This is a genomic window from Thiomonas sp. FB-6 (genome assembly GCF_000377645.1).
GTDB lineage: Bacteria > Pseudomonadota > Gammaproteobacteria > Burkholderiales > Burkholderiaceae_C > Thiomonas_A.
Map to the genome: position 1 here is coordinate 330,738 of NZ_KB898471.1, position 50,246 is coordinate 380,983.

At 69.3% G+C, this 50,246-nt stretch carries 43 protein-coding genes and 2 pseudogenes; 9 read left to right on the forward strand and 36 right to left on the reverse strand.

Features of this window, described 5'->3' with window-relative positions; all coding sequences use genetic code 11:
* Nucleotides 1–179 precede the first annotated feature (179 nt).
* The 8 genes from D466_RS23745 to D466_RS0101640 are packed head-to-tail and all read right to left on the reverse strand — an operon-like array spanning nucleotide 180 to nucleotide 9,313.
* Nucleotides 180–1,607 (reverse strand): hypothetical protein, encoded by a 1,428-nt coding sequence (locus tag D466_RS23745; RefSeq protein ID WP_018911942.1) that lies wholly within the window; start codon nucleotides 1,605–1,607, stop codon nucleotides 180–182.
* Entirely contained in the window at nucleotides 1,604–2,788 is a 1,185-nt protein-coding gene (locus D466_RS0101610; RefSeq protein WP_018911943.1) for a hypothetical protein, read from the reverse strand. The genes D466_RS23745 and D466_RS0101610 overlap by 4 nt, the downstream gene beginning before the upstream one ends.
* Nucleotides 2,778–3,413, reverse strand: a complete 636-nt coding sequence (locus D466_RS0101615) for an HAD-IB family hydrolase (protein ID WP_018911944.1) — start codon at nucleotides 3,411–3,413, stop codon at nucleotides 2,778–2,780. Before D466_RS0101615 ends, D466_RS0101610 begins: the two co-directional genes overlap by 11 nt.
* Nucleotides 3,410–4,165: an SDR family oxidoreductase gene (locus D466_RS0101620; RefSeq protein ID WP_018911945.1), complete on the reverse strand. Its 756-nt coding sequence runs from the start codon at nucleotides 4,163–4,165 to the stop codon at nucleotides 3,410–3,412. The genes D466_RS0101615 and D466_RS0101620 overlap by 4 nt, the downstream gene beginning before the upstream one ends.
* On the reverse strand, nucleotides 4,162–5,469 hold the full coding sequence (locus tag D466_RS0101625; protein WP_018911946.1) for an FAD-binding oxidoreductase: 1,308 nt from the start codon (nucleotides 5,467–5,469) through the stop codon (nucleotides 4,162–4,164). The genes D466_RS0101620 and D466_RS0101625 overlap by 4 nt, the downstream gene beginning before the upstream one ends.
* A complete protein-coding gene (locus tag D466_RS0101630; protein WP_018911947.1) occupies nucleotides 5,466–6,419 on the reverse strand; it encodes a lysylphosphatidylglycerol synthase transmembrane domain-containing protein in 954 nt (317 codons plus the stop codon). Before D466_RS0101630 ends, D466_RS0101625 begins: the two co-directional genes overlap by 4 nt.
* Entirely contained in the window at nucleotides 6,416–7,288 is an 873-nt protein-coding gene (locus D466_RS0101635; RefSeq protein ID WP_018911948.1) for a decaprenyl-phosphate phosphoribosyltransferase, read from the reverse strand. Before D466_RS0101635 ends, D466_RS0101630 begins: the two co-directional genes overlap by 4 nt.
* Nucleotides 7,289–7,336: 48 nt before the next feature.
* A complete protein-coding gene (locus tag D466_RS0101640) occupies nucleotides 7,337–9,313 on the reverse strand; it encodes an FAD-binding monooxygenase (RefSeq protein WP_018911949.1) in 1,977 nt (658 codons plus the stop codon).
* Between the two features lie 176 nt (nucleotides 9,314–9,489).
* On the opposite strand from D466_RS0101640, the gene D466_RS20215 reads away from it, so the two are divergent.
* On the forward strand, nucleotides 9,490–10,236 hold the full coding sequence (locus tag D466_RS20215; protein WP_018911950.1) for an IclR family transcriptional regulator: 747 nt from the start codon (nucleotides 9,490–9,492) through the stop codon (nucleotides 10,234–10,236).
* 13 nt (nucleotides 10,237–10,249) lie between these two features.
* Here the strand turns inward: D466_RS20215 and D466_RS0101650 are convergent, their stop codons facing one another.
* The 10 genes from D466_RS0101650 to D466_RS20220 form a co-directional block, all read right to left on the reverse strand.
* On the reverse strand, nucleotides 10,250–11,578 hold the full coding sequence (locus D466_RS0101650) for a type II toxin-antitoxin system HipA family toxin (RefSeq protein ID WP_018911951.1): 1,329 nt from the start codon (nucleotides 11,576–11,578) through the stop codon (nucleotides 10,250–10,252).
* Nucleotides 11,578–11,895: a hypothetical protein gene (locus D466_RS0101655; protein ID WP_018911952.1), complete on the reverse strand. Its 318-nt coding sequence runs from the start codon at nucleotides 11,893–11,895 to the stop codon at nucleotides 11,578–11,580. Before D466_RS0101655 ends, D466_RS0101650 begins: the two co-directional genes overlap by 1 nt.
* 282 nt (nucleotides 11,896–12,177) lie before the next feature.
* Nucleotides 12,178–13,095, reverse strand: a complete 918-nt coding sequence (locus D466_RS0101660) for a transglutaminase family protein (protein ID WP_018911953.1) — start codon at nucleotides 13,093–13,095, stop codon at nucleotides 12,178–12,180.
* 12 nt (nucleotides 13,096–13,107) lie between these two features.
* The gene (locus tag D466_RS0101665) at nucleotides 13,108–15,654 is read right to left on the reverse strand and encodes a circularly permuted type 2 ATP-grasp protein (protein WP_018911954.1); all 2,547 of its coding nucleotides are present in this window, start codon (nucleotides 15,652–15,654) and stop codon (nucleotides 13,108–13,110) included.
* A 22-nt stretch (nucleotides 15,655–15,676) separates the two neighbouring features.
* Entirely contained in the window at nucleotides 15,677–19,048 is a 3,372-nt protein-coding gene (locus D466_RS0101670) for a DUF2126 domain-containing protein (RefSeq protein WP_018911955.1), read from the reverse strand.
* 74 nt (nucleotides 19,049–19,122) lie between these two features.
* Nucleotides 19,123–20,073: an alpha-E domain-containing protein gene (locus D466_RS0101675; protein WP_018911956.1), complete on the reverse strand. Its 951-nt coding sequence runs from the start codon at nucleotides 20,071–20,073 to the stop codon at nucleotides 19,123–19,125.
* A gap of 68 nt (nucleotides 20,074–20,141) precedes the next feature.
* Complete coding sequence (locus D466_RS0101680; RefSeq protein ID WP_026284772.1) at nucleotides 20,142–21,563, reverse strand: circularly permuted type 2 ATP-grasp protein; 1,422 nt, start codon at nucleotides 21,561–21,563, stop codon at nucleotides 20,142–20,144.
* Between the two features lie 285 nt (nucleotides 21,564–21,848).
* The gene (locus tag D466_RS0101685) at nucleotides 21,849–23,171 is read right to left on the reverse strand and encodes a type II toxin-antitoxin system HipA family toxin (protein WP_026284773.1); all 1,323 of its coding nucleotides are present in this window, start codon (nucleotides 23,169–23,171) and stop codon (nucleotides 21,849–21,851) included.
* A 5-nt stretch (nucleotides 23,172–23,176) separates the two neighbouring features.
* A complete protein-coding gene (locus D466_RS0101690) occupies nucleotides 23,177–23,443 on the reverse strand; it encodes a helix-turn-helix domain-containing protein (RefSeq protein ID WP_196803397.1) in 267 nt (88 codons plus the stop codon).
* A 127-nt stretch (nucleotides 23,444–23,570) separates the two neighbouring features.
* Nucleotides 23,571–25,022 (reverse strand): methyl-accepting chemotaxis protein, encoded by a 1,452-nt coding sequence (locus tag D466_RS20220; RefSeq protein ID WP_196803418.1) that lies wholly within the window; start codon nucleotides 25,020–25,022, stop codon nucleotides 23,571–23,573.
* Between the two features lie 91 nt (nucleotides 25,023–25,113).
* Here D466_RS20220 and D466_RS23085 point away from each other — a divergent pair.
* From D466_RS23085 to D466_RS0101720, 5 genes and pseudogenes are all read left to right on the forward strand, one after another.
* A pseudogene (locus D466_RS23085) lies at nucleotides 25,114–25,284 on the forward strand (acetyl-CoA C-acyltransferase); the annotation flags it as partial.
* A gap of 369 nt (nucleotides 25,285–25,653) precedes the next feature.
* Nucleotides 25,654–26,562 carry a TauD/TfdA family dioxygenase gene (locus D466_RS0101705; RefSeq protein WP_051083667.1) on the forward strand — a complete coding sequence of 303 codons (909 nt, stop codon included), beginning with the start codon at nucleotides 25,654–25,656 and terminating at the stop codon, nucleotides 26,560–26,562.
* Between the two features lie 35 nt (nucleotides 26,563–26,597).
* Nucleotides 26,598–27,656, forward strand: a complete 1,059-nt coding sequence (locus D466_RS0101710; protein WP_018911963.1) for a 3-keto-5-aminohexanoate cleavage protein — start codon at nucleotides 26,598–26,600, stop codon at nucleotides 27,654–27,656.
* A gap of 4 nt (nucleotides 27,657–27,660) precedes the next feature.
* Nucleotides 27,661–28,251, forward strand: a complete 591-nt coding sequence (locus D466_RS0101715; protein ID WP_369759382.1) for an RBBP9/YdeN family alpha/beta hydrolase — start codon at nucleotides 27,661–27,663, stop codon at nucleotides 28,249–28,251.
* A gap of 24 nt (nucleotides 28,252–28,275) precedes the next feature.
* Nucleotides 28,276–29,247 carry a quinone oxidoreductase gene (locus D466_RS0101720; RefSeq protein WP_018911965.1) on the forward strand — a complete coding sequence of 324 codons (972 nt, stop codon included), beginning with the start codon at nucleotides 28,276–28,278 and terminating at the stop codon, nucleotides 29,245–29,247.
* Between the two features lie 52 nt (nucleotides 29,248–29,299).
* Here D466_RS0101720 and D466_RS0101725 read toward each other — a convergent pair whose 3' ends face one another.
* The 18 genes and pseudogenes from D466_RS0101725 to D466_RS0101810 form a co-directional block, all read right to left on the reverse strand.
* Nucleotides 29,300–30,610 (reverse strand): MFS transporter, encoded by a 1,311-nt coding sequence (locus tag D466_RS0101725; RefSeq protein WP_018911966.1) that lies wholly within the window; start codon nucleotides 30,608–30,610, stop codon nucleotides 29,300–29,302.
* 11 nt (nucleotides 30,611–30,621) lie between these two features.
* Complete coding sequence (locus D466_RS0101730; protein ID WP_018911967.1) at nucleotides 30,622–31,770, reverse strand: porin; 1,149 nt, start codon at nucleotides 31,768–31,770, stop codon at nucleotides 30,622–30,624.
* 146 nt (nucleotides 31,771–31,916) lie between these two features.
* Complete coding sequence (locus tag D466_RS0101735; protein WP_018911968.1) at nucleotides 31,917–33,599, reverse strand: fatty acid--CoA ligase; 1,683 nt, start codon at nucleotides 33,597–33,599, stop codon at nucleotides 31,917–31,919.
* 48 nt (nucleotides 33,600–33,647) lie between these two features.
* On the reverse strand, nucleotides 33,648–36,323 hold the full coding sequence (locus D466_RS0101740) for a LuxR C-terminal-related transcriptional regulator (RefSeq protein WP_018911969.1): 2,676 nt from the start codon (nucleotides 36,321–36,323) through the stop codon (nucleotides 33,648–33,650).
* 200 nt (nucleotides 36,324–36,523) lie between these two features.
* A pseudogene (locus D466_RS24635) lies at nucleotides 36,524–36,814 on the reverse strand (transporter); the annotation flags it as partial.
* A gap of 35 nt (nucleotides 36,815–36,849) precedes the next feature.
* The gene (locus tag D466_RS0101750) at nucleotides 36,850–37,719 is read right to left on the reverse strand and encodes an ABC transporter permease (RefSeq protein WP_018911971.1); all 870 of its coding nucleotides are present in this window, start codon (nucleotides 37,717–37,719) and stop codon (nucleotides 36,850–36,852) included.
* A gap of 50 nt (nucleotides 37,720–37,769) precedes the next feature.
* Nucleotides 37,770–39,128, reverse strand: coding sequence for an ABC transporter substrate-binding protein (locus tag D466_RS0101755; protein WP_018911972.1), 1,359 nt, complete (start codon nucleotides 39,126–39,128; stop codon nucleotides 37,770–37,772).
* 248 nt (nucleotides 39,129–39,376) lie between these two features.
* A complete protein-coding gene (locus tag D466_RS0101760) occupies nucleotides 39,377–40,321 on the reverse strand; it encodes an electron transfer flavoprotein subunit alpha/FixB family protein (protein WP_018911973.1) in 945 nt (314 codons plus the stop codon).
* Nucleotides 40,322–40,334: 13 nt separating this feature from the next.
* The gene (locus D466_RS0101765) at nucleotides 40,335–41,087 is read right to left on the reverse strand and encodes an electron transfer flavoprotein subunit beta/FixA family protein (protein WP_018911974.1); all 753 of its coding nucleotides are present in this window, start codon (nucleotides 41,085–41,087) and stop codon (nucleotides 40,335–40,337) included.
* A gap of 24 nt (nucleotides 41,088–41,111) precedes the next feature.
* The gene (locus D466_RS0101770) at nucleotides 41,112–41,888 is read right to left on the reverse strand and encodes a ferredoxin--NADP reductase (protein ID WP_018911975.1); all 777 of its coding nucleotides are present in this window, start codon (nucleotides 41,886–41,888) and stop codon (nucleotides 41,112–41,114) included.
* 44 nt (nucleotides 41,889–41,932) lie between these two features.
* Nucleotides 41,933–42,295 (reverse strand): DUF971 domain-containing protein, encoded by a 363-nt coding sequence (locus D466_RS20225; protein WP_018911976.1) that lies wholly within the window; start codon nucleotides 42,293–42,295, stop codon nucleotides 41,933–41,935.
* Nucleotides 42,292–43,155: an ABC transporter ATP-binding protein gene (locus D466_RS0101780; protein ID WP_018911977.1), complete on the reverse strand. Its 864-nt coding sequence runs from the start codon at nucleotides 43,153–43,155 to the stop codon at nucleotides 42,292–42,294. Before D466_RS0101780 ends, D466_RS20225 begins: the two co-directional genes overlap by 4 nt.
* 72 nt (nucleotides 43,156–43,227) lie before the next feature.
* The gene (fdxA, locus tag D466_RS0101785) at nucleotides 43,228–43,557 is read right to left on the reverse strand and encodes a ferredoxin FdxA (RefSeq protein WP_018911978.1); all 330 of its coding nucleotides are present in this window, start codon (nucleotides 43,555–43,557) and stop codon (nucleotides 43,228–43,230) included.
* Between the two features lie 39 nt (nucleotides 43,558–43,596).
* Nucleotides 43,597–44,556: a HEAT repeat domain-containing protein gene (locus D466_RS0101790; protein ID WP_018911979.1), complete on the reverse strand. Its 960-nt coding sequence runs from the start codon at nucleotides 44,554–44,556 to the stop codon at nucleotides 43,597–43,599.
* 8 nt (nucleotides 44,557–44,564) lie between these two features.
* Nucleotides 44,565–44,798, reverse strand: a complete 234-nt coding sequence (locus D466_RS0101795) for a ferredoxin family protein (protein ID WP_018911980.1) — start codon at nucleotides 44,796–44,798, stop codon at nucleotides 44,565–44,567.
* A 14-nt stretch (nucleotides 44,799–44,812) separates the two neighbouring features.
* On the reverse strand, nucleotides 44,813–46,543 hold the full coding sequence (locus D466_RS0101800) for a fumarate reductase/succinate dehydrogenase flavoprotein subunit (RefSeq protein WP_018911981.1): 1,731 nt from the start codon (nucleotides 46,541–46,543) through the stop codon (nucleotides 44,813–44,815).
* 8 nt (nucleotides 46,544–46,551) lie between these two features.
* Nucleotides 46,552–47,265, reverse strand: a complete 714-nt coding sequence (locus D466_RS0101805) for a GntR family transcriptional regulator (protein WP_018911982.1) — start codon at nucleotides 47,263–47,265, stop codon at nucleotides 46,552–46,554.
* A gap of 448 nt (nucleotides 47,266–47,713) precedes the next feature.
* Nucleotides 47,714–48,334, reverse strand: coding sequence for a TetR/AcrR family transcriptional regulator (locus tag D466_RS0101810; RefSeq protein WP_038164754.1), 621 nt, complete (start codon nucleotides 48,332–48,334; stop codon nucleotides 47,714–47,716).
* A gap of 269 nt (nucleotides 48,335–48,603) precedes the next feature.
* Here D466_RS0101810 and D466_RS0101820 point away from each other — a divergent pair, with 269 nt between their 5' ends.
* The 3 genes from D466_RS0101820 to D466_RS23760 form a co-directional block, all read left to right on the forward strand.
* Nucleotides 48,604–49,692, forward strand: a complete 1,089-nt coding sequence (locus tag D466_RS0101820) for an alkene reductase (protein ID WP_018911985.1) — start codon at nucleotides 48,604–48,606, stop codon at nucleotides 49,690–49,692.
* The gene (locus D466_RS20230) at nucleotides 49,685–50,002 is read left to right on the forward strand and encodes a hypothetical protein (RefSeq protein WP_018911986.1); all 318 of its coding nucleotides are present in this window, start codon (nucleotides 49,685–49,687) and stop codon (nucleotides 50,000–50,002) included. The genes D466_RS0101820 and D466_RS20230 overlap by 8 nt, the downstream gene beginning before the upstream one ends.
* 95 nt (nucleotides 50,003–50,097) lie before the next feature.
* The coding region (locus D466_RS23760) for a helix-turn-helix domain-containing protein (RefSeq protein ID WP_156003966.1) at nucleotides 50,098–50,246 on the forward strand (149 nt) is incomplete at its 3' end.

The following is a 50,246-nucleotide window of genomic DNA, read 5'->3' on the forward strand; positions in this document are numbered from 1 at the left end:
GTCTGCAGGATAGAAATCCGTGGTGCGTCGCAGCAATACGTCAAACGACGCACAGACGCGCCGCCAGGGGCCTTGAGCCCGGCAAGCTGGAAGGGGAACGGCGGGGGCTCGACCTCGCGGGCGCGGCACGCGTCAGCGTGCGGCCCGGGCCGGGCTGGCAGAAGAGCCTGGGTACGGCTCTACGAGCGGCGTCGCGCGCCGCGGCCGCCGGCGTCGAAGCCCACGAAGCACAGGTAGAGGATCACCGGCGCGAAGAACCACAGCGAACTGAGATGCTTCTCGATCTCGTAGTAGCCGTCGCCCAGCACGCAGAAAATCGGCGCCCCGACGAAGAAGTAGCCCGCGAGCAGCGCAGCGGGCAGGCTCCGGCGACGGGCCGCCATCAGCAGCGCGGCGGCGAATGCGCCCAGCAGCCCATAGCCCAGGCGCGCGAGGACGATTTCGTCCACGGCGCGGAACCAGGACCACCCATCGGAGGGCCTGGAGGCATCGGTCCGGATGTAGGAGAGGTCGTAATCGAAGCGCGTGGCCACCACCAGCGGCGACCACAGGTAGCCCGGCAGTGCGGCGGGATGGCTCGCGAAATGGCCCAGGACCTGAGCGAAGCGGCCGCGCTGCACGATCTCGCGGAATCGCGCCTTGTCGGCCGGAGTGCCCGCGGCGGCGATCACCGAGAGCTCGTAGCCGGTCATCCAGTAGGTCGTCCCCATCAGATCCGCGTCCCGCGCCGGAAGGGACTCGGGCTTGCCCAGCGATTTCGGCATTTGCGCGTAGAAGTAGCTGCGCATGGCATCGAAGCTTCGGGGCGGTGCCTCGGCAACCCCCATCGAAGACCAGCCTATGCCGCTGTAGTAGCGGTTGTAGTCGTTCGGCGTACGGTAGTTGGAGCCGTCCTGGACCTGGAAGGACAGGCCCGCCGTCACCGCGATGCCGAGCAGCGAGGCAGCCACCCAGAGGCCTTTTCGCGGGTACGCATGCAGGCACAGCACGGCCAGCGCGACCGGGACGATGAACACGTTCTCCACCTTGGAGCTCAGCAGCAGGCAGGTGGCCACGACGAACAGCCCCGGCCGGCCCTCGCGAAGCGCGAGCAGGCCGCCGAAGAACCAGGGCAGCAAGGCCAGGGTGGTGGCTTCCTGGTAGAAGGACTTGAAGTAAAAGCCGTACAGCGCCCCCATCAGGATCACCAGGGCCAGGGTCAGCTCGTCGGCCCGCGTCCTGCAGGCCTTCGCGGCCGTGAAACAGCCCCCGAGGAAGATGCCACACAGGGCGATGAAGATCAACGGAGTCCAATAGACATGGGATCCCCAGGCCAGCTGCAGGAGCAGCCCCAGGTGGACCAGCAGGGCCAGCAACGAGCTCGGAGCGGCGCCCTTGGCGCTCAGCGGGTAGCTCGGCTGCAGCGGCTGCCAGCCCATGGCGACGAAATGCCCGCTGGGGCAGATGCGCCACCAGTCGCCGGTGTTGATCATGGGCCCGTAGCCCAGGGTCACGGCGGCCACGGTGAGCAGCGCCAGGCCCAGCAGCGCCGCGATGCGCGCGGGGCGGCCGGCGCCGCCGGCGCGAGGGCCCTCCAGGGACACGAAGGGAGGCGGCGTCCTGTTCATCCGTGCAAGCCCAGCAGCACGCGGGAAATCGTGTATCCGAGGAAAAAGTTCAGCCCGACGTGGGGAATATGCCAGAGGGTGTTGAATACGAGCATGCCTGCCAGGCGCAAGCGCCTCGCTACGCCTCGCATCGTCCCCGGCCCGGCTTTCCGTGCAGGCCGCACCGGTACCGCGACGCCCGGCAGGAAGGACAACAGGAACAGCGAGATCAGCTCCAGGTCGAGGAAGCGGCCCCAGTCCACCGCCACCGCGCACAAGGTGAGGGAGCCCAGCAGGCTTGCCGAGACCAGCAGGCGCGGCCATCCGTCGCGCAGCAGCGCGCCGATCGATGCGCGGACCGGCCAGAAGGTGAGCAGGGACAGCAAGGTGACGACCGGATAGACGACCAGATAGCGTTGCGCGCCGATCGCGTGCAGGACCTGGCCGAAGCCGAGCCGCGCGTCGCTGCCGAGGAAGGCGATGGCACCGTCGTGGCAGTCGGGCACCGCGTAGGGCCCCCATGCATGGCAGATGGTCAGCAGCTGCCGCGGATCGACCCGGCTCCAATGCAGCGCGGCGAGCGTGGCGAGCGCCGAAGGGAGCGAGAGCAGGACCGCGCGCCCGAGGCGCGAGCGCCGATCCGGCGCATCCCACAGCAGCACGAGCAGGATCAGGGGCCAGACCACCACCAGCATCTCGTGGCTCAGGACCACGGCCGGGAACAGCAGCCCGGAGACCAGGGCCGTGATCGCGGGCGGGATGCGGCCCTGGCGGCGGCGCAGCCAGACCAGCCAGGCCAGCAGGGGATAGACCAGGATCTCCTTGCGGAATCCGCCGTGCGGGTCGTAGATGTGGAACAGAAAGATCGCCGGGGAGAAGACCAGCAGCGCGTAGCGCCCGGGTTCGGGCGCCTCGGCCAGCAGGCGGTAGGCGAACAAAAAGAAGATGCCGTAGCAGGCCAGCTGGAACACCGTCATCGCCAGCGTGGGAGGAAGCTGCGTGGTGTGCCAGAGCCACAGGAAGCCCTGCCCCAGCAAGCCCCTGCGGATGAAGCCGCCGGAGTAGTTGATCATCCAGTCGCCGCTGCGCCAGGGATAGGCCCGCTGCCAGGAGTCCAGGCCTTCGTAGGCGGTCAGCGCGAAGACCAGCAGCAGGAACAGCCGCAGGATGGCGATGAATGCGCCTCTTCGCTCAGGGAACACGCACCAGCTCCCGCCGGGTCTGGAAAAAGCCCAGTCGCGCCATGGCCAGCATTTCCCGGTCGCCGCGGCTGTCTCCGTAGCCCACCGCCAGGGCCTCGCCGCCGAGCAGGCGCTCCAGGCGCAGCGCCTTTTGCGGCCCGTAGCAGTTGCCGCCGACCAGGGTGCCGTCGGCCAGGCCGGCGGGGTCGAAGCCCAGCTCACTGCCCAGCACCTCGTGAAAGCCCTGCGCCAGGGCCCACGGCCGGGTGTACAGGCTCAGGGACGCGGTGACCAGCACGCAACGGTGACCGGCCCGCAGGTGCTCGCGCAGCCGCTCCATCATCGCGGGGCGCAGCAGCGGCCGCACGCCCTCGGCGGCGAAGCGCTCGCCCTGCGCCAGCAGCTGCTCGCGGGAGCGCCCGCCCAGGGTCCTGCGCAACACCCTCAGCTTCGCGGCCTCGTTCGAGAGCAGGCGCGCCGCGTAGGCGGCCAGCCAGGGCGACTCCAGGGCGAGCGCGGCCGCCAGGGCGGGTGCGCCCAGCACCTGGTGCAGGAAGGGCAGCAGGCTGTCCCTGCGGGTGAGGGTACCGTCGAAATCGAAGGCCACCCAGCTGCCCGGGGCCAGCTCGGGAATGGCCGCGCTCACAGTTTCATGCGCTTGAACACCCGCTCGGGCACATGCTGGATGATGAGCAGGATCCAGCGCCAGAACCAGGGGGTGTAGAGCACGTCCCGGCGCCGCCGCATGGCGCGCACGATGTCCGCGGCCACGCGGTCCGGGCTGGCCCACAGCAGGCCCTTGCGGGTGAAGGACGCCGTCATGGGGGTGTCCACGAAACCCGGCTTGACCGTCAGCACGTGCACGCCGCGGGCAGCCAGGCGGTTGCGCAGGCCCTGCAGGAACAAGGCCAGCATGCCCTTGGCCGCGCCGTAGACGTAGTTGCTCTGGCGCCCGCGGTCGCCGGCCACCGAGCCGATGGCCACGATCTGCCCATGGCCCTGGGCCTGCAGGCGTTGCGCCGCCAGCGCCGCCAGCGCGACGGCGCTGATGCCGTTGGTGTGGATCTGCGCCAGCATGGCCGGGACCGAGGCCTCGCACTCGGCCTGGTCGGGCAGCGAGCCGTGCGCGATGATCACCGTGTCGATGCCGCCCAGGGCGGCCTGCGCGGCGTCGAACAGGGCCGCGTGGTCCTCGACGCGGTCCAGGTCGGCCTGCATGCCGGCCGCGGCCTGGCCCGGGCCTGCGCGCACGCGCAGGTCGTCGAGCAGGGCCTGCAGCTTGTCGGGGTTGCGCCCGACCAGGTACAGCTGGCAGCCCTGCTGCTGCAGCCTGCGCGCCACGGCCTGGGCGATCGCCGACGTGGCCCCGAAGATCAGTACGTTCTGCGCGAAACTCACTTGGCGACCCGCCTCCAGAAATCGGATGAGAAACCCGGGTCGACGAACCCGGCGAACTGCTCCCAGCGCGCGAAGGAGCCGCGGAACATGCGCGGCGGCATGCGCGCGTCCTTGGCAGGGTACAAGGCTCCGCCCGCCTCGGCCACCACCGCGTCGAGTTCCTCGAACAGGCGCAGGGTGCTGGCGCCGCGGTTGGGAAAGTCCAGCGCCAGGGTCGCGCCGGGGCGCGCGAAGGACAGCATGCCCAGGCTCGGCCTGTCGCCGAAGGTCTTGAGCACGGCGAGGAAGGAGCCCTCGCCGCTGCGGGAGATGCGCTGCAGCAGCGCGTCGATGCCCTCGCGCATGCTCGACGGCGGCAGCACGCACTGGTACTGGTAGAAGCCCCGGCGCCCGTAGATGCGGTTCCAGTTCGCGATCGCGTCCAGCGGGTAGAAATACGGCAGGTAGTGCGACAGCGCCGTGCCCTCGCGCGCACGGTGCCAGTACAGGGTGTTGAAGGCGCGCAGGCTCAGTCCGTTGACCAGCGAGACCGGCGGATCCACGGGCATCGAGCGCCGCCGCTCCTTCCAGCCCGGAAGCTGCGCCTGCGCCGCCGCGTGGCGCGCCGCCATGAACACCCCGCGCCCGCGGCGCGCGCCCTGGGCCAGGCAGTCGATCCAGGCCACCGTGTAGGGCCAGGCAGCCTCCGCCGCGGCGTTGAGCTCCCAGAAGGCGCCGAGATCCTGGAAGCGCGTGGTGCGTACCGTCATGAAGGCATTGGCCACCGGCTGCAGCTCGATCTCGGCCCAGGTGATCAGCCCGGTCAGGCCCAGGCCGCCCACCGTGGCGGCGAACAGCTCGGGGTGCTCCCCGGGGCCGCAGACCACGCGCTCGCCCGTGCTGCGCAGCAGTTCCAGGCGCCGGAGGTGGTGCGCGAAGCTTCCCGCCGCGTGGTGGTTCTTGCCGTGCACGTCGTTGGCGATCGCGCCGCCCACCGTGACCTCGCGGGTGCCCGGGGTCACGGCGAGGAACCAGCCCATGGGCAGGCACAGCTCGAGGATCTGGCGCAAGGTCACGCCGGCCTCGCAGCGCAGCAGGCCGGCGGCGCGGTCCAGCGCGATGAATCGGTCCAGGCCGGTGGTGCGCAGCAGCACGCCGCCGGAGTTCAGGCAGACGTCGCCGTAACTGCGCCCCATGCCGTGCGCCAGCACCGGAACTCCCGGCGTGCCCATGAGCAGGGCGCGCGCGTCGGCGCGGTCGCACAGGCTGCGAAGCTCCCGCGGCGCCGAGGGGCAGACCCTGCCCCAGGACGACGGCGCGCTCACGCCTCGAGCCCCCGGCGCTGCTGCGCGGACAAGGCGACCAGCCCGAGCCCCACCGCGAACCACAGGGTCGCCATGCGGATCAGCACGGTGGCGGCTGCCGAATCGGCGAAGGAGGCCTTCTGGAACATCAGCAGCGCCACCATGGCCGCCTCGGCGCCGCCCAGGCCGCCGGGCAGCACGCTGAGCGCGCCGGCGAGCATGGACACCGCGTAGACGAAGACCGCGTAGCGCAGGCTCACGTCGATGCCCAGCCAATGGGTGATCCAGGAGAAGGCCACCGCCTCCGCGGCCCAGGCCAGGACCCCGAGCGCCGTGGCGGTCAGCACGAGCCGCGGGCCGTGGCAACGCCGCGCCTGGAGCAGCAGGCGCGCGACGTGCGACAGCAGGGCGCCGAGCCGGCCGCCCAGGCGCTCGCCGCGGCGCTCCAGCCAGGCCAGCCCGACGCCGCGGGCCAGCAGCACCAGCCCGAGGGCGATGAGGGCGAAGCCCAGCAGCACGGCCCCGCGCAGTCGCGGGTACAGGCTCAGCCCGGCGAGCGCCAGCAGCAGCACCGCGATCAGGTCGGACAGGCGCTCGCTGAACAGCGCCGCCAGGCTGTCGTGGTAATCCACGCCCAGGGGCTTGAGAAACACCGAGCGCAGCGCCTCGCCGGCCTTGCCGGGGGTGGTGGTCAGCGCGAATCCCGACAGGTAGATGCGCAGGTGCGCGCGCCAGGGCAGCCGATGGCCCAGCACCCGCAGATAGGCCTGCCAGCGCGTGAAGCGCAACCCATAGTTCAGGCAGGACATCATCAGCACCGCGGCGATGCCCGGCGCGCCGATGCGCACGACCGCGTGGACGAAGGCACCCCAGCCGCTGGCCAGCGAAACCAGCAGGTAGCCCGCCGCCGCGACCAGCACCGAGGCGAGCAGCGCCTTGAACCGCCAGCCGGAGATCAGCGCGGAGCTCAACGCAGCACCACCGCCGTGACGGCCAGCCAACCCAGCCCGGTGGCGATCAGGTGCGGGTCGCGCAGCAGGTCCCTGGCCGTGTCGTTGCCTGCCGCGCGGTGGTGCAGCAGGAACAGGTAGCGGAACATGCCGTAGACCACGAAGGGCAGGGTGTAGATCAGGGCGTCGGTGCCATGCGCGCGAACGGTGTCGGCGCTGACGCTGTAGATGCCGTAGCTGAGGATGGAACAGGCGGCGCTGATGCCGGTGAGCTGGTCCAGCACCACCGGGCTGTAGTCGTCCAGCACCCGGCGCACGCTGGCCTTGTCCGTCTTCCCGGCAGTCTCCAGCGCCAGCAGTTCGGCCCGGCGCTTGGCGAAGCCCAGGAACAGCGTGAGCATCAGCCCGGTGAGCAGCAGCCAGTTCGACGGCGCGATCCCGACCCCGGTGGTGCCGGCCAGGATGCGAAGCATGAACCCCGCCGAGATGATGAACACGTCCAGGATCACGACGTGCTTGAGTCCCCTGGAATAGGCCAGGTTGATCGCCAGGTACAGCGCGATGAGCGCCGGCGCCTTCCATCCGACCACGGAAGACAGCGCGAAAGCCACGGCGGCCAGCACCGCCGCGATGCCCCAGCCCTGGGGCAGGGAAATGGCGCCGCTGGCGATCGGGCGCCGGCACTTGGTCGGATGCTGGCGGTCGGTCTCGCGGTCGAAGATGTCGTTGACCGTGTACACGCAACTGGCCGCCGCGCAGAACGCGAGGAACACCCACAGGGTGGCGAGCGCGGTGCGCAGGTCGTGCACCGGAGAAAACAGGAAGCCTACCCAGACGAATCCATTCTTGAGGTACTGGTGCGGCCGCAGCAGGCGCAGGATCGTCTTCATGGTCAGGATGGGACTGCAGGCATGTGGCGCCGGAACATGGCGGCCATCCTAACCGGAGCAGGGTGTCGCGGGGCCGGGCCCGGCCTCCGAGCGGAGCATGAACCCGGCGAAGAACTCCGCCAGCTCCTCGTGCCCGTCCAGCGGCAGCACCAGCGCCACGTATTGGTCCGGACGAACGACCACCAGCGCGCCGCGCTCGCGGTCGATGCCGCGCAGGGCGTAGATGTCCTCGCCCTCGCGCAGTCCGGAGCTGAACACCTTCTCGTAGTCGCGCAGGCCGTGGCGCCCCTTGCACGGAAGCAGCAACGGCGGCAGCGAGCCCAGGTCCACGTCGCGGTGGCTGCCCGGGAAGACCGCCCGCAGGTCGAACACCGCGTCGAGGTCGGCCCCGCGCGGCGTGTAGCGGCGCAGCGGCGAGGCCTGCGCCCCGTCCAGGAATTCGCACAGGCCGCGCAGCCCGCCGCGCGCCTGCGCGCGGTCCCGCTCGCCGGCGAAGGCATACAGGCGCCAGCGCCCGTCCGCGGCCGCGACATGCCCGAGCTGCAGCGGCCGGGCATCGGCCACGCGCACCACCGGGGCCGAATGAAAGCGCCTGCCGGGCTCGAAGCCCCGGGCCAGGCCCTGGTGGCGCGCGTCGCCGCAGATGAGCGAGGGCGCGTAGCGCGTGCCGAAGCCCGCGGTGAAACGCCCGTGCTGCTGGAAATAGGCCTTGAAGGCCTCCGGGTCGACGCCTTCGGCGGCGGCCTCGCCGGCGACAGTGTCCAGGCGGGCGCGGTCGCTGAACATGCGCGCCCAGGCGCGGTCGAAGTCGATGAGCTGCTGCGCCACCACCTGGCGCTCGGCCGAGTAGCTGTGCAGCAGCGCGGGGTCGCACTGGCCGCGCAGCACGGCGGCGAGTTTCCAGCCCAGGTTGAAACTATCCTGCATGGAGAAATTCATGCCCTGGCCGGCCTTGGGGCTGTGGGTGTGGCAGGCGTCGCCGGCGATGAACACCCGCGGCGCGGGCGTGTCCGGGGCCGCGGGATCCCCGGCCACGTCGTCGTAGCGTGCGCAGATGCGCTGGCCGATTTCGTACACCGACCACCACGGCACTTCCTTCACCTCCAGGGTGTACGGATGCAGGATGCGCCGCGCCGCCTCGATCAGGCGCTGCGGCGTGATGTTGCGCCCGGTAACGCGTTCGCCCTCGCCGAGCTTGTCCATCTCCACGTACAGGCGCACCAGGTAGCCGCCCTCGCGCGGGATCACCAGCAGGTTGCCGGCCTCGGCCGACTGCACCGCCACCTTGTGGCGGATGTCGGGGAAGTCGGTCACGGCCAGCAGGTCCATCACGCCCCAGGCCTGGTTGGCGGAATCCCCCACCAGTTCGCGGCCGATGGCCCGGCGCACCGCGCTGCGCGCACCGTCGCAGCCCACCACGTAGCGCGCGCGCAGGGTCTCGATCTGCCCGGCGTGCTCCGGGTCGGTGCGCTCCACGCGCACGCTCACCGGGTAGTCGCCGGCCTCGCGGTCCACCACCAGGTCCACCACCCGGCGCGCATAGTGCGGCTGCAGGCGCGCCGGCGCGCGCGCCATGGCTTCGAGGTAGAAGTCGTGCACCCGCGCCTGGTTGAGCACCACGTGCGGGAACTCCGACAAACCGTCCTCGGTGTCCTGCACCCGGCCGTGGCGCACGATGCGCCGGGGGTCGGCTGCGTCGGGCTTCCAGAAGGTGACCTCCTGGATCCAGCAGGCTTCCTCGAGCACGCGCTCGGCGAACCCGAAGGCCTGGAACATCTCCAGGGTGCGGCAGGCGATGCCGTCGGCCTGGCCGAGCTGCAAGGGCCCGTCCCGGGACTCGACCAGGCAGGTGCGGATGTCGCCGAAGGCGGCCAGCTGCGCGGCCAGGGTCAGCCCGGCCGGCCCGGCGCCGACGATGAGCACGTCGGTCCGCGGGGGCAGCGCGTCGCCATGGGCGAGGGCCAGCGGCGAGGCCGGCGCCACGCGCGGGTCGCCCGGCACGAATCCTTGAACATGGAACTGCATTCGTCTTCTCCGCGAGTGGGGGATGGGCCGGGGCTCGCCGCCCGCTCGCGCGGCGGGGGCGCTCCGCGGCCGCCACGCATGTTCCCCGCCTCCCCCGCCCGCTGGGCGCCTGATTCGCGGATTCTGCGAAAATCTTCACACACTCGCGTCCTGGCGCCACGGCGCCGCAACCGGCCATGTCCCGCACCCTGAAGGTCCTGCAGGTGCTGCGCCTGTACGACGAGCAGCACCCGGTGCTGCGCGCCGGCGACATCGCGGGCGGGCTGGGCGTGTCCCTGGCCACCGCCTACCGCTGCATCGAGGACCTGGAATCCGCCGGCCTGCTGGAATGCATCGCCAGCGGCCTGTACGGCCTGGGACCGGCGATCGTCGAGATGGACCGCCAGATCCGCATCGCCGACCCCCTGATCGCCGCAGCCTCCGACATCGCGCGCACCCTGTGCGAGCGCACGCGCGGCACCATCCTGCTGTGCCGCCTGCACGGCCTGAAGGTGATCTGCGTGCACAGCGTCGCGGGCAGTTCGGCGCCGCCGGTGGTGGGCTACGAGCGCGGGCGGGCCATGCCCCTGCATCGCGGCGCACCCTCCCGCGCCATCCTGGCGCATGTTCCCGCCCCCACGCTGCAGCGCCTGGTCGACGAGAACGCCGCGGAGCTGCGCCGCGCCGGGTGGCCCACCCGCCTGCCCGAGCTGCACCAGCAGCTGCAGGCCATGCGCGGCCAGGGCGTGCTGGTCTCGGTGGCCGAGGTGGACGAAGGGGCGCACGGCTGGGCCGTGCCCCTGTTCGCCGGCCGCCAGCTCATCGGCAGTCTCAGCGTGGTGCGCGCCGGCGCGGGCATCGCGCCCGGCGAGCACGGCCGCATCGGCGAGCTCCTGCGCCGCGCGGCCCTGCGCATCGAGGCGCGGCTGGAGGATGTGAAGTGAAGGGAAGGCGCGCTCAGGGTTCGAAGCGGCCGCGCCTCGAAAATGCTCCGCCACGCCTGGGCCGTACCGCGAGCGCCTCGTAGCTCGACGGTTCGAAGTTCTCTCGCTGCGAGCGCAACGGGTCCGCGTCGATCCGCTCAGCCAGGCACTCGATGTCGCGGCCGCTGACGCCAGCCGCCACGAAGTGCTCGCGCCAGCCGTTGACCGCGCGGACGACCTGCGCGAGCTCTTGAGCGGCTTGTCCGGCCGTCAGGCCGAACGCGTCGCACTGCGACATCGCGTTCGCGAGGGTCGACTCCTGCCCCGCCGAACCACAGACGAATTCCTGGAAGCCCTGGCCGGAGTTCGTCGGCAGGACGTCAAAGGCCGGCGCCAGCTTCAGGCGCCCGTGTTCGCGAGGACTGAGCACCAGCAGGGCATGGTTCTTCTCGTGGTCGTCCGTGTTGTCGATGAGGATGTTGAACACCATCCGCCGGAAAAGCTCGCGTGCATCTCGCAGGTGGGTGTCGTTGCTCGAAACGCCCGTGCGGCGAAGAATGCGAGCCAGGGCCGGGTAGCCCATCTCGGGCTCGGCGCCACTGGCCGTGGCGGCGCGGATCGCCGTGCCCGCGGAGATGCAGTGGATCCGGATTCCGGGGCTTCGGTCAAAGCGGCGCACCGCCACGGCATGGCCGTCCCGCAAGCGGATGAGCTGGGTGTCGGCCGTGGTGATGCCCGCTTTCCGGGCCAGGGTCATCGACGCATGCTCGATCAAGGGGGTGTCGACGGGCTCGTTGTTGAAGAACTTGATGACCCACTCGTGGCCGCCCATCTCGATCAGCGCCTTGGGCTTGGCGCCACCGAGGGGGCTGCCACCCCCCGAAATCATCCGCGCCTCGAGTTCGGACAGGGGTTGCGCGGCCTCGATCTTCGCCACGACTTCGCTGAGCCGCTGGACGTCGGCCAGGCGCGGCAGCGGACCTCCGGCGCGCGGGCTGTAGGCGGCCTCGGAAGTCGAGACCCCGAGCGCGCCGAAGCGCTCGTCACCGGCGTAGTACAGGTACTCCATCAGGGAAACGCGCTTCGGCTTGTCCACGAAGCGGATCACCTTTTCGCCCCAGCGATCAGGACGTGCATCGTCGACGGCGCCGACGGCCCGCGCCTCACCCTCCTGGCGGCCGGGAGGCATGTGCTCGGTATCGACCAGCGGCAGGTCCTCGCTGAGAGGGAAGCCCGCCTTCAGCCATTCCTGACCGTAGCGCAGGGAAACACCCTTTCCGGCGGCCACCAGCTTCAGGACGCCCACGTATCGCGGCGCGGCCGGATCCGCGAGGTACCAGAGGTGGAGCGTGTCGTGTCGCATCAGCCTGGCGGGCTCTGCCTGCGCAGGCGAGCTTCGGCGGATGCCAGGGCGCGGGCCCTTCCCAGGTCGAGCGCCGCGCGCACATCCATCTCGATCGCGCCCCGATCGAATTCCGGAGCCGCGAGATTCCCGAGCTCCGCGTCGCGCTGGAGCAACCACAGGGCCGAGGCGACGATGCCGAGGCTGACGGTCGGGTCGCCGGACTCCAGGCGCAGCAGCGTCGGCACGGTCACGCCCATGCGCTTGGCCCAGGTCTTCAGCGACTCCTTGCGCCGCAGCCGGGCCACGGCCAGGTCTGCACCGAGCTTTTCGAGCACCGCGATCGTGGATGGCGGCAGCTGTTGAATGGCACGAGCTGGTTTCGGCATACAAATACAGTATAGCTTTCTTGGCTACTTCGAACAATTCTATTTGCCTATCCGCGCCAAAAGCGCGCCCGACGAGCGCGTGCTCGGGAGTTCAGCAGGCGAGAGGAATCCCCGGCTGGGCTGCATCCCAGTCGCTGGAGTCACTCGCGCCGGCACGCCGACCACGATGGCGAAGGGGGCCGAGTTGGGCTGAGCAGGCCTGGAAGCCGCCCTCGCGAACGCCACCGAAACTCAGCGGCTTTCCGGGCTGACGTTGACCGCGACGTGCAGCGCGTGGCGGCCGCCGCCGCGGATGACTCCGCGCAGCGGCGACACGTCGGCGAAGTCGCGGCCCACGGCGACGCGCACGTAATCGGCCGCGGGGCGGCGGTCGTTGGTGGGGTCGAACTCGACCCAGCCGTTGGCCGGGCACCACACCGAAACCCAGGCGTGCGAGGCGTCGGCTCCCACCAGGGCCTGCTCGCCGGGGCGCGGCCGCGAGCGCAGATAGCCACTGACGTAGCGTGCCGCCAGGCCCAGGCTGCGCAGCGCCGAAAGCATGACGTGGGCGTAGTCCTGGCACACGCCGTGGCGCAGTTCCAGCGCCTGCGGCGCGCGGGTGTGGGCCTCGGTGCTGTCGGGGTCGTAGGTGAATTCGGCGTGGATGCGGCGCATCAGGTCGTGCGCCGCATCGAGCAGCGGGCGCCCAGGTGGGAAGCTGGGCGCGGCGAATGCGGCGGCCGCGTCGAACACGGGCGAGAAATCGCTGCCGAAGCTGAACTCCTCGGCCGGCTCGCTGGGGCGACCGGCGTGGTAGCGAAGCCGTCCGCGCACCTGCTCCCAGGCCGGGCTGGCCGTCCAGTCGGGCTGCGCGGGAGCCTGTACGCGCACGAGACTGACGGCGCGCACGGTCAGGGTGTCGTGGGGCGCGTAGTACGCGAAGAACAGGCGCTCGTTGCCGTAGGCATCGAGGTCACGGGCGAGGTGCTCGGGGCGCGGCTCGATGTCGCATTGGTAGGCCTCGCAATGCTGCACCCCTTCCAGGCTCAGCGGGCGCAGCTGTGCCAGGTGGTGCGCGAGCTCCACCGCGGACTCGTAGTCGTAGCGCGTCTCGTGCTGCACGCGGTACAGCACGCTGGCATCGCTTCCGGTGGAGTCGGCGGAGGACATGGGTGCCGGCTCTCAGTACACGCCCAGCGAGCGGTCGGCCGCCAGCGCGTGCGCGAAGTAGCGCCGGCTGATCTCGTCGGCGAGGCGACAGCCGCCCTCGACCGCCTGGGCCAGGCTTCGCTCCAGCCAGGCGTGGCGCTGGTCCGCGCCGCAGCTGCACAGCTCGGGCAGTTGCCACAGCTCGGGGTCGGGGGCCAGGGCCAGCAGCTCGTCGATGTCGGAGCGCTTGCCCGGCAGCTTGGCCAGGCGCGCGCGCAGGGTCTGCGTGACCCAGCCCAGGCTGCGCGGGTTCTCGCGGTCCAGCATCAGCAGGTCGAGCAGCGGCGGGATCTCCAGGCGCCTCTGGTACAGCGCGCGGTAGGTGATGGTGCTGTCGAACAGCTCGAGCAACTGGTTGAAGGCGTCCTCGGCGTACACCGCACCGGTCTCGAAGGCCGTGCCCAGCGCTTGCCCGAGCAGGCCCAGGCGCTCGATGTGGCGGCCGATGCTCAGCAGGCGCCAGCCGTCGTCGCGGGTCATGCGGTCGGTCTGCGCGCCGGTGATCGCGCCGAGCAGCTGGGCCAGCTGCTCCAGCCCGCGCAAGGCGTCGGCCGCCGTCGCTTCGCCCCGGCGCGGGGTCAGGCGCAGCGCGGTGGCCGCGGCGATCCACTGGCGGTGGTCGCTGCCCAGGCGTTCGCGCACCTGGGAGGCGGAGCGCCCCAGGGACTGCAGGTTGAAGGGCAGGCCCAGGCAGGGCTCGCCGCTGCCGAGGCCGGCGACGATGGCGCGCCCGAATCCCGCGGGGTCTCGCGCCAGCGGCTCGGCGGCCACGGGCACGAGGCCGCCGGCGCGGCACCAGCGGTCGAGCATGTCGCCGCGACCGCCCTCCAGGTCGTCGTCGTCGATGATGGCGCGCAGCGCCAGTCGCGCCAGCTGCGTGGCATGCTCGGCGCGCTCGCAGTAGCGCCCCAGCCAGAACAGGTTCTCGGCGGCGCGGCTGGTGACCACGCGGTGGCGTTCGACCAGGTCCTGCGGACGGATCGGGGCCGGCAGCAGGGTGGAGCGGTCGACCGCGTCGCGGGTGATCACCCAGGCGTCCTGGCTGCCGCCGCCGGCCTGCATGGACACCGTGTTGCCGCCCGGCGAGGCCGTGCGCACCAGTCCGCCGGGAATCACGCGCCAGCCGCCGGCTCCGTCGGACAGCGCATACACCCGCAGCATGGCCGCGCGCGCGTGCATGCGCCCTTCGCTCCAAACCGGCACCTGCGGCAGCGGCAGGTACTGCTGCAAGGTGGTCTGCTCGGGCTTGCGCAGCACGCGCGCGCGCCAGGCCTCGAGCTCGGCGGGGCCGAGCCCGGCCATCACGGTGGCCTCGAAATCGCATTGCGCGTGCACCGGCTTGACCACCCATTCCGTCAGGCGCTGCAGCGGCGCCTCGCACACGCCCTGCTCACCGCACCACCAGGTCGGCAGCGAGGGCAGTCGCAGGGGCTGGCCGAGCAGGGCCTCGCACAGCTTGGGCATGAAGCCCTGCAGCGCCGGAGACTCCAGGAAGCCGGCGCCCAGCGCATTTGCCAGCAGCACCTTGCCCGCACGCACGGCCTGCAGCAGGCCGGGCACGCCGAGCATCGAGTCCGGGCGCAGCTCCAGCGGGTCGCAGAAACTGTCGTCGAGGCGGCGCAGCATGGCATGCACCGGCTCCAGGCCGCGCACGGTCTTCAGGAACAGCCGGTCCTCGCGTACGGTCAGGTCGCTGCCCTCGGCCAGGGTGATGCCCAGGTAGCGCGCGAGGTAGACCTGTTCGAAATAGGTTTGGCTGTAGGGTCCGGGGGTGAGCAGCACGATGCGCGCGTCACCGTCGCCCGGTGCCAGGCGCTGCACCGTGTCCATCAGCAGGCGGTAGCTGGCCGCCAGGCGCTGCACCCGCAGCGCCGCGAAGGCCTGCGGAAACAGCCTGGAGATGAGCAGGCGGTTCTGCAGCAGGTAGCCCAGGCCCGACGGGGCCTGCACCCGCTGGTTGACCACCCGCCACTCCCCGTCGGGCCCGCGGGCGAGGTCGAAGGCGGCGATGTGCAGCCACACCGAGCCCGCCGGACGGTGACCCTGCACGGCACGCAGGTAGCCGGGGTGGCCCTGCACCAGCGCGGCCGGCAGCAGGCCCTGGCGCAGCACGCGCTGTTCGCCGCTGTACACGTCGTCGAGCACCGCGTTGAGCAGCGCGGCGCGCTGCCCGACGCCGGCCGCGATGCGCGCCCAGGCCGGGGGGTCGATGATCAGCGGGAACAGATCCAGCGACCAGCTTCGGCTGGCCTGATCGGAGTCCGCGTGCACGTTGTAGCTGACGCCGTCTTCCAGGATCTGCTGCTGCAGGCTGCGCTGGCGGCGCTCCAGTCCGTCGAAGCCTTCGCTGCCCAGCAGCTCGAAAAAGCGCTGCCAGCTGGGGGCCAGGTCGCCGCCGCGCTGGCCGTCGGAGACACGGCCGCGCAGTTCGTCCCAATGGCCGGCGCGCGCCGCCGCGGCGAGCTCACGCGCCAGCGCGCCGGGTGCTTCACCCGCCAACGAGGAGAACAGACCGCCCATGCTGTGATTGTGACACGCCGTGTCAGGGCCGCCGCAGGTCCAGGGTCATCGGGAACTCCAGGCCGGGCCGGGCCGGCGCCACGCGCATCGGCCCCGGCGTGTGCCCGATGCGGAAGAACCGCGCCAGGCGCCGGCTCTCGGCCTCGTAGGCGTTGACCGGCAGGGTTTCGTAGCTGCGCCCGCCGGGATGCGCCACGTGGTACTGGCAGCCGCCCAGCGAGCGCTCCATCCAGTTGTCCACGAGGTCCACGGTCAGCGGCGCGTGCACCCCGATGCTCGGGTGCAGGGCCGACGCGGGCCGCCACGCGCGGTAGCGCACGCCGCAGACGAACTCGCCGGCGCGCCCGGTGGGATGCAGGGGCAGCGCACGGCCGTTGACCGTCACCACGTGGCGGCTGTCGACCAGGCCGCGGGCCTTGATCTCGATGCGCTCGAGCGAGGAGTCGACGTAGCGCGCCGTGCCGCCCGCCGCACCTTCCTCGCCCATGACGTGCCAGGGCTCCAGCGCCAGCCGCAGCTCGAGCTCGATGCCGGCGACCGCAAGCTGGCCGAGCGCCGGGAAGCGGAACTCGAAATGCGGTGCGAACCACGCGGCGTCGAAGCCGAAGCCGGCATCCTGGAGTTCGCGCAGCACGTCGTCGAAATCCATGGCCACGAAGCTGGGCAGCAGGAAGCGGTCGTGCAGCGCGGTGCCCCAGCGCTGCAGCGGCACCTCGTAGGGGCAGGCCCAGAAACGCGCCACCAGGGCGCGCAGCAGCAGTTGCTGCACCACGCTCATGCGCGCGTGCGGGGGCATCTCGAAGGCGCGCAACTCGAGCAGCCCCAGGCGCCCGGTGGCGCTGTCCGGGTTGTACAGCTTGTCGATGCAGAACTCGGCGCGGTGGGTGTTGCCGGTGACGTCGATCAGGATGTTGCGAAGCGTGCGGTCGACCAGCCACGGCGGCGCCGGCTCACCCAGGCGCTCGCGCGCGGCGCGCAGCTCGCCCAGCGCGATCTCCAGCTCGCGCACCTGGTCGTTGCGCGCCTCGTCGATGCGCGGGGCCTGGCTGCTCGGGCCGATGAACAGGCCGCTGAACAGGTAGCTCAGCGAAGGATGGTTGTGCCAGTACGCCAGCAGGCTGGCCAGCAGGTCCGGGCGCCGCAGGAAGGGGCTGTCCTGCGGCGTGGCGCCGCCCAGCACCACATGGTTGCCGCCGCCAGTGCCCGTGTGGCGTCCGTCCAGCATGAACTTCTCGGCCCCCAGGCGGGTCTCGAAGGCGGCCTGGTAGAGGAACTCGGTCTGGTCGACCAGCTGCTTCCAGTCGCGGGCCGGATGGATATTGACCTCGATCACCCCGGGGTCGGGGGTGACCTGCAGGATTTCCAGGCGGGGATCGCGCGGCGGCGGGTAGCCCTCGAGCACCAGCTTGACGCGCAGGCGCCGGGCCGTGGCCTCCACCGCGGCGAGAAGCTCCAGGTAATCGTCCACCTCGGCCAGCGGGGGCAGGAATACGTAGAGGATTCCCGCGCGCGCCTCCACGCACAGCGCGGTGCGCAGGGTCGACGCCGCCGACTGTCCGCGCGCGGGCGGGCCGCCGACGGCGCCCCCTCGCGGTGCGCCTTCGCCGGCACCAGGCACCACGCTGGTGCGGTCGTCCCCCTCCCGGTGCCCGGGCGCGGGCTGTGCGTACTGCGCGCGCAGCCGTGCGGCCTCGGCCAGCGGCGCGCGCGGCGCGAAGGGGTCGGGCGAGAGATCCGGTTGCCGGTCGGCCGGCGTGGCCCACGGCAGGCTGTCCAGCGGCAGGCGCCAGCCCATCGCCGAGTCGCCCGGGACCAGGTACATGCGAGCGTCGCGGAACAACCACGGCCTGGACGCCCATTGCGGCCCGCGCAAGCCGGGGCCGGCCGCCTCGCGCCGCAGCGGCAGCGCGTAGCCCACGACGCTGCGCAGTCCGCGCCCGAACACCCGCCGCAGGCGCTCGCGCTCGAGCTCGTCGTCGAGCCGGGCGTCGAAGGGGTCCACGTTGAGCGGCAGCCGGCGCTCGCGCCACAGGTAGTACCAGGTGTCCTCGTAGCCCTCGCACACGTGCGCCGGCTCCACGCCCAGGGCGTCGACCAGCGCGAGCATGAACATGTGCGCCTGCTCGGTGCTGCTGGTGCCCGGCTCGCGCTCGTCGGCGAACAGCGAGGGGTCGTGCCAGCAGGGCTGGCCGTCGCGGCGCCACACGGCCGACAGGGCCCAGCGCGGCAGCTGCTCGCCCGGGTACCACTTGCCCTGGCCGAAGTGCAGGAAGCCTCCGTGGCTGTAGCGCCCTGCCAGGCGCGTGATCAAGGCGCCGGCATAGCCGCGCTTGGTGGGGCCCAGCGCCTCGGTGTTCCACTCGGCCGCGTCACGGTCCACCGTGGCCACGAAGGTGGGCTCGCCTCCCTGGGTCAGGCGCACGTCGCCGTCGACCAGCGCCCGGTCCACCCGCGCGCCCAGCTCGATCACCCCCTGCCATTGGGCGTCGGTGTACGGCCGCGTGACCCGCGGGGACTCCAGCAGGCGCAGCACCTGCATGCTGTGTTCGAACTCGACCTCGCATTCGTCGAGCAGGCCCTCCACCGGCGCGGCCGAAGCCGGATTCGGAGTGCAGGCCAGCGGAATGTGGCCTTCGCCGGCGAACAGCCCGGAGGTCGGATCGAGCCCGATCCAGCCGGCGCCAGGCAGGTAGACCTCGCACCAGGCGTGCAGGTCGGTGAAGTCCCGCTCGGCGCCGCTGGGCCCGTCCAGCGCCTTCACGTCGGGCACGAGCTGGATCAGATAGCCCGACACGAAGCGCGCGGCCAGCCCGAGGTGGCGCAGCGCCTGCACCAGCAGCCAGCCGGTGTCGCGGCAGGAGCCGGAGCCCAGCTCCAGCGTGCGCTCGGGGGTCTGCACCCCGGGCTCCATGCGGATCAGGTAGCGGATGTCGTGCTGCAGGCGCTGGTTGAGCTCGACCAGGAAGTCCACGATGCGCCGCGGACGCCGGTCGATGGAGTCGAGCAGCTGGCGCAGCCGCGGGGTCAGCGGCCCGGCGGCCAGGTACGGCGCCAGGTCGGCGGCGAGCTGCTCACCGTAGGCGAAGGGATAGTGCTCGGCGCTGGGCTCGAGAAAAAAGTCGAAGGGGTTGTACACCGCCATCTCGGCCACCAGGTCCACGGTGACCTCCAGCGCCCTCGCCCGCTCGGGGAAGGTCACTCGCGCCAGGTAGTTGGAGAAGGGATCCTGCTGCCAGTTGATGAAATGCCCCGCCGGCTCGATGCGCTGGCTGTAGGCCAGGATCGGGGTTCGCGCGTGCGGCGCCGGGCGCAGCCTGATGACGTGCGGCGCCAGGTTCACCGCGCGGTCGAAGCGGTAGCGGGTGACGTGGGTGAGGGCTACGTGGATGGACATGCGGCACCTGCGCGCGGAAGGGTCGGAGGAAGGCGGAGATCACGACGGCATCGACCGCGGGCGGCGGTGCGGCCTCAGGCGGCGAGGAAGTCCTGGCTGATGGCGCTGCCCAGCTCGTTGACGCGCCACAGGAAGTCGGTCAGGTAGGCATGCAGCCCGGTGGACATGATGTCCTCGATGCGTCCGAACTGCAGTTGTGCGTTGAGCAGCCCGGCTCGGCGCAGCGTCTCGGCCGACTGCGGGTTGGCCACCTTCGACAGGTTGCTGACGATCTCCGACATGCACGCGGCCAGCGAACGCGGCATGTTCGCGCGCAGGATCAGCAGCTCGGCGACCCGCTCGGGGGTGATGGCCTCGCGGTAGCTCTTGCGGTACACCTCGAAGCCCGACACCGAGCGCAGCACGCCGGCCCAGTGGTAGAAATCCAGCTCCTGCCCGCGGTTGCCGGCCGAGCCGTGGAACTCCGAAGCGTGCGTGTGGAACTTCACGTCCAGCAACCGCGCCGTGTTGTCGGCGCGCTCGAGCAGGGTGCCGATGCGCAGGAAGTGGAAGGCCTCGTCGCGCAGCATGGTGCCCGAGGTGACGCCTCGAAGCAGGTGCGAGCGATACTTGACCCACTCGAACAGCACGCTGGGATCGCGCCGCATCCGGGGCTCGGCGGCCAGGCGCTGCAGTTCCAGCCAGGTCTGGTTCACCGTCTCCCAGGCCTCGGTGGTGATGGCGCCGCGCACCGCGCGGGCATTCTCGCGCGCGGCGCGCAGGCAACTGCAGATCGACGAGGGGTTCGCGCTGTCGCGCACCATGAAGGCCAGCACGTTGTCGGCGTTGATGGCGCCGTGACGTGCCTTGAAATCCGCGGTGAGCTCGGAAATGCCCAGCACGCTGGCCCAGCCTTCGCTGCTGGCCTCGGCCGAGGGCTGCAGCAGCGCGGACTGCACGTGCACGTCGAGCATGCGCGCGGTGTTCTCGGCGCGCTCGGTGTAGCGGGCCATCCAGAACAGGTGATCGGCGGTTCGGCTGAGCATGTCGAAGCTTCCGCAAAAAGGGGTTCGGGGTCGCGGTGGCGCAGGCAGTGGCGAATGCGCAGGCGCGCTCAGCGCTCGAGCACCCAGGTGTCCTTGGTGCCGCCGCCCTGCGAGGAATTGACGACCAGCGAGCCCTCGGCCAGCGCGACCCGCGTCAGCCCGCCCGGGGCGATGCTCACCGTCTTGCCCGACAGCACGAAGGGGCGCAGGTCGATGTGGCGCGGTGCGATTCCCGCCTCGACGTAGGTCGGACAGGTGGACAGCGCCAGCGTGGGCTGCGCGATGTACTGCTCGGGATGCGCGCGCAGCTTCTCGGCGAAACTGGCGATCTGCGCGCGCGTGGCTGCCGGCCCGACCAGCATGCCGTAGCCTCCGGCGCCGTGCACCTCCTTGACCACGAGCTCCGGCAGGTGGGCCAGCACGTAGTCCAGGCTTTGCGGGTCGCGGCACAGATGGGTGTGCACGTTGCGCAACAGGGGCCTCTCGCCCAGGTAGAACTCCACCATCGCCGGCACGTAGGGGTAGATCGACTTGTCGTCGGCCACCCCGGTTCCCACCGCGTTGGCCAGAGTCACGTTGCCGGCGCGGTAGGCGGCCATGAGGCCGGCGCAACCCAGCGCCGAGTCGGCGCGGAACACGCGCGGATCGATGAAGTCGTCGTCGATGCGCCGGTAGATCACGTCCACCCGCTGCGGGCCCTGGGTGGTGCGCATGTACACGAAGTCGTCGCGCACGAACAGGTCCTGCCCCTCGACCAGTTCCACCCCCATCTGCTGCGCCAGGAAGGCGTGCTCGAAATACGCCGAGTTGTACATGCCGGGGGTGAGCACGACCACGGTCGGATCGCTCACCCCCTGGGGTGCCACGTCGCGCAACTTCTCCAGCAGCATGTCGGGGTAGCGCGCCACCGGCGCGATGGGGTAGCGGGAGAACAGGTCCGGAAACAGGCGCATCATCATGCGCCGGTTCTCCAGCATGTAGCTCACGCCCGAGGGCACCCGCAGGTTGTCCTCCAGCACGTAGTAGCGCCCCTGGCCGTCGGCGTCGGGCGCGCGCACGATGTCGACCCCGGCGATGTGCGCGTAGACCTGGTGGGGAATGGTCACGCCCATCATCTCGGGGCGGAACTGGCGGTTGCCGAGCACCAGCTCGCGCGGCACGATGCCCGCACGCAGGATGTCCTGCTCGTGGTAGATGTCGTGGATGAAGCGGTTCAACGCAGTCACGCGCTGCACCAGCCCGGCCTCCAGCTCGGCCCATTCGGCTGCCGGGATGATGCGCGGGATCAGGTCGAAGGGGATCAGGCGCTCGGTGCCCGCCTCGTCGCCGTACACGGCGAAGGTGATGCCCACGCGGCGGAAGATCAGCTCGGCCTCCTCCCGCTTGGCCTGCATGGTCTCGACCGGCTGCTGGCGCAGCCAGGCTTCGTACGGCGCGTAGTGGGCGCGCACGCCGCCGCCGCCCTCGCTCATCTCGTCGAATTGGTGCATCGTCGCCTCGTCCATTCCCGCTGCCGGGAGCCGTGCGCCGCTGCGCGGCCCCGCGCAAGACCTAGCAATATCCAGGCCACGCCAGCCCCGCGCCGCGAAGCGCGGGACGCTCAGGGGGCCGGATCCGGTGGCTGCCTGCCGGCTTCGCGGACGATCACGGCTCCCCCTGGAGCGACGGCGCCGGCCTGCCGCTCGCCGCCGCATTTCCTGTCGCCGGCGAAGCCATTATCCGCAGGATACTTGCGCGAGACCAGTGTTCCGTGGCGCGAATTGCTGACGCCCGGCTCAGGACGTGTACAGCTTTTCGCACTGCGCCAGGGCTCCTGCGTGCAGGGCGTCGAACACCGACATGGCGAAGTCGCTCGGCAAATCCTCTCGTACTTGCTCGAAGGCCCGCGGCAACTCGCGCACCAGATTGCACAAGGGATCCTCGAAGTCCGCTCCGAGTTCCAGCCTGCGCGCAGCTTCGTTGAAGTGCCTGCGCTGCAGGCCGCGCATCAGGTAGTGGTTCGACTGGGCGTGCACCGCCATGGCCAGCTTGAGCTTGTTCCAGCTGAAGTGGTGCGCCCCTTTGCCCACGACCGGCCAGGCCGAGAGCACGTCGTACAGCGGCGTGAGCCTGAAGGCGCCGTCAGGCAGCAGGAAGATGCTGAAGTTCTTGCCGTGTCCATCGGGAGCCGCCAGCACCCAGAACAGCACCTGGGCCAGAAAGACCCGGTTGCGGTCCTCCACGGCATGCACGCTTCCGCGCAAGGTCTGGACGATGCGCTGAAGGCTTGGTCCGCCGTTGGTCTCGTACTTGTGGTCGGAGGCGATGCCGTAGACCTGGCAGAAATCCTCCTGCGGCAGCCGGGCCCACCACCCCTCGGCCTGCCAGCGCCGGTCGAAGCGTTCGACGACCAACACTCGATGTCGGCCAAAGCGCTGGATGCTCACGGCCGGCACCGGCAAACCGAGCGCGTTCAGGACCCGATTGCACAACCACTCGTTGTCCACCGAGGTGGTGAAGTCCGCCTGCACGCGGCCGACTTTGCCCACAGGCAGCTTCAGGATGTGCGTCGTGGGCGTGGCCCCCAGGGGCCGGCACCAGCGCTGTTCGTGCCACAACAGCGCCGTCTTGTCCTGCGCTCCCGCCAGGGAGATGCGCAGCTCGTCTTCCTCGTCGTCCGCGACCCAGGACGCGGAGGTCTGGGCCCGGCTGAGCAAGGCCTCCACCTCGCCCTCCCGGAGCGCTTCGCACTGCACGCCGCGCACACCGGAGGGCTCCTGACCTTCGGGCAGCAGTTGCACGGCGCCCACGCAGTCGCGTCCGATGGCCTCCAGCAGCGAGAACTCATCCGCCGTGGCGTGGTGCCTCCGAGCCAGGGCCTTGCGCACGGCCAGGGTGTCGGGCAGAAGGTTGCCGAAATAGTTGGCCACGACTTCGCCGCGATGGGGCCGCTCCTGCAGCGGCAAGGACAGCGACAGGGCGCGCCGTCGCGGGTTTTGCAGCCAGGCCGCGTCATAGAGCAGCTCATGGTCGCGGCGCGCCGTGAGCGTCCAGCGAGCCACGGGCTCGCCGTTCATCCACAGGCGCTGGCTCCGGGAGAGGGAGGGGCGGCCTGCCATGGCACTCACCAGTCCTGCGCGCTGGGGGGGGTGCGCGAGCGCAGGACGAGTTCGACGTCCAGCACCATGAACACGCTGAGCAACTGGTTCAGGGGCACGCGCTGCGGATGATTCTCGATGACGGAGATGCGCTCTTGCGACAGCCCCAGCCGCGTTCCCATCTCGGACTGGGACCAGCCTTGCTGCTTGCGCAGGGCTTTCAGCGTGCTGCTCAGGTGCTCGGCTGTGCGCAGCACGGTCTCGAAACGTTCAGAGGAGGAAGGGGCAGGCACGGCATTCTCCATCGCGAATATTTTCACGATATTCTTTATGGCGAATATGGTCAAGATATGCGCATGACGAATAACTGAAAAGTATTCGCGCTGCTCCTTGTGACGCGGGTTGCGCGGCGCCGATCGCTCAACTTCCTGGCGTTCGAGAAGCTCGCGTGCCGCGCGCGGCGCCTCGTCCGGCGATGCGGAACTGCTCGACGCTGCGCTGCAGCTCCGCGGCCTGACTGTTCATCTGCTCCGCGGTGGCCGCCAGTTCCTCGGACGCCGACGCGCTTTGCTGGGTGGTCGCGTTGAGTTGCGACACCGCTTGATTGATCTGCTCGATGCCCGTCGATTGCTCGGTGCCCGCGGCCTGGATCTCCTCGACCAATTCACTGGTCTTGCTGATGTCCGGCACCATCTGCCGCAGCAGTTCGCCGGCCGCCTGCGCTTGCCGGACCGATCCCGACGCCAGTTCCCCGATCTCCCTGGCCGCGGCCTGGCTCTTCTCGGCCAGCTTGCGCACCTCGGCGGCGACCACCGCGAAACCCTTTCCGTGCGCGCCGGCACGCGCTGCCTCGATGGCCGCGTTCAGCGCCAGCATGTTGGTCTGGTAGGCGATGTCGTCGATGACCCCGATGCGCTCGGCGATGGCCTGCATGTCCTCGACGGTCTTGCGCACCGCCGCGCCGCCGTCCCGCGCCTGCTGCGCCGCCTGCCGTGCGATCGTCGCAGTGGTCCTGGCGTTGTCGGCGCTCTGGCTGACCGAGGCGGCGGACTGCTCCAGGGTCGCGGAGGTCTGCTCGATCGAAGCAGCCTGTTCCGAGGCGCCTTGCGACAAGGTCTGCGAGGTGCTGGATACTTGCTCGGAGGCCGCGGCAAGGTCCTCCGCCGCCGCGTGGATATCGCCGATCACCTCGGCCAGGCGCTGCACCATCCCGGCGAGGGCGGCGAGCAGGCGCCCGGGCTCATCGCGACCGGTGGGCACGACCCGCACCGTCAGATCGCCCTCGGCGACCCGCTGGGCCACCAGGAGTGCCTCGCCGAGGGGCCTTGTGATGCTCCGGCTCAGGCACACGCCGAGCACCGCCGCGAGCGCCGTGACGAAAGCCACGAACAGGCTGCCCCGCAGCCTGCGGTGCTCGTACATGCTGTTCGACGCCTCGACCGAGTTCGCGAATACCTGCTGGATATGCGCCTTGAATCGTCCAAGGTCCGTGCTCAGCGCCTGCCTGCTGCGCGCCAGGGCCAGCGCGGAGCCGGCATCGGCCGGCAAGGGCCCGCCGGCGGTGGCGGAGAGGTAGCTCGCCGCGGCCCTTTCGTAGTCGGCGAACTCGCCCTGCACCCTGCCGGCAAAGGCCTTGCCCTCCGGGGTGGATGCCAGCGCGCGCACCTGGGCCAGGCGCGCCTGGTTGGCGTGGGCCATCGCTTCCAGCCGGGCCTGCAGCGCGCCCCTGGCGGAGGCGGCCCCGCCGGGCGCGGCTTGATGGTCGAAGGCGAGGCTCATGGCGTCGACCGACTGCATGAGCTCGACCATGTCCACATACTGAGGCCATTGCACCTCGACGATCGCGTCGGCCGAGTCCTTGATGCTCCGCATCGCGTTCAGCGCGGCGAAACCGACCATCATCATTAACAGCACCAGCAGGCCGAATCCCAGCCCCAGCCGCACGCCGTATGCGTGGCCCGCGATGAACCCGAACGGCTCGGGAATTTCGCTCGGACACCCGATCGGGGCCACCGGGGCACTGATCAGCGTCAAGGCGATCCACGAACTGATCCGCATCCAGGGGCGCTACGCCCTGGTGACCATGTGGATCGGTGGCGGCCAGGGGATCGCCGCGATTTTCGAGAGGTGTTGAACGGCGCGCTGCGGGGCCTGGCCGGCCGCCTCCAGCGCCTCGAATCTCCTGAATGACCGCCATCGAAGCCTCGGCGGTGTGGCGCACTCGTGCTCGACCGCATCGATCACGTACTGCCTCAATTCGGAGATCAGGCCGGTGTCCTCCGCCACCGGGATGAACAGGTCGGGGCGGACCGCGCGACCGTCGGCGCGGGGCCAGCGAAGCAGCGAGTCCCCAGTGTAGAAGGGCGATCGCGCGGGCAGGCCGGCGCCCGCCCCCCTCCACAGGAGGGGGGACGCGCCGGGACCCCGCGCCTACTCTGCGTCCCACGGGTGCCCACGAGTGCATCGACGCCCGCAGAACGAGAGAGACAAGACCATGACCAGCATGACCGCCGCCGCGCCCGCGGTGCTGTCCGCCGCGCGCAGCGCGAGCGCCCCCCGCGTCGAGCCCCTGACCTGTTCCATCGGCGCCGAACTCAGCGGCATCGACCTGGGCGACGCCGCGGAGGACGACCAGCTGTTCCGGGTCGTCTACGAAGCGCTGCTGCGCCACAAGGTGCTGTTCCTGCGCGAGCAGAGCTTCGAGCGCATGTCCCGCCAGCAGCACGTGGCCTTCGCCAGGCGCCTGGGCGAACTCGAAGACCATCCGATGGTGCCGAGCCACCCGGACGCTCCCGGACTGGTGCAGATCTACAAATCCCCCGACAACCCGCCCGAGCGCTACGAGAACGCCTGGCATTGCGACGGCACCTGGCGCGAGACGCCGCCGCTGGGTTGCGTGTTGCGCTGCATCGAGTGCCCGCCGGTGGGCGGCGACACCATGTGGGCCAACATGGCCCTGGCCTACGAGAAGCTGCCGCAATCCGTCCAGCAGGAAATCGAGGGCCTGATCGCCAGCCACAGCTTCAGTGCCTCCTTCGGGGCGGCCATGCCCCAGGAGCGGCGTCTGGACATGAAGGCGCGCTACCCGGACGCCGAGCATCCGGTGGTTCGCACCCATCCGGAGACCGGCGAGAAGGTGCTGTTCGTGAACGCCTTCACCACCCACTTCGTCAACTATCACCAGCCGCGCAACGTGCGTTTCGGCCAGGACTACAACCAGCGCGGACAGGACCTGCTGCAGTACCTGATCAGCCAGGCCTACGTGCCCGAGTACCAGGTGCGCTGGCGCTGGAAGCCCTTCAGCGTCGCGATCTGGGACAACCGCAGCACCCAGCACTACGCGGTGATGGACTACCCCCCTTGCCACCGCAAGATGGAACGAGCCGCCATCGTCGGCGGCAAGCCTTTCTGAGCCTGCCCCAGGCCACTGACACGAGGAGCCCCAACATGAACTTCATCGATGGATCGCTGTTTCCCGAGAATCAGGAGAAGCTGGTCATCACCTGCGCCCCCTACGGCCCCGAGTGGATGCCCGAGGACTTCCCCGAAGACATCCCGATCAGCATCGCCGAACACGTGCAAAAGGCCGTGGATTGCTACAACGCCGGAGCGAGCGTGCTGCACCTGCACGTGCGCGAGCTCGACGGCAAGGGCTCCAAGCGCCTGTCCAGGTTCAACGAACTGCTCGCCGGACTGCGCGAGGCGGTGCCTGACATGATCCTGCAGGTGGGCGGCTCCATCTCCTTCGCCCCCGAGGGCGAGGGCGAGGCCGCCAAGTGGCTGTCGGACGACACCCGGCACATGCTGGCCGAGCTCAGCCCGGCGCCGGACCAGGTGACCATCGCCATCAACAGCAACCAGATGAACGTGGTCGAGCAGATGTGCGAGCGCGATCTCGCCGGCACCTCGCTGGCGCGGCCCGACCTGTACCGCGCCTACCGCGAAATGACCATTCCGGCGGGCCCCGAGTGGGTGGAAGAACACATCCGCCGGCTGTCGGCCAAGGGCATCCAGACCCACTTCCAGCTGGCCAACATCACCCAACTGGAAACGGTCGAGCGGATGATGCGCCGCGGAGTCTGCAACGTCCCGCTGATCCTGACCTGGGTGGCGATCGGCGGCGGGTTCGACGCTCCGAACATTTACAACCTGGCGAACTTCGTCCGCGCGGTGCCCGATGGCGCCGTGCTCACGCTGGAGTCCTCCATGCTCAACGTGCTGCCGGTCAATATGATGGCCATCGCCATGGGCCTGCACGTGCGCTGCGGAATCGAGGACAACATCTGGACCCAGGACCGCAAGGAAAAGATGAGTTCGGTGCGCCAGATCGAGCAGCTGGTGCGCATTTCGCGGGAGTTCGGACGCGACATCGCCGATGGCAGCGAAGCGCGCCGCATCTATCGCATCGGCGAGTTCTACAGCCACGCCGACGAGGCCCTGGCCCGCAACGGCTTCGCCCCCAACCGTGCGCAGGCGGGAAAGGCTGCGTTGCAGCGAGCGGCGTGAGCCGGTGGGGTCGTCCATGACCGCCACGGTGGTGATCGTGCCGGGGCTGCGCGACGCGGCCCCGCGGCACTGGCAAAGCCTGCTGGAGGCCGGTCTGCGTGAGCGGGGCCGCGAGGTGCTCGCGGTGGCCCCGATGGGGCGCGACGCGCTGGACCGTGCACAGCGGGTGGCGGCGCTGGACGAGGCCATCGGCCGGGTCCACGGTCCGGCCTTGCTCGTGGCCCACAGCGCGGGCTGTCTCACCGTCGCGCATTGGGCCTCGGTCCGTGCCGGCGCCTCCGAGCTGGTCCGCGGGGCGCTGCTAGCGGTACCGCCGGATTTCGAGACCCCGATGCCCGCCCCCTACCCGGGCCTCGAGGCCCTGCGCGCCAACGGCTGGCTGCCGGTTCCGCGCAAGCGCCTGGGCTTCAGGGCCATCGTCGCGGCGAGTCTCGACGATCCCCTGGCGAGCATCGGCCGGGTTCGGCGGATGGCCCTCGACTGGGCTGCCGAGTGCGTCGAGCTGGGAGCGGTCGGGCATCTGAACCCGGGCTCCGGCTACGGTCCCTGGCCCCGCGCCGAGGAATTCCTTCAGCAGCTCGACGTGTCGAGCTGATTCCAGAACCAACAGGAGAACGACATGGCCAAGGCGATCCGCCTTTCGCGAACCGGCGGGCCGGAGGTGCTCGAGCTGCAGGACGTCGAGGTCGGCGACCCCGGCCCCGGCGAGGTCCGGCTGCGCCACAGCTACATCGCGGTGAATTTCATCGACGTGTACTTCCGCACCGGGGTCTACCCGCTGCCACTTCCATCCGGCCTGGGCTCGGATGCCGTCGGCGTGGTCGAGGCGGTGGGCCCCGGGGTCACCGAGGTCCGGCCCGGTGACCGGGTCGGCTATCTGATCGGGCCGCAGGGCGCCTACGCCGAGCGCCGGATCCTTCCGGCCGCGGTGCTGATTCCCCTTCCCGCCGGCATCGATGACCGCACGGCCGCCTCCTTGATGATGAAGGGCATGACCGTGCAGTACCTGTTCCGGCAGGTGTTTGCGCTGCAAGGCGGGGAAACCATTCTCTATCACGCCGCCGCCGGCGGCGTGGGCCTGCTGGCCTGCCAGTGGGCGCGTGCGCTCGGGGTGACCATGATCGGCACCGTCAGCAGCGACGAGAAGGCCGAGATCGCCCGGCAGCACGGCTGCGCGCACACCATCGTCACCTCGCGCGAGGACATCGCCGCGCGCGTGCGCGAGCTGACCGGCGGCCGGGGCGTGCCCGTGGTGTTCGACTCGGTCGGCAAGGACACGCTGATGGCCTCGCTGGACAGCCTGAGCCCGCGCGGCTCGCTGGTCAGCAACGGCACCAGCTCCGGCCCCGTGATCGTGGACAGCCAGCTGCTGGCCGTCAAGGGCTCGCTGTGGATGACCCGCCCGGCCATGATGCACTACATCCAGCCGCGGGAGCACATGCTGGCGATGGCCGACGAACTCTTCGGACATGTGCTGGCCGGACGCATCCACAGCGAACCCCGGCAGGAATTCGCGCTGGCCGAGGCGGCGCGGGCGCACCAGGCGCTGCAGTCGCGCAGCACCGTCGGCTCGACCGTGCTGGTTCCCTGAAAATGCCCGCGGGCAGGCAGCCAGGCTGCCTGCCCGCGGCTACGCCAGAAGCTCAATCCCCCACGCTTTCGCGCCAGGCCCTGATGCGCTGCAGGTCCTGCGCGTAGAAGCGGCGCCCGATCCAGAACGCACAGGTGGCCGCCAGCGAGGCCAGCGGCATCCATTGCAGCGCCCCCTGCAGGCCGATGCGGTCGGCGAGAAAGCCCATCACGAAGGGCCCGGGAGCCAGGCCCAGCAGGTTGTTGGCGATGGTCAGGGTGGCGAAGGCCGTCGCATGCACGGCCACCGGCGTGAGGTTGGCCACCATGGCGCCGGCGGGCCCCGCGGTGCCCGCGGCGAAGAACATGCCCAGCGCCAGCACCAGCGTGGCCGCCGGCCCGGGGGGCAGGCGGAAGGCGGCTCCCAGCAGCAGGGCCGTGAGCAGGCAGTAGGCCATGGCCATGATCCACTTGCGCGAGGGGTCGTCCCGGCACAGCCGATCCGTGGCGATTCCGCAGACGATCATGCCGGCGGCCCCCACCAGCACGAACATGCCCGCGCTCAAGGCCGCGCGGTCGGGCGCCATCCCCGCATAGCGGTTGAAAAAGCTGGGCAGCCAGGCGATCAGGGCAGCCATGATGAACAGCTGCAGACCGCTGCCGGCGTAGGCGCAGAGCACGGACACGCTGCCGAACAGGCGGCCCAGCAGCGTGCGCAGCGGCACCCCGGACCCCCGGGCTTCGCGCGAGGGGGGGCGGCCGCCGACGCGCCGTTCGGTGACCACGACCAGGTACAGGCCGGTCAGCACGATGCCGAACAAGGCCATGCCGCCGAAGGCCCAGCGCCAGCCGAAATGCACCGCCAGCGCGCCTCCGAAGGCCATTCCCAGCACCGAGCCCACGGCGCCGCCGGCCATGAAGGAGCCGGTCAGGGTGGAGCGCAGGCTGGGCGGAAACATGCTCAGCACCAGGGCGACGCCGACACTGCCGTAGGCCGCCTCGCCGACCCCGACCAGGAAGCGCGCGAACAGCATCTCGCGGTAGCCCGAGGACCATGCGCAAAACAGCGTGGCCGCGCTCCACAGCAGGGCCATCAGCGCGATGCTGCGCACGCGCCCGAAGCGATCGGCGGCCAGCGACAGGGGGAAGGTCAGAAGCCCGGTCAGCAAGGCGACGACCCCCGCGAGCGAGCCCAGCTGGGTGTCGGACAGGCCCCATTCGGCCTTGAGCAGCGGAAACACCGCGTTGAGGACCTGGCGCGACATGTAGTCGGACAGCAGCAGCCCGAAGATCAGGCCGAACACGACCCACGCGTAGATGCGGGGACGGGTCGCCCCGGCCGATGCCGTGTCCGCCTGCGCGGGTTGTGTGGCGTAGATGGCCATGAGCTTGCTCCTCAGAAGGAATGGCGCAGACCGACGGTCATGCCGGCCGAACCCTGCCCCATGGCCCCGACGAAGGCGTCGGTGGCCGAGCCGATCGCGAAATTCGTATCAGGCCCGTTGCTGATGCGCGCGTAGCTGGCATACAGGTTGGTCTGCCTGGACAGCGAATAGCTGTAGCCGATCGCGTATTGCTTCGCGGTGCCGTACATCGCCGTTCCCAGCAGGTTGATGCTGCGCATGCCGTAGTCCGTGCGCGCCTCGGCTACCGAGGCCATCACGGTGCCCGCCCCCACCGGCACGCGCACCCCCACGACCATCGACCGCGCACTGCCAGCGTTGTAATCCGCCTTGGCTTGTTCGTACAGCGCGGAAAGCGTGGCCACCGGGAAACGGTAGGAAGCGCCGATCTGCCACCCCGACAGGGTTCCGTCGTTGACCCCGTTGGCGGGATCGAGCATGGCCGGCAGCCGCAGGTTGGTGACCGCCGCGTAGGCCACCGCCAGCGCCAGGGGGCCGTCGACGTAGCTGGCGCTGGCCCCCATGGAACGGCTGACCCGGGAACTGCTGGGGGTCGTACCGGGAACCGCGGTGGCACTCGGCGCGAAGGAATACGACACGCTGCCCACCAGGCCGTGCGCCTCGGGGCTGATGTAGACCACGCCCTGGCTCAGGCGCGAGAGTCCGTACTGGTTGATGATCGACAGGTTGGTGTAGGCGCCGGTCGTGCCCCCGCCGAAGGGGTCGAAGCGGACCTCGTTCTTGTACATGCGGGTCATGTCGCGCCCGCCCGCGATGGTGCCCCACGGGCCCTTGAGCGCGGCCCAGGTACGGCTTTGCATGAACCCGCCGCCCACGCAGTAGCCGCCCGCGGGGGCCTTGGTGTTCTGGTTGGTTCCAGAGGCGCAGAAGCCCGATTCGATGTCGAAAATGGTTGCGAGGCCGCCGCCCAGGGGCTCGACGCCCTTGACTCCGATCACCGACGGGGATTGAACGCCCGAGCTCAGCTGGCTGACCGAGTGCGTCGGTCCGGAGCCGTTGCCGATTCCGTCGATGTGGGTGACGCCGAGATCGATCACGCCGTAGAGCTGGACGTCTCCGGCCGCCAGCGCGGAGCCGGTACATGCGCCGAGCGTGGCGAGCGCGAGCAGGGTCTTTTTCATCGGGTTCATCTCCTCGTGAGCCTTCCTGGGTTGCGGTGGCCGGCATCGTGCGTGCCGGTGAGGCCAGAATAGGTGGGGGTCCGGGCGCACACCCCCCTCTCGCGGAGGGGGATAGGGTCTTCACCAAGAAGGCGCCGGATGCGGCTTCAGGCGATCGCGGCCGCCCACTCGCGCAGCTGTTTCTTGTTGAGCTTGCCGACACTGGTCTTCGGGATCTGCTCCACGAACAGGATGTGGCTGCGCTCCGGCACCGCATACTTGGCGACGCGATTGGAGGCCACGTGGGCCAGCAGGCGCTCGCGCACGTCGTCGACCGTGACCTGCGTGTCCGGCCTGTGAACCACGTAGGCCACGGGTCGCTCACCCCACTTGGGATCCGGCACCCCGATGACCGCCACCTCCTGCACCCCGGGGATCTCGGCGATCATGTGCTCGATCTCGATGGACGAGACCCATTCGCCTCCGGTCTTGATCACGTCCTTGAGCCGATCGACGATCTGCACGTAGCCGTCCGGACGCACCACCGCGATGTCCTGCGTATGCAGGTAGCCGCCTCGCCAGAGCTCCTCGGATTCGGCCGGCTTGTGCAGGTACCCCTGGGTCAGGAAGGGCGCGCGCAGCACGATCTCGCCCTGCGTGCGCCCGTCGTGCACCACGTCGCGCATGTGCTCGTCCACCACGCGCAGGTCGACCATCGGCAGCGCTCTGCCGGTGGACACGCGAGCCCGCAGCTGCTCCTGCGGCGCCAGCTCGGGAACGAGCTGCGCCAGCGCGACGATGGGACCGGTCTCGGACATGCCGTAGCCGCCGAACACGTCGATGCCGCGCTCCAGCGCGGCCTTGCACAGCGGAGCCGGCAACGCGGACCCGCCGATCACCACCTTCCAGCCCGGGAACCGGATGTCGCGCGCCTCGGCCAGGTCCACGATCATCTGCAGGATGGTCGGAACGCAATGCGAGAAACTCACCTGCTCGCGCTGGAGCAGTTCGAGCAGGGTCTCGGGCAGATAGCGCCCGGGGAGCACGATGCGCAGCCCGAGCAGGATCGCCACATAGGGGATCCCCCAGGCCAGCACGTGGAACATCGGCGTGATCGGCATGTACACGTCCTGGGCGTGCAGGCGCTGTCCGTCGCGGGGCGAGCACAGCGCGGTCGCCGCCGTCAAGGCGTGCAGGACGATCTGGCGATGGCTGTAGCACACCCCCTTGGGGGCGCCCGTGGTCCCCGTCGTGTAGAACACCGCCGCGGTGGTGTTCTCATCGAAGTCCGGGAATTCGAAGTCCGCGCCGGCCGCCGCCAGCAGCTCCTCGTACTCGCCGCAGGCATCGAGTTCCCGCAGTGGCTGGCGCGCGTCGTCGCGCAGTACGACGATGCGCGGCCGCGCACGCAGGCGCGGCAGGACGGAGCCGAGCATCTCGGCGAAGTCGACGTGCACCAGCAGCACCGAGGGCTTCGCGTCGTCCAGGGTGTAGGCGATCTGTTCAGGCGACAGCCGGATGTTCACCGTGAACATGGTCGCGCCCATCATCGGAACCGCGAAATAGGTCTCCAGGTAGCGCGGGCTGTCCCAGTCCATGATGCCCACGGTACTTCCGCGGCGCACGCCCATCGCCTGCAAGGCGCTGGCCAGTCGCCCGACGCGTTCGCGCCAGGCGGCGTAGCTCATGCGCCTTCCGTGGCGGTCGCAGATGGTCTGCGCGCCGTGAAGCGCCAGGCTGCGATGCAGCAGCTGCTTGATCAGCAGCGGATAGGCATAGGCGGAAGCCGCCGAGGGGGGCAGGTCGTCGTGCATGGCGTCGGTACGGTCGGAATGGGGTCGACCCAGCATAGGCAGACGCCAGACGCCGCGCCCCCCTCCGGAGGAGGGGGCGCCCCTTCAATCGTCCGCGCCGAGGAAGCCCAGCACGCGGGCCCGCACGACCACCTGCCTGCGCGAGCCGGCATCGAGCTTGGCGAACAGGTTCTTCAAGTGCCACTTGATCGTCGCCTCGCCCACGCCCAATGCCCGCGCCACCTCCTTGTTGGAGAGATTGCGCGCGAGAAGCTCCAGGATGGCGCGCTCCTTCGGGGTCAGCACCGAGGCCGTGCCGGCCGCGCGCATGGGCGCGTCGGCCGGCGGCCCGGGGGACGCAACCGCTTGCGGCGCGGGGTACGGGTCGTCGCGAAGACCGGCCATGGCCGAGGCCACGCCCGGATGGCTGTCCTGCAGACTGCGCCGCAGGCCGCTGGCCCTGGCCAGGCCGACGGCCTCGCCGAGCAGCGCCGAGCCGTCGCGCCCGGAGCGCTCGGCGACGTATGCACGCAAGGCCATGGCCACCACCTGCAGGCGTCCGGCGCCTTGCGCGACGGCTGCCTGCTGGGCCGCGGCGAGCAGTTCCTCCGCCTCGCCCCACCGATGTTCCGCGATGGCGGTATGGGCCCGCGCCGCGTTGACCAGCACCGTCGCCGCGCCTTGCCACAGCGGCCCGGTGGGGTGATCGCCCCGGACGAGCACCTGGTCGATGCGCGCGAGCAACGTTCGGCAGGTCTGGACACGCCCTAGCGCCGCGTGCAGTCGCACCTGCTCACCGAGCCCGGCCAGGCTCAGCCTGGGCAGGCCCCGGGCATCGCCGGCCGCCTCCAGCGCCTGCGCGATGTCCAGCGCGTGATGTTCGCGGCCCTGGGCCGCCGCCACGCGCACGGCCGTACGCATGCCCAGCAGCAGCGTGTCGGGAAGCCCGGAGTGTTCGAGCACATCCAGCCGGTCGGCCTGCACGGCAAGCGCCTCGTCCAGGCGATCGGCCTCGTACAACACCAGCGCGAGCAAGGCAGCGAGCATGCAGGCCAGGGGATGGCGGCGCCCGAGCTCGGCCTCGCTGGTCTGCAGCGCGCGCTGCAACAGGGGTTCGGCCAGCCGCAGCTGCCCCGCCCATACGTGGCTCAAGGCATGGATCAGCTCGCTCCAGCGCAGCGCGTAGACCTGGCCGGGTCCGAAGCGCCCGATCGGCGCATGCTCCTGGTGGCGCCTGGCCCGCGCGGGCTGCCCCTGCAGAATGTCGAACATGGCCAGACGATTCGCATGCATCTGCAACAGCCGCGCCTCCCGCGTGGGGGGCGGCGCCTGCGTCCACGGCTGCATGATGCGCACGTACGCGTCCGGGTCGTCGGCGAACAGCGCCGCGCCGCTTTGGATCAGGGCGCATTCATAACGGATCCCCTCGTCCTGCCGCGCATCCTCCAGGATGTCGCGGACCAGGGCCTGCGCCTGGCGATGGCGCTCCCCCAATGCCAGGGCCCAGGCCGCCGCCATGCGCAGGCGCGGACGCCGCGCGAGTTCGCCCGCCGGCAACTGGTCGAGCCAATCCAGCATGGAGGCCAGCCGGCCCTGCATGACGGCCTCGTAGAAACACTGTTCGGCCAGGTCGTTGGCGCGCTGGTCGAGTCCCGCGCTGCGCGCGTGACGCGCCGCCTGCTCGAACATGCCCTCCCGCACGAACCACTCCATGGCGCGCCGGTGAATCTCCGAGCGCTGCTCCACGGGCAGTCGGGCGAAGCGAGCCTGAAGCGCCCCGCGCGCCAGGGCATTGCAGCGAAACCATCCGGCGTCATCGACGGAGAAGAACAGCGGCGTGGTCTGGGCCAGCCGTGCCAACGTATCGCCCGCCTCGGGCCGTCCGCTCAGAGCCTCGCACAGCCTCGGGTGCAGCAGGTCACAAGCCGAGGTGATGGTCAGGAACGAGACATCCTCCTCGGACAGACCGCTGCACAGGGGTTCGAACAGCGCATGCTCGGGATGCCGCGGATCCACGGCACCGACCAGCTCCTGCAGATTCACCCCTCGCTGCAGCGCTCCGAGCGCCAGGTGAATGCCCTGGGGCCAGCCATCGGCGCAGTCGTGGATTCTTGCCGCGGCATCGGCATCCACGCTGGATCCGAGGCGCGTGCGCAACAAGGCGAGGGTCTCGTCGAGCTGAAAGCGCAGCGTGTCCGCGCCGAGAATCGCGCATCCGCCGTAGCCCACGAGATCCGCGACGGCCTGTTCCAGCGGATCCCTCGACGCGACGACCATGCGCAGATTCGGCGGCAGGTTGTGCAACAGGTAACTCAGGGCGGCCTGAGCTTCCTCGCAGAGATTCGCGGCCTCGTCGATCATCAGGACGATTCGCAAGGGCGTCATCGCCACTTCGGCGAGCCACGAGGTCATGACTTCCCGCAGTCCGTGAAACACGGTGGTCCCGGACAATTGGGCCGCGCCGAAGCCAGCGCGCGCGCAGCCAATGCGAACCGCCAGGGCCAGGGCCGCGGCGAAACGCCGTGGGGACATCTGGGAGTCCGGGCCGAGCCAGGCCACGGCGTCCCCCTGCTCCAGGGTCTGCTGGCGCCACTGCGCGAGCAGCGAACTCTTGCCGAAACCCGGCGGCGCTTGCAGCAGCACCACCGGCACGTCGGCCAGGGGGCCCTGCGTGAGGCTCAGGCGCGGACGGTGCAACAGCTGCCGCGTGGGTCGCGGCGGGGTGCAGCGCAGAACGAGTTCGCTCAGTGAGGGGTCGACGCCACTCAGCGCGTGGGACATGACGCCTTGCCTCTTCGACGATGTCGGGCCAGGAATGATTCCGTATCAGCGTATCAGCATCCGTCCCGGCCAATGCCTCGGGGTCGAACCCCTCGGTCCCGGCCCTGCTACACGGAGCAGCCCGACGCCGAGGCGCTCCAGGTTGCCGGGGCGGTCGTCCTGGCCGGGCTGGTCCAGCCGCTGCATGACCGAAGCCTGGTCAGTGTCCAGTAGCGATGGATGGTCTGGCGCTCGACCTCCTGCTTGCAGCCCGCATGGTTGATGGCCGCGACCCGTGAGGGCGATACCGCCGAGGTGCCCGAGCGCAGCTGGCTCTGGTCGAAGTAGTCGGTTCGCAGGCTGATGCGCCAGCCGGTGCCGGTGCCGTGGCCCATGGCGGCGCCCGACGACAGTGAGCATCCGCAGGTGGCACACGCGAAGGCTCAGGCCGGGGCGAGGGCGGCGCAGCACAGTGCCAGCGCGCGCGCCGAGGCTCGTGTTCCGCAACCCATGGAAGGGCCTCCCGTGGCGCGGCCGCGCCTTGGGATCAGGCGCGCTGCCAACGCAACAGGGGGTAGCGGATCAGGTAGATCAGCCGGGTCGACAGGGTGCTCAGCACGCCGATCGTGATCATTCCGACCACGATGTTCGAGTACTGGATCAGCTGATAGGCGTTCCAGGTGTAGTAGCCGATGCCGGCGCGTCCCCCGATCATCTCCCCCGCGACCAGCGAGAACCAGGAAACCCCCATTCCGATCGCCGCGCCCGAGGTGATGGACGGCAAGGCTGAAGGAATGATCACGCTGAACAGCACGTTCCGTTCCTTCGCGCCAAGCGTCTTCGCCGCGTTGATGAGGGCGCCGGGCGTTGCCTCGACCCCCTGGATGGTGTTCAGCACGATGGGGAAGAAGGCTCCGAGAAAGGTGATGAACAGGATGCTTTCCTCGGTGGTCGGCCAGATCAGGATGGCCAGGGGGATCCAGGTGATGGCCGGAATGGGGCGAACGATTTCGACGTAGGGCATGAAGGCCCACCGGAACCATTTGTATCGCCCGATCGCCACGCCCATCGCCACTCCGAGAATGGCCGCCAAGCCAAACGATCCGGCAATGCGCAGAACGCTGACCCCGACGTCGACATAGAAAGCCGGCGTCTGCAACGCGCCCAGCAGTGCCGATCCCACGTCCCGGGGAGTCGGCACGTTCTCGAAATCGAGGTAGAGGTGCGCGCCATGGCTCGCCAGGAATTGCCAGAGCAGGAGTCCGAGCGCGATCGCGGTTCCTCCGATCAGGATCGGAAAAAGAAATCCGAGCCTGCCTCGCACGGCACGGCGAACGGCCCGGCGCCGCGTCGAACCTGCACGCCCGTCCACCCGTCGTCGGGCGCCGGGGTTCATCGAGATGGCCGCCTCGTTCATGGCATGTTCCTCCTTGGAGTTCCTGGGATCCACTACGACAGCGTCAGGCGCTACGCGGCAGCGCGCAACTGCGTGAAGCTGAGAATGTTGCCTCCCTTTTCCTTTTGCTCCCTGAGGGCCTCGCCCTTGGTGAGGTAGGCGTCGATGGAACTTCCATCCTTCACGTACCAGGCGGTTTTGCCGAACATTTTCAGGCCGGATCGGGCGTCATAGACATAGACCGCGTCGATGCCTTTGCCCTTCCCGGTCAGCTGGCCCAGCGCCTTGAACATGTCGGCGTTGGTTCCGTATTGCTTGATTCCCTCGCCCGCGACCCAGATCTCCGGCGGCATATGGGCATCGCCTTGCGGATTATTCAGGGTGCCCGCCTGCTTCGCATAATTCAGGCCCATCTCGCCATACGCGGTCTTGAGATAGCTGGCATCGACCCATTGGCGCATGTTCAGCGGCGGTACATCGGCATACTTCGCCAGCAGGCCGTGATCGTAGGCCAGGGTATCGAGCCATTTGGCCTTGATGGTCGGGTCGAGGGTCAGGTAGCCACCGCGGCTGAAATACAGGTAGAGAACCTCCTTGGGAATCATGGTCCAGGCTGCCATTTTCTTGCTGGCCATGTAGGGGTTTTCGGCGATCCACTGATCGGCCGCGATCACGGCTTTCGCATAGGCGACGACGATTTCCGGATATTTCTGCGCGAAGGCCCGGGTCACCACCACGCCGTGCAGGTAGGGAGTCTTCGTCTCGGCGCCGGAGTAGATCATGCGCCCGGTGCCCTTGTACTCCATGTATTCGGTCATCGGACAGAAGTCGGCATGCGCATCGATCTTCCTGGCGGCGATGGCCGTGATCCCGACCATGGGGGTCTGGTTGGAGACCTTCAGGTCGGAGTACTTCAGTCCGGCTTGCTGCGCCATTTCGTACAGCATCCCCCAGGCGGAGCTTCCGATCGGCACCGAAATGTCCTTTCCAACCAGCTGCTTGACGCTGGTGATCGGCGACGACGTCGGCACCGCGATGCTGTTGCCAGCCCCGTCGAGGTTGTAGGCCGTCATGCTGAACAGGATCGACCGGTTATCGCGGGTCTGCTGGAATTTCGCGCCGTTGACGACCAGGGGATAATCACCCATCACGCCGAAGTCGAGCTTGTTCGCCAGCATCATGTTCGTGATCGGCGCGCCCGAGCTGTAATTCCGCCAGACGATGTCGTAGCTGACCCCCTTGTACTTTCCCGTGTGCGGGAGGTACTTCTCCAGCAAATGAAGCCCCTTGATGGCGACCCCCGCCGGGTAGGTATCGGTGCACATGCTCTGATGCCCGATGCGGATCGTGATGGTCTGCGCATCGGCATTCGAGGCAAGAATGCCCGGAAGCGACAGGGCGGCTGCAATGGCTAGGCATTTGGCGGGCATTTCTGACTCCTGCTAACGAGTGCACGGGAACGGAAGGCGGCGTCACGGTGCCTGGGGAGCATGCAGCGAGAGCGAGAGCGAGAGCGGGCGCTCGGCTCGACAGGACTTGTTATGACAACGTATCGTTAGCAAATGATGTGCCAGCGAAATTCCGTGAAAATCTCCCTGTTCTGGTTCATTCGGGGGGGAATCGCCGCGAGGCCCGGTCCAACAAGGGGCAGCCCGCACAAAATGAAGGCGCGGACCGGCTACGCGGGGCTCGCGAACGCGCCCGAGAGGGCGGGCACGACGTCGAACAAATCGGCCACGAGGCCGAAATCGGCCACCCCGAAAATGGGGGCCTCGGCGTCCTGGTTGATGGCGACGATGAGCTTGCTGTCCTTCATGCCGGCCAGGTGCTGGATCGCACCCGAGATGCCTACGGCCAGGTACACCTGCGGCGCGACGATCCGGCCCGTCTGCCCGACCTGCCATTCATTCGGCGCGTACCCCGCGTCGACCGCTGCGCGGCTGGCTCCCAGCGCCGCGCCCAGGCTTTGCGCCAGCGGACCCAGCAGGGACTCGAAGTGCTCCCGGCTTCCCAGGCCGCGTCCGCCGGACACCACCACCCGCGCGGACCCGAGTTCGGGGCCTTCGCCACCGTCCATGTCGCGCTCGACGAGCTGAAGCAGCCCGGAGTCGCCCGTAACGGCGACGGTCTCGATCTCGGCCTGCGCGCCACCCGCGGCGGCCGGCTCGAAGGCGCTGCTTCGCACCGTGATCACCTGCACGGCATCCAGGCCGCGCACGGTAGCCACCGCGCCGCCGGCGTAGATGGGACGGCGGAAGGTGTCGGGTGCCAGCACCTCGATGATGTCGGAAATCTGCACGACGTCCAGCACAGCCGCCACGCGGGGAAGCACGTTCCTGCCGAAGGCGCTCGCCGGCGCCAGGATGTGGCTGTAGCGTCCCGCGACGGCCACGATCTGCGGCGCCAGATTTTCCGCCAGGCCGTCGCCCAGGTGCCCGGCATCCGCGTGCAGCACCCTGGAGACACCGGCCACTTGCGCCGCCTCGGCGGCCACGGCGGCGCAGTCGTGCCCGGCGACCAGCATGTGAACGCCGCAGGCACAGGCGCTGGCGGCACCCACGGTGTGCAAGGTCGCGGGCTTGAGCGTGCGGCCGTCGTGTTCGGCGATGACGAGTGCGGGCATGGTGCGAGGCTCCTCAACGGGAAAGTTCGGCCTTCAGGACGTCGATCAGCGCCGCCGCGTCGGCGACCCGGACGCCTTCGGCACGCGGCGCGGGCTCGGCCACCCGCAGGGTCTGTACGTGCTGCCTCAGCTCGACCCCGAGTTCGGCGGGCCGCAGCGTGGCCAGGGCCTTCTTCCTGGCCTTCATGATGTTGGGCAGCGTGACGTAGCGCGGCTCGTTCAGGCGCAGGTCGGCCGTGATCACGGCCGGCAGGGGCATGCTCAGGATTTCCGAGCCGCCGTCGATTTCGCGCCGGACCCGCACACGGCCCTCGGCCATCTCGACGCCGGAGGCGAAGGTGGCCTGGGGCCAGCCGAGCAGCGCCGCGAGCATCTGCCCGGTCTGGTTGCAGTCGTCGTCCACCGCCTGCTTGCCCAGCAGCACGAGCTGCGCCTGCTCCCGGCGGATCACGGCCAGCAGCAGCTTGGCCACGTGCAGCGGCAGCAACTCGAATTCGGGGTCGGTCTCGACCAGCACCGCGCGATCGGCCCCCATGGCCATGGCGGTGCGCAATGCCTCGGCGCACGCCGCGACCCCGCAACTCACGCAGACGACCTCCGTGGCCACGCCCTGCTCCTTCCAGCGCACCGCCTGCTCGACCGCGACTTCATCGAAGGGGTTGATGCCCATCCGGACCCCCGCGAGTTCCACACCGCTTTCATCGTCGCGGACCCGCACCTTGACGTTCGAGTCCACGACACGCTTGACCGCGACGAGTACCTTCATGCTCGACTCCCGATTCGACCTGGTCTACTTCTCGACGAAGGCACGTTCGATCACGTAATCGCCCGCCACCCCCTGGCTGGGGCTGATCTCGAAGCGCCGGGCGTCCAGCAACTCGCAGCAGGCATTGAGCATGGCGCTGCTGCCACAGATCATCACCCTGTCCGCGAGCGGATCCAGGGCGGGCAATCCAAGATCGCGCGTGAGGCGATCGCTTTGCAGAAGGTCGGTGATTCGCCCCTGGTATTTGTAGGGCTCACGCGTGACGGTGGGGTAGTAGACGAGACGCTCGCGCACCAGCTCGCCCAGGTATTCGTGTCGCGGCAGTTCATGCTGGATGAACTCCGCGTACGCCAGGTCGCTGACCTTGCGCGTGCCATGCACCAGAATGACCTTCTCGAAGCGCTCGTAGGTCTCGGGGTCCTGGATGATGCTCATGAAGGGCGCGAGACCGGTGCCCGTCGACAGCAGGTACAGGCGCTTGCCCGGGCGCAGGTCGTCCATGACCAGGGTCCCCACGGGCTTGCGGCCGACGATGATCTCGTCGTCCGGCTTGAGATGCTGCAGGCGCGAGGTCAGGGGACCATCCGGCACCTTGATGCTGAAGAATTCGAGATGCTCGGCGTGATTCGGACTCGCGATGCTGTAGGCGCGCAACAGCGCCTTGCCGCCCACCGACAGCCCCAGCATCAGGAAATGTCCGTTGTGGAATCGCAGCGCGGGATCGCGCGTGGTGCGGAAGGTGAACAGGGACTCGTTCCAGTGTTGCACACTCGTGACGCGTTCAATGGTGAAGTTCGACATGACGTGACGGTGGTCGTGACGGTGGTTGAGGTTGCTTCGGGGGCTCAGGACTGCTCGGCGCCGAGTTCGCGCAGGTAGGCCCAGGGAAAGATGCCGCGTCCGTGCCCGTCGGAGAACACCAGGTTCAGGCCCTGCTCGCCGACGGGCTCGGCATGGTGCAGGCGGATCGTCGCCGCGGATTCGGCGACGGGCTTGTGCGCGCGGCGCAGCGCCACGCAGGCGGCGCAGCGGCAGCTCGCACGCAGCAGGCCGTGCGCCAGCAGGCTGCGGCCGCCGTCCGTCCAGCAGATCTCGAGCACGGCCGAAGCACCATGGTTGGTGATGGCCACCGGGAATGCACCGCGGGCCGGCGCCGCGCCCGGGCCGAATTCGCCGGGATGCCCGGAAGGGGAGGTCCGGGTGCTCATACGAGGTCCTTCACGCCCGACGGCCCGACGTCGACGCCGAAGCCCTCCAGCCCGTGATCCGCGAGTTCGCCCTGCATGGCGGCCAGACTCTCGTCCTGGATGTGCGCGCGCAGGGTGCGCAGCAGGTCCAGGAAGCCCTCCGACATCATGTCCGCGCTGCTGCGCGGCCTGGGCAGGTGGACGTCCACGACGGCCTTGATGCGCCCGGGGCGCGCCGTCATCACGTAGACCCTGTCCGACAGGAAGGCGGCCTCCTCGATGTCGTGGGTGACGAACAGCACGGAAAGGCGGAACTTCTGCCACATGTTGGTGAGGATCTGCTGCATCACCCTGCGGGTCTGCGAGTCGAGCGCGCCGAAGGGTTCGTCCATGAGCAGGACCTTCGGGCTCGCGGCTAGCGCCCGCACGATTCCCACGCGCTGCTTCATGCCGCCGGAGAGCTGCTCGGGGTAATGGTTCTCGAAGGCCAGGAGCCCGGCCAGCCCCAGCAGGGTGCGCGCCGCGGCCTCGCGGGTCGAGGCGCCGTGCCCCTGCATCTTGAGGCCGAACTCGACGTTGCTGCGCACGCTCATCCAGGGGAACAGCGAATACTGCTGAAACACCACTCCCCGCTCCGGCCCCGGCCCGTCGATGGGAACGCCGTCCAGGCTCACGCTGCCCTCGGTGGCCTCCACGAGCCCCGCGACGGCATTGAGCAACGTGGATTTTCCGCAGCCCGAAGGCCCGATCAGGGACACGAACTCGCCGGGCCGGACGTCCAGGGACACACCGTCCACCGCGAGCACCTGCCGGCGTCGGCTTCCGAAGCGCAGGCGAAGATCGCGTACCTCGACGTGGCCCTGTTCATTGCGCTCGTTCATGATGATTCTCCTTGGTTCAGCGGATGCGCGGCCGTCCATCGACGGGGTCGCACCCCGCCGTGCCGCCCGTGTTCAGCAGGGCATCTGAAGATGCTCGGTCTTGTGCTCCACCGTGGCCCAGTGCTCCGCGTCGGGCAGCGGCTCCCTGGTGCCGTCGATGACGGGCCATTGCCTGGCAAGCTTCGCGTTGAGTTCCAGGAACTGCTGCTGTTGCGGCGCCAGATCCTTGTCGGCCACGATGGCCGATACCGGGCATTCGGGCACGCACACGGCGCAGTCGATGCAGGCCTCCGGGTCGATCACCAGAAAGTTCGGGCCTTCGTGGAAGCAATCCACCGGACACACGGCCACGCAGTCGGTGTACTTGCACTGGATGCAGGAGTCGGTCACTACGAAAGTCATCGGATTTCCTCGATTCGGAAAGGTCGCGGCCCAGCTGGCTCAGGCCCGGGAGGACGCCTGGGCGATGGTGGCGATGCCCAGCCTGGCCATCTTGCGCACGTCGGGGTCGGCGTCGCTCGCCGCCGCCTGCTCCAGCGCCGGCAGGGCACGCGCATCGCCGATCTCGCCCAGGGCGATCGCGGCCTCCTTGCGCAGGTTGCTGATCGAGTGACCGAGCGTGGCGACCAGCGCCTCGACCCCTTCCGCGGCCTTGAGCTGGCCCAGGCTGCGCGCGACCTTGAGCCGAACCTGCCAGTAGGGGTCCTCCATCGCCAGCACCAGCTGCGCGATGGCGGGGCGCAGGCGCAGCTTGCCCAGGGTCTGCGCAGCCTCCTCGCGCACGATCCAGTTGCCGTCCGCGAGCGCACGGGTCAGCGCCTGCGCCACGCCGCCGTCGGCGGCGTAGCCCAGCGCGCCGACGGCAATGCGCCGGACTTCCGCGTCCGGGTCGCCCTGGGCGATGCGCGCCAGGTCCGCGAGCGCGCTGTCCAGGCGCAGGTAGCCCAGCACGCCGACCGCCTCGCGCCGGACCACGGGGTCGGCGTCGCCCAGCAGGCGCAAGGCCGGCGCGTGGGCCTCGGGTACGCGCAGGGCCCGCAAGGCCCGCAGCGCGGCCGCCTGGGCCTCGGGGGCAGGCCCCGGCTCCAGCAGTTCCAGCAAGGGCGGCGCGGACGCGGGAAGCTTCAGTTCGGCCAGCACCTCGGCGCTGGCCTTGCGCACCTGCGCGTCACCGTCGTGCAGGCGCGCGGCGAGGGCCTGCACCACCTCGATCTCCTCGAAGCCCTCCAGCGCCCTGGCCGCCTCGGAGCGCACCAGCGGGCTGGGGTCCTCCAGGCGCGGCAGAAGCAGGGCCACGATGTCCTGCTCGTCGCTGTAGGGCAGTTCCATCACGGCCAGGCGCCGCAGCTCGGGATCGGCGTCGTTCAAGCGCGCGACAAGTGTTTCGGCCAGATCGCTCATGGTGGTCCTCAGCGCAGCAGATAGGGGATGTCGACCTCGATCGCCTGGGTCGGGCAATCCTGCTCGCAAGGCAGGCAATACCAGCACTCGTCGTATTTCATGAAGGCCGAGCCCTTCACGAGATCGATGGCGAGCACGTCGAGCGGGCACACGTCGACGCAGACCGTGCAGCCCTTGTCGGCGATGCATTTGTCCTCGTTGACGCGTACGGGGACCTGGGTCGGGCTCAGTGCGATGGTCATGGGTTTTCCTCGGATCAGACGGTTTCGGCGACACGCGACACGCGCAGCCGGTGATAGGCGGCCTTCTCGGTCTCGTCGACCGCGACGACGTAGGGCTCGACCGCGAGCTTGCGCAGCTGCATCGAGCCGTCCGCGCCCCGGCGCAAGGCCGTGTGGCAGAACCAGTTCTCGTCGTCGCGCAGGGGGTGGTCGACGCAGTGGTGGTACAGGCCCCAGCGGCTTTCCGTGCGGAACAGCGAAGCCCGTGCCGCCATTTCCGCGCAGTCCAGGATCGCGTGAGCCTCCATCGCCCGCATCAGTTCGTGCGGACCGGGCGCCGCGAGCTGCTGCAGGTCCTCGCGGATTTCCTCGAAGCGCTGCAGGGCGATCTCGTATTTGCGCGTGATCTTCGGCGGTTGCAGATAGTCGTTGACCAGGCGCCGCGTCTTGTATTCCACCTGCTGGGGCGTCAGACCCTCGCTGCGCCCCAGGGGGCCGAGGATGCGCCGCGCCTCGGCCTGCACGTCCTCGGGCGCGTGCGGGGCGAAGCCCTGCCCCTCGCAGTACTCCGCCGCGTGCTCGCCGCACAACTTGCCATAGACGAACGCGCCCAGCATGTAGTTGTGGGGAACGCTGGCGCAGTCGCCCGCGGCGTACAGGCCGCGCACCGAGGTCTCGCCGCGCGCGTTGATGCGGATGCCCGAGGCGCTGTGCCCGCTGCAGAACCCGATCTCGGAAATGTGCATCTCGATCATCGAGTGCCGGTAGTCGGTCCCCCGGCGCTCGTGAAAGCGCCCGCGACTGGGCCGCTCGTTGCTGTGCAGAATGGTTTCGATCTGCGCGATGGTCTCCTCGGCCAGGTGATTGACCTTCAGGAACACGGGGCCGTTTCCGCTCTGGAGCTCGTTGTAGAACTCCAGCATCATCTGGCCGCTCCAGTAGTCGCTCTCGATGAAGCGCTCGCCCTTTCCGTTGGCGGTGTAGCCGCCCAGCGGCCCGGTGACGTAGGCGCAGGCCGGTCCGTTGTAGTCCTTGATCAGGGGGTTGATCTGGAAGCACTCGAGATTGCTCAGGTCGGCGCCGGCATGGAAGGCCATCGAGTGCCCGTCGCCGCAGTTGGTGGGGTTCTCGTAGGTTCCCATCAGGTAGCCCGATGCGGGAAGCCCGATGCGCCCCGCGGCCCCCGTGCACAACACCGCCGCCCGGGTCCTGATCAGCACCAGCTCGGCCGTGCGGCAGTCGAAGCCCATGACCGCCGCCACGCTCCCGTCCGGTCCCGTGAGCACGCGCGTGACCACCAACCGGTTGGTGATCTCCACGCGCGCGCGCTTGAGCTGCCGGTAGAGGATGCGCTTCATGTGGTGCCCCTCGGGCATCGGCAGCACGTAGGTGCCCAGGTGGTGCACCTTGCGCACGGCATAGTCGCCGGTCTCGTCCTTCTCGAACTTCACGCCCCAGCGGTCGAGTTCATCGATCATCGCCGCGCTGCGCGTGGCATAGGCCATCAGCGCCTCCTGGTCGACGATGCCATCGTTGGCCACCGTGATCTCCTTCACGTACTGCTCCGGCGTGGCGTGGCCCGGGATGACCGCGTTGTTCAGCCCGTCCATGCCCATCGAGATCGCGCCGCTGCGCTTGACATGGGCCTTGTCGACCAGCAGCACGCGCAGCTTCGGGTTGCGCTCCTTGGCCTTGACGGCGGCCATCGGGCCGGCCGTCCCGCCGCCGATGACGACGAGGTCGAATTCTTGTTCCAGGACGTTCATGCGAGCTCCTATTTGCGATCAATGCGAAGGCGATAGTGAAAGGCGTCGCCGCGGTAGTACAGGTACTCGAAATCGATGGGCTGATCGTTCGCGTAGGTCAGGCGCTCGATGCGCAGCAGCGGCGCGCCCTCGGACACGCGCAGGTGTCCCGCGAGCCATTCGTCGACCGTGATGGCATCGATCTGCACGTCGGCATGGGTCAGGTTCAGGCCGTAGTCGCGCTCCAGGATGGCGAACACGTCGCGCGCCTGCAGGTCCTCGTTGGACAGGCGCTCGCCGAGCGCGAGCGGGAAGTAGCTCACGTCCACCGAGATCGGCTCTCGATTCAGGTACCGGAGGCGCTGGATCTGGTAGACCATGGAACCCGGCTCCTGGCCCAACTGGCGCGCGACGTGTTCGTCGGCCCGCACCGCGCGCTTGCTGAGCACCTGGGAGAAGGTCTCGTAGCCGAGGGAATTCATCTCCTCGCCGAAGCCGCGCAGGTTCGAGAGGTTCTGGAAGGCCTTCGGCTTGGACACGAAGGTGCCCTTGCCCGCGACCTTGAAGATCATCCCCTCCTTCTGCAGGTCATTCAGGGCCTGGCGGATGGTGATGCGGCTCACGCCGAACGCCGCCGTCATCTGGCTCTCCGAGGGCAGCAATCCATGCGCGGGATAGCTCCCCTCGAGGATCTGGTGCCGGATGATTTCCCGAATCTGCAGGTACAGCGGGACGGCGGACATGGGCAGCACCTGGGCCGCTTGCGCGTCGGTCGCACCGGGCTGGGATGCCTTCGCTTGAGGTCTCATGGTCTTGCAGGGCCTGACTTGTTATGACAAGTCCTATCAAGCAACATGCATGCCAGATCACCGGCCATCGAAGCGTTGGCGAGCGCCCCCTCTCGAATGCCTGGGCAAACGTGCACGAACACGGGCCCGCGGAGAGCGTCCGCGGGGCCACGGCGGCCGCTACCGCGCACAACGCCGATGCACGCGGCCTCGTCGCAGCGACCATTTGTGGGCGTGGGGCGCACCGGCCCGGTGCGAGGAGGCCGTCAAGGGCGTGCTCGAAAGGCGTGAGCACGCCGGCCCCGGGTGGCGTATGTCGGATGGGAAGGCCCTCCCGGGAATTCTCACCCGAGCTGCGAAGATCCTGCCTGCCGCGGCGGCGTGTGCCGGTGGCGCCTGGCGCTCAGGCTCGACTGGCGATGAGCTCGGCCGCCGCGCGCGCAATGGCCACGAGTTCGCTGCGGCGCTCGCCCGCCCGGGCGCGCACGGCCAGGCTGTGAAGCACGCTGGTCGCTACTCGCGCCAAGGACTCGGCGTCGCCGCGCCCGCAAGGCTCTCCTGCGGCCTGCGCCCGGGCGATGCGAGCAGCGACGACGGAATCGATGTCGGCCAGTATCGCCACCAGCGCGGATCGGATCGCCGGCTCGCGCACGGCCTCGGTGACCGCCGTACAGATGACCAGGCACCCGCGGGGACCTTCATCGCCCGACAGGTAGTCGTGGATAGCCCGTCCGTAGAACGCTTCGAGCGCTTCACGAAGCGTGGGAGCTTCGAGCGCCCTTTGCAGTTCGCGGCCCGATTCGACTGCGAACATCTGCAACGCCGCGAGGTACATCTCCCGCTTGTCCCCGAAGGCCGCATACAGGCTTGGCCTGTTCATGCCGGCGGCAGCAGCGATGTCGTCGAGCGAGGAGGCCGAGAAGCCCCCATTCCAGAACACGTCGCGAATGGCGCCGAGCGCAACGTCTCGGTCATAGGACCGAGGTCTGCCGCGTTGCCTTGCCGGTTTTGTACTGGTGCGCATACAAATCACTTGCTTTTTGTGCGAAGAAGTACAAATATAGCAGGCAGCGGCGCAGGATCCAAGCTCGCAGTCGCCGCTACAGCCCATTCGGCCCTTGCTTCAGGAGCGTCGTGAATCGAAGTGCTCGTCGGGGTCGCCCTCAAGACCCTGAGCAACGACACGCACCACCTTTCCCCAGCGGACATCGACTCCGCATTCAAGGCGGAGGCCTGATGTCCCTTCCACGGGGCCACGCAGCTCAACACAGTGACAACCAGAGGATTCCTGGCATGACGAAGCTTTACGACCCCCTCGTTCTCGGAGACATGGAACTCGCCAATCGAGTCTTCATGGCGCCGCTGACCCGAAATCGCGCGACACCCAGCGGGGTGCCGGGAAAACTGGCCGCCACGTACTACAGCCAGCGTGCCTCGGCGGGGCTGATCGTCACGGAGGCCACGCAAATCTCGCCCATGGGCAAGGGATACATCGACACCCCGGGCATTCATTCGGAGGAGCAGGTTGCCGGCTGGAGGACGGTCGTCGATGCCGTACACCATGCCGGCGGCCGTATCTTCCTGCAGCTCTGGCATGTCGGCCGCATCTCCCACGACAGCCTTTTGCCTGGCAACAGCTCCCCGGTGGCGCCATCCGCGATCAGGGCCCGCGCGCAGACGTTCGTCGAGACGGGCTTTGTCGATGTTTCGCAGCCCAGAGCGCTGAGCCTGGCGGAAATCCGCGGCACGATCGAAGACTATGGCCGTGCTGCTGCCAATGCCAAGGCCGCCGGCTTCGACGGCGTCGAGCTTCACGCCGCCAACGGCTACCTGATCGACCAGTTCATTCGCTCGAAATCGAACACCCGCACAGACGCCTACGGAGGCAGCGCTGACAACCGGGCACGCTTTCTCGGCGAAGCCGTCGAGGCCGTCCTGCGGGTCTGGGATCGAGGGCGCGTTGGAGTTCGCATTTCTCCCCTCGGCACCTTCAACGACATGGGCGATGCAACTCCAGAGGAGACCTTTGCGCGAGTTGTCGACGTGCTCAACGAGCATCGGCTCGGCTACCTGCACGTGGTGGAGGACCCTGTCCCGGCCGATCAAAAAGCCGACTTCTACCGGCGCCTGCGCTCGGCGTGGCATGGCCTCTATCTCGCCAACGCGGGATACGACGCCGAGCGGGGCGAACGTGCGATCGCGGACGGGTCCGCGGATGCCGTGGCCTATGGCCGGCTCTTCCTCGCGAACCCCGATCTACCTGCGCGCCTGCGTCGCCGCGCCCCTTTGAACGCGCCGGATCCGAAGAGCTTTTACGGTGGCGACGAGCACGGCTACATCGACTATCCGGCTCTCGCCGCGAGCGGAGTCAACGATGAATAGCGTCGCGATATTCTGGATGCAGCTTCTGGCCAGCGTGGTCGTCTTCGGCCTCGTTGCAGCGTGGTACGTGTGGCCGGCGCTGATCCGGCTGCCGCGCAAGTCCGCTCTCATTGCGCTGCTCTTCGTGCATGTCCCGCGCTATGTCGGAATGACTCTGTTGGTGACGGGGATGATCGATCCGAAGCTGCCCGGAGAGTTTCTTTCCAGTGCTGCCTACGGCGATCTCCTCGAAGCGGCGCTCGCCCTCGCGTCCATCCTTGCGCTGCGGAGCAACTGGCGCTTTGCCATGTTGGCGCCGACCGAAATTTGAGCCACGTATGAGGGTTGTGCCGACCGAAAACTGGGCCAGGTGTTCGACCTACCCTGCTGTTTTTTTGTGCGGCGGGGACGACAGGAATGATCACCATGGACATGATCGGCAAGATCCGGCGCCTGCACCGTCGGGACAAGCTCAGTGAGCGCGAGATCGCCCGCAAGACGGGGTTGGCGCGCAATACGGTGAGCAAGTGGCTCAAGGGCGAAACGCCCAAGGTGCCGAAGTACGTTCGAGGGGA

What these genes read in the sequence shown, in the direction of transcription:
- D466_RS23745 (WP_018911942.1), bottom strand. Translation starts at nt 1,607, where the DNA reads ATGAACAGGACGCCGCCTCCCTTCGTGTCCCTGGAGGGCCCTCGCGCC.
- D466_RS0101650 (WP_018911951.1), bottom strand. Translation starts at nt 11,578, where the DNA reads ATGCGACACGACACGCTCCACCTCTGGTACCTCGCGGATCCGGCCGCG.
- D466_RS0101725 (WP_018911966.1), bottom strand. Translation starts at nt 30,610, where the DNA reads ATGGCCATCTACGCCACACAACCCGCGCAGGCGGACACGGCATCGGCC.
- D466_RS0101735 (WP_018911968.1), bottom strand. Translation starts at nt 33,599, where the DNA reads ATGCTGGGTCGACCCCATTCCGACCGTACCGACGCCATGCACGACGAC.
- D466_RS0101705 (WP_051083667.1), top strand. Translation starts at nt 25,654, where the DNA reads ATGACCGCCGCCGCGCCCGCGGTGCTGTCCGCCGCGCGCAGCGCGAGC.
- D466_RS0101675 (WP_018911956.1), bottom strand. Translation starts at nt 20,073, where the DNA reads ATGCTCAGCCGAACCGCCGATCACCTGTTCTGGATGGCCCGCTACACC.
- D466_RS20230 (WP_018911986.1), top strand. Translation starts at nt 49,685, where the DNA reads ATGAATAGCGTCGCGATATTCTGGATGCAGCTTCTGGCCAGCGTGGTC.
- D466_RS0101740 (WP_018911969.1), bottom strand. Translation starts at nt 36,323, where the DNA reads ATGTCCCACGCGCTGAGTGGCGTCGACCCCTCACTGAGCGAACTCGTT.
- D466_RS0101770 (WP_018911975.1), bottom strand. Translation starts at nt 41,888, where the DNA reads ATGTCGAACTTCACCATTGAACGCGTCACGAGTGTGCAACACTGGAAC.
- D466_RS0101670 (WP_018911955.1), bottom strand. Translation starts at nt 19,048, where the DNA reads ATGTCCATCCACGTAGCCCTCACCCACGTCACCCGCTACCGCTTCGAC.
- D466_RS0101755 (WP_018911972.1), bottom strand. Translation starts at nt 39,128, where the DNA reads ATGCCCGCCAAATGCCTAGCCATTGCAGCCGCCCTGTCGCTTCCGGGC.
- D466_RS0101640 (WP_018911949.1), bottom strand. Translation starts at nt 9,313, where the DNA reads ATGCAGTTCCATGTTCAAGGATTCGTGCCGGGCGACCCGCGCGTGGCG.
- D466_RS0101685 (WP_026284773.1), bottom strand. Translation starts at nt 23,171, where the DNA reads ATGGCAGGCCGCCCCTCCCTCTCCCGGAGCCAGCGCCTGTGGATGAAC.
- D466_RS0101780 (WP_018911977.1), bottom strand. Translation starts at nt 43,155, where the DNA reads ATGAACGAGCGCAATGAACAGGGCCACGTCGAGGTACGCGATCTTCGC.
- D466_RS0101710 (WP_018911963.1), top strand. Translation starts at nt 26,598, where the DNA reads ATGAACTTCATCGATGGATCGCTGTTTCCCGAGAATCAGGAGAAGCTG.
- D466_RS0101665 (WP_018911954.1), bottom strand. Translation starts at nt 15,654, where the DNA reads ATGGGCGGTCTGTTCTCCTCGTTGGCGGGTGAAGCACCCGGCGCGCTG.
- D466_RS0101730 (WP_018911967.1), bottom strand. Translation starts at nt 31,770, where the DNA reads ATGAAAAAGACCCTGCTCGCGCTCGCCACGCTCGGCGCATGTACCGGC.
- D466_RS20225 (WP_018911976.1), bottom strand. Translation starts at nt 42,295, where the DNA reads ATGAGCACCCGGACCTCCCCTTCCGGGCATCCCGGCGAATTCGGCCCG.
- D466_RS0101720 (WP_018911965.1), top strand. Translation starts at nt 28,276, where the DNA reads ATGGCCAAGGCGATCCGCCTTTCGCGAACCGGCGGGCCGGAGGTGCTC.
- D466_RS0101680 (WP_026284772.1), bottom strand. Translation starts at nt 21,563, where the DNA reads ATGCACCAATTCGACGAGATGAGCGAGGGCGGCGGCGGCGTGCGCGCC.
- D466_RS0101795 (WP_018911980.1), bottom strand. Translation starts at nt 44,798, where the DNA reads ATGACCATCGCACTGAGCCCGACCCAGGTCCCCGTACGCGTCAACGAG.
- D466_RS0101790 (WP_018911979.1), bottom strand. Translation starts at nt 44,556, where the DNA reads ATGAGCGATCTGGCCGAAACACTTGTCGCGCGCTTGAACGACGCCGAT.
- D466_RS0101750 (WP_018911971.1), bottom strand. Translation starts at nt 37,719, where the DNA reads ATGAACGAGGCGGCCATCTCGATGAACCCCGGCGCCCGACGACGGGTG.
- D466_RS20220 (WP_196803418.1), bottom strand. Translation starts at nt 25,022, where the DNA reads ATGCGGAGCATCAAGGACTCGGCCGACGCGATCGTCGAGGTGCAATGG.
- D466_RS0101760 (WP_018911973.1), bottom strand. Translation starts at nt 40,321, where the DNA reads ATGCCCGCACTCGTCATCGCCGAACACGACGGCCGCACGCTCAAGCCC.
- D466_RS20215 (WP_018911950.1), top strand. Translation starts at nt 9,490, where the DNA reads ATGTCCCGCACCCTGAAGGTCCTGCAGGTGCTGCGCCTGTACGACGAG.
- D466_RS0101765 (WP_018911974.1), bottom strand. Translation starts at nt 41,087, where the DNA reads ATGAAGGTACTCGTCGCGGTCAAGCGTGTCGTGGACTCGAACGTCAAG.
- D466_RS0101820 (WP_018911985.1), top strand. Translation starts at nt 48,604, where the DNA reads ATGACGAAGCTTTACGACCCCCTCGTTCTCGGAGACATGGAACTCGCC.
- D466_RS0101810 (WP_038164754.1), bottom strand. Translation starts at nt 48,334, where the DNA reads ATGCGCACCAGTACAAAACCGGCAAGGCAACGCGGCAGACCTCGGTCC.
- D466_RS0101800 (WP_018911981.1), bottom strand. Translation starts at nt 46,543, where the DNA reads ATGAACGTCCTGGAACAAGAATTCGACCTCGTCGTCATCGGCGGCGGG.
- D466_RS0101635 (WP_018911948.1), bottom strand. Translation starts at nt 7,288, where the DNA reads ATGAAGACGATCCTGCGCCTGCTGCGGCCGCACCAGTACCTCAAGAAT.
- fdxA (WP_018911978.1), bottom strand. Translation starts at nt 43,557, where the DNA reads ATGACTTTCGTAGTGACCGACTCCTGCATCCAGTGCAAGTACACCGAC.
- D466_RS0101660 (WP_018911953.1), bottom strand. Translation starts at nt 13,095, where the DNA reads ATGTCCTCCGCCGACTCCACCGGAAGCGATGCCAGCGTGCTGTACCGC.
- D466_RS0101805 (WP_018911982.1), bottom strand. Translation starts at nt 47,265, where the DNA reads ATGTCCGCCGTCCCGCTGTACCTGCAGATTCGGGAAATCATCCGGCAC.